Source organism: Thiomonas sp. FB-6 (assembly GCF_000377645.1).
GTDB lineage: Bacteria > Pseudomonadota > Gammaproteobacteria > Burkholderiales > Burkholderiaceae_C > Thiomonas_A.
On record NZ_KB898471.1, the window covers coordinates 381084 to 438428 of the forward strand.

The following is a 57345-nucleotide window of genomic DNA, read 5'->3' on the forward strand; positions in this document are numbered from 1 at the left end:
GAGCGTAGCGAGGAGGGTCGTCCCATGAGCGCCGTGCACGGCCGCTCCGAAGCGGCGCTCCACTCCCTCGGGGAGTCGAGCGTAGCGAGGAGGGTAGTCCAGTGAGCGGCACGGGCTCCACGCCGGCGGCCCAGGCCCTGCCCTTTTGCGTGCTGATCCCGGCACGCCGCGCATCGAGCCGCCTACCCGACAAGGCGCTGGCCGACATCGCCGGGCTGCCCATGGTCGTGCACGTGGCGCGGCGCGCGCTGGCCAGCGGTGCCACGCAGGTGGTGGTGGCCACCGACGACGCGGCCATCGCCGAGGCCTGCTCGGCGCACGGCGTACGCGCGCTGCTGACCTCGCCGCTGCACGCCAGCGGCACCGACCGCATCGCCGAGGCGGCGCGCCAGCTGGCGCTGGCCGAGGACTCCATCGTCGTGAACGTGCAGGGCGACGAGCCGCTGATCGAGCCCGCCCTGATCCGCGCCTGCGCCCAGCGCCTGCACGAGGACGCGCAGGCCCAGATGGCCACGGCCGCGCACCCCATCACCGAGGCGCCCTGGATCACCGACCCCAACGTGGTGAAGGTGGTGCTCGACGCGCAGCAGCGCGCGCTGCTGTTCTCGCGCGCGCCCATTCCCTGGCGACGCGACCAGTACGCCGCCGGCGGCGCCCCCGGGCTGCCCGCGCGCCTGCCCTTCCTGCGCCACGTGGGCATCTACGCCTTTCGCATGCACGCGCTGCGCGCCTTCTCCGAATTGCCGCCCTGCGAACTGGAGGCCGAGGAGGCGCTGGAGCAGTTGCGCGCGCTGTGGCATGGCTGGCGCATCGCCGTGCTGTGCGTGCAGCACGCGCCCGCCGCCGGCGTGGACACGCCGCAGGACCTGGAGCGCGTGCGGCGCCTGCTGGGCCACGCCTGAGCCGCCCGCGGCGGCGGTGCTGGAGCCGTCAGGGTGGCGCCGGGTGCGCGTGCTATTCTGAACCAGGGCCCGCCGCCCCTGGGCAGGCGGGCGCCTGCGTGCATGGCGTCGAGGCCCGTGTGCGCGGGCGACGAATCCGCATCATCCATTCCAACGAAAACATATCCGGGAGTCTTCATGCGTTTGATCCTGCTGGGCGCACCAGGCGCAGGCAAAGGCACGCAAGCCGCAAGCTTGTGCGCGCGCTACAACATCCCCCAGATCTCCACCGGAGACATGCTGCGGGCCGCCGTCAAGGCGGGCACGCCGCTGGGCCTGCAGGCCAAGGCCGTGATGGACTCCGGTGCGCTGGTGTCCGACGACATCATCGTCGGCCTGGTGCTCGAGCGCATCCAGCAGGCCGACTGCCAGCGCGGTTTCCTGTTCGACGGCTTCCCGCGCACCATCGCACAGGCCGACGCGCTGAAAAAGGGCGGCGTGAGCATCGATTTCGTGCTCGAGTTCGACGTGCCCGACGAGGACATCGTGCAGCGTCTCAGCGGGCGCCGCGTGCACCCTGCTTCCGGACGGGTCTACCACGTGCGCTACAACCCCCCGAAGGTCGAGGGCAGGGACGACCCTACCGGCGAGGAATTGGTGCAGCGCGACGACGACCGCGAGGAAACCGTGCGCAAGCGCCTGAGCGTGTACCACGAGCAGACCCGCCCGCTGGTCGACTACTACGGCGACTGGGAGCGCAGCGGCGACGCCGCCGCGCCGCGCCTGCGCCGCATCTCGGGCGTGGGCCCGGTGGACGAGGTGACCCGGCGCATCGCCGAGGCGCTGCGCTGATTCCGGCGCGGCGCGGGCGGCGCGCTTTCCGCGCTGCGGCAGCACCGCTCACGCCATGTCGTTGATTCCCCAGGACTTCATTCAGGAACTGCTCGGCCGCGTCGACATCGTCGAGGTGGTCGGACGCTCGGTGCAGCTGAAGAAGGCCGGCACCAACTACAAGGGGCTGTGCCCCTTCCACAGCGAGAAGTCCGCGTCCTTCACGGTCAGCCCTTCCAAGCAGTTCTATCACTGCTTCGGCTGCGGGGCGCACGGCAGCGCGATCGGCTTCCTGATGGAACACACGGGGATGAGCTTTCCCGACGCGGTGCGCGAACTGGCGCGCGACGCGGGCATGGAACTGCCGCAGCAGGAAGCCGACGAGGGCGAGCAGCGCCGCGCCGCCGAGCAGCGCAGTCACAAGGCGCGCCTGCGCGAGGTGCTGCAACAGGCCGAGGCCTTCTACCGCGAACGCCTGCGCGCCAGCACGCGGGCCATCGACTACCTCAAGGGCCGCGGGCTGAGCGGGCGCTCGGCGGCGCGCTACGGCCTGGGATACGCACCCGACGACTGGCAGGGCCTGGCCAAGGTGTTCCCGAATTACGAGGCCGACCTGCTGCTGCAGTCGGGGCTGGTGGTGGCGCGCGACGCGCAGGGCCAGACCCTGGAGCCGGCGCAGGCCGCGGGCGCCACCGCGACGCGGCGCTACGACCGCCTGCGCGACCGCATCACCTTCCCCATTCGCAACGCCCAGGGCGAGATCATCGGCTTCGGCGGGCGCGTGCTCGACCGCGGCGAGCCCAAGTACATCAACTCGCCCGAGACCGAGCTGTTCCACAAGGGCGAGGAACTGTACGGCCTGTTCGAGGCGCGCCAGGCGATCCAGCGCCACGGCCAGGTGCTGGTGGTCGAGGGCTACCTGGACGTGATTGCGCTGGCACAGCACGGCGTCGAGCACGCGGTGGCCACGCTCGGCACCGCGTGCACCCCGGACCATGTGCGCAAGCTGTTCCGCTACTGCGCGCAGATCGTGTTTTCCTTCGACGGCGACGCCGCCGGGCGCCGCGCCGCGGCGCGGGCCATGCAGTCCGCGCTGCCGGCGCTCAGCGACGAGCGTTCGGTGAAATTCCTGTTCCTGCCGGCCGAGCACGATCCGGACAGTTTCGTGCGAGAACTGGGTGCCGACGCCTTCGAGCGCGAGATCGCGCGCGCGCGCCCGCTGTCCGTGTTCCTGCTCGACCACGTCGGCGAGGGCCTGGCGCTGGACACCGCGGAAGGCCGCGCGCAAGCGATCGCGCGTGCGCGCGAACTGCTGGGTGCGATTCCAGAATCCGCGTTGAAGGGACAGATCCTCCATGAACTCGCGCAGCGCCTGCGCACGCCGGCCGATGAATTGCGCGCCGCCCTCGCGCTGCCCACGGGCCGGCGCGCGGCGGCGCCGGGCGCGCCGGGCGCCGCTGCCGGCGCCGGCAGCGGCAGCAGTGCAAGAGGGACCGACGGCGGCGGCTCGCGCAGCGCCGGCGGCGCCGGCCCGCGCTCCCGGCCGGCCGAGCCGCGCATGCAGCGCCTGAGCCGGCCCAGGGTCGACCACGCGCACACGGCCATGCGCATCCTGCTGGCCCACCCTGCCCTGTGGCGCGACATCAGCACCGCCCAGCATGACCTGCTGGTGGCCCATGCGGGTGCGGTCGGGGAACTTGCGCGCTGGCTGGAGTCCTACCTGGATGAACACGCCGAACCCACCCCTTCCTCGGTCTGGGAAGCGCTGCGCGCTGAAAATCTGCTGGAAGCCGCCGAAGCGCTGGAACCCGCCGAACTGCTCGAACGAGACGCCGCGGAATTGCGGCCTGACCTGCGAGGGGCGCTGGAAAGCATCGAAATGGCCTGGATCAAGCAGCGCCAGCAGACGCTGGCCGCCGAGGGCCTGGCCGATGCGGCCTCGCGCCTGGAATACCAGGGGCTTTCCTTGCGCCTGCGCGAGCTCATGCGCAGCCTGCCGCGACTGTGAAAGCCTGCCCGGCCCGGCGCGCCCGGGCCCCTGCGCGCACTTGAATTCGGCCGTCCCGCCATATACTATGGGGTTTTGCGCACAAGGCGCGAACGCGTCGCCCCCGTGCCGCCCAGTTGCGGGGCGGGGGCCGACGCGGATCCGGGGCGGCCCGCGGCTTGGCCTATTCTTGTTGCACGTCTTGTTGCACGACCGTCGATTCCCGCCACCGCAGGGGCCGGAATCGCACAAGCGTACGAGGAATCCGACGATGACCCAAGCCAAATCCCCCACCGCCAAATCCAAGGCTTCCTCGGGCAAGACCGCCGCAGACGCCGCGCCGAAGACCGCGCGGGCCACCAAGGCCGTGGCGGCCCCCGTACGCAGCACCACCAAGGCCGCGCCGAAGGCAACCGCCGCCGGCGCGAGCGCCTCCAAGGCGCGTGCCTCGACCACCGTTCCCAGCATGCCAGCATCCAAGACCAAGTCGGCTTCGGCCAAGGCCGCCGCCGAGAAACCCGTCGCCGACAAGGCGGGCGTGAAGGCCGCCGCCTCGCGCACCACTGCCCAGGCCAAGGCCGCCGCGAAATCCGCCGCGGACAAGAACGTTCCGGCCGACGACTTCAACGCCGACGAACCCGATGAGGCGGCTGCCCCCGCCGCCCCCATGCCGCGCGGCCGGCGTCCGTCGCGCGCCAAGGAAAAGCAGCTTCTGAAGGAATTCGGCTACGACGACTCCAACGTCACCGAAGAGGAACTGGCGCGCCGCCGCCAGCGCCTGAAGAACCTGATCAAGCTGGGCAAGACCCGCGGCTTTCTCACCTACGGCGAGATCAACGACCACCTGCCGGACAATCTGGCCGATCCCGACCTGCTGGAAACCATCATCAGCATGCTCAACGACATGGGCATCGCGGTGTACGAGCAGGCGCCCGACGCGCAGACCCTGCTGCTGAACCAGCACGGGCCGACCGCGTCCAGCGAGGAGGAGGCCGAGGAAGAAGCCGAGGCCGCGCTGTCCTCGGTGGATTCGGAATTCGGCCGCACCACCGACCCGGTGCGCATGTACATGCGCGAAATGGGCACGGTGCAGCTGCTCACCCGCGAAGGCGAGATCGTCATCGCCAAGCGCATCGAGGAAGGCCTGCGCAAGATGATGCTGGCCATCTCGGCCTCGCCTGCGACGGTGGCCGAGATCCTGGCCATGGCCGCGCGCATCGCCAACAACGAACTGCCGGTCGACGAAGTGGTCGACGGCATGGTCTCGGACGACGAGTCCGACGACTACGTGGCCGAGGAAGACGTCGACTTCGCGCTGGCCGACGAGGCCGAGGAAGACGACGAGACCGCCGCCGCCGCGGCCACCTCGGTCAAGCTCGAGGAACTCAAGGCCAAGGCGCTGGAGCGTTTCGCGCAGGTGCACGACGCGTTCATGAAAATGCGCCGCGCCTACGACAAGGAAGGCTACAAGTCCCCCGCCTACCTGAAGGCGCAGGAGCAGATTTCGCGCAACCTGATGGAAGTGCGCTTCACCGCGCGCACCGTCGAGAAGCTGTGCGACCTGCTGCGCAGCCAGGTCGACGAGGTGCGCCGCCACGAACGCGAGATCCGGCGCATCGTCGTGGACCGTTGCGGCATGCCCCAGGAGGAGTTCATCAAGAGCTTCCCCGGACACCAGCTCGACCTGCGCTGGGCCGAGCGCCTGGCCTCGTCCAGCAAGCCCTACGCGGCCGTGCTCACGCGCAACCTGCCCAGCATCCAGGAGCTGCAGCAGCGCCTGATCGACACCCAGAACCGCGTGGTCGTGCCCCTGGAGGACTTCAAGGAGATCAACGCGCAGATGAGCCGCGGCGAGCAGGAAGCCCGCGAGGCCAAGCGCGAGATGATCGAGGCGAACCTGCGCCTGGTGATTTCCATCGCCAAGAAGTACACCAACCGCGGCCTGCAGTTCCTGGACCTGATCCAGGAAGGCAACGTGGGCCTGATGAAGGCGGTGGACAAGTTCGAGTACCGCCGCGGCTACAAGTTCTCGACCTACGCCACCTGGTGGATCCGCCAGGCCATCACCCGCTCCATCGCCGACCAGGCGCGCACCATCCGCATCCCGGTGCACATGATCGAGACCATCAACAAGGTCAACCGCATCTCGCGCCAGTACCTGCAGGAGACCGGTACCGAGCCGGACGCCGCGATCCTGGCCGAGAAGATGGAGATGCCCGAGGACAAGGTGCGCAAGATCATGAAGATCGCCAAGGAGCCGATCTCCATGGAGACGCCCATCGGCGACGACGACGATTCGCACCTGGGCGACTTCATCGAGGACACCGGCATGCTGGCGCCGACCGACGCGGCGCTGCAGGCCAGCCTGCGCGACGTGGTCAAGGACATCCTGGATTCGCTCACCCCGCGCGAAGCCAAGGTGCTGCGCATGCGCTTCGGCATCGAGATGGCCAACGACCACACCCTCGAGGAGGTCGGCAAGCAGTTCGACGTCACCCGCGAACGCATCCGCCAGATCGAAGCCAAGGCGCTGCGCAAGCTCAAGCATCCCACCCGCTCGGACAAGCTCCGCAGTTTCCTCGACTCCCTGTAAATGCCCCTGCCCCCAGGGGCGGGGCGGGGCCGAGCCGTGCCCTGCTCCGCCCCGGCGAGCGGCTTGCGGGCGCGGAATATTTCACACATCCCCGATGGGCCCCCGTTAGACTTGCGCACATGTCGACTCTGCGCAAGCCCGTGACCCGGACCGTGGTGTTCGCCGACGTGGTCGGCAGCACGGGCCTGTACAAGTCGCTCGGCGACACCGCCGCGGCCCGCCTGATGACCCAGGTCACCCAGGCCACCGGAGAGATCATCGCCCAATACCGCGGCCAGGTGGTGAAGACCCTGGGCGACGGCCTGCTGGCGGTGTTCGACGACAACGCCGCCGCGGTGCAGGCCTGTTGCGAGGCGCAACGACGCCTGGCCCAGTGGAATCACGACAATTCGGCGCCGGTTTCGGTTCCGCTGAAAATCGGCCTGTCCCGCGGCCCGGTGGTGCTGAGCCCCGGGGATTGCTTCGGCGACGCGGTGAACGCCGCGGCCCGCCTGTCCGGCTCGGCGGCCGGCGGCCAGATCCTGCTGGGCGAGGCGGTGGCCGAGGGTCTGAGCCTGGAACAGCAGGCGCGCCTGCGCAGCCTGGGCTCCATTTTCCTGCGCGGCTACGAACAGGCGGTGCCGGTGCACCAGATCGAGTGGGACGCCGGCTGGCAGAACAGCCAGACCATGCCCCATCTGCCGACGGTGATCGCCAACGCCACCCAGCACCTGGGGCTGAGCTGGCTGGACGTGCACCAGGACATGCCTGCCTCCCAGGGCGTGCTGCACATCGGGCGCACGCAGGCCGCCGAATTCGTCGTCAACGACATCCGGGTTTCCCGCCAGCACGCCCGCATCGAGTGGCGCGGAAGCTATTTCATGCTCACCGACCTGTCCAGCAACGGCACCTGGGTGCGCTACGCCGGGCAGGACAACGCGCTGGCGCTGCGCCGCAACGAATGCGTGCTGCACGGCCAGGGCGAGATCTGCCTGGGCGCCAAGCCCACCGACCCTACCGCGCCGACCGTGGTGTTCGAGGTGTTCGACCGCTGAAGTCGCGCTCGACGCCTCGCCGCCCGCCGACCCATGTCTTCCAGTCCCCCCGAAAACTTCGAGCACGGCCGCCCCACCACCACCGCCGTCGTCCTGTTCAACCTCGGTACGCCGGGCGCGCCCACGCCCGCGGCGGTGCGCCGCTACCTGCGCGAGTTCCTCGCCGACCCGCGGGTCATCGAGGTGCCGCGCGCGGTATGGCTGCCGATCCTGCACGGCATCATCGTGCCCTTCCGCTCCCCGCGCACGGCGACCAAGTACGCGCGCATCTGGCAGGCCGCCGGATCCCCGCTGGCCGTGGCCACCGCGGCGCTGGAGCGGGCGCTGCAGGCCGAACTCGAGCGCCGCGGCCACCATGTGACGGTGCGCCACGCGATGCGCTACGGCGAGCCCGCCACCGGCGCCGTGCTGGAGCAGTTGCACGCCCAGGGCGCCACGCGCCTGCTGGGGGTGCCGCTGTATCCCCAGTACAGCGCGGCCACCACCGCCACCGCGCTGGACGCCGTGGCGGGTTGGCTGCGCGGCCAGCGCCGCCAGCCCGCGCTGCGCTGGGTGCGCAACTTCGCCGACGATGCGGGCTACATCGAAGCGCTGGCCGCCAAGGTGCGCGCCCACTGGGCCGAGCACGGGCGTCCCGAGCGCCTGGTGATGAGCTTCCACGGCATGCCCCGGCGCACCCTGCTGCGCGGGGACCCCTATCACTGCGAATGCCGCAAGACGGCCCGCCTGCTGGCCGAGGCGCTGGGCCTGGACGACAAGCAGTTCCTGGTGAGCTTCCAGTCGCGCTTCGGCGCCGAGGCCTGGCTGCAGCCCTACACCGAACCCAGCCTGCGCGAGCTGGCCCGCGCCGGCGTGCGCCGGGTCGACGTGGTGTGCCCGGGTTTCGTCGCCGACTGCCTGGAAACCCTGGAGGAGATCGCCATCGAGGGCAAGCAGGCCTTCCTGTCCAGCGGCGGCTCCGAGTTCCACTACATCGCCTGCCTGAACGACGACCCGCACTGGGTCGGCGCGCTGGCCGACCTGGTGGAACGGGAACTGCAGGGCTGGCCCACGCGCACGCCCGCGGACCCGGCGCAACTCGCGGCCAGCGCGGCGCGCGCCGACGCGCTGCGCCGCGCCCAGGAGGCCTGATCCCGGCCGATTCCTGCCAGGATATCGCCCAAATACCGGCCAGGCATGGCCGCAGTCGCGTCAACTTGCCTCGGGGGCGCCGGCATCCGCACGGCGTGGCAACATGGCGCCCCGTGGGATAAAGACCACACGATTTCTAAGCCTTTTTCCGAGCCCGCCTTGCCCCTGTCCGCCCCCCTTCCCCGCTCCCTCGGCGGCAAGACCCTGCCACCGTGGGTCGCCGACGCCGCCGTGTTGCTGCTGGTCGCGGCCTGCATGTTCTGGGGCCTCGGCCGCCCGCCGATCCGCGACAACAACGAAGCCTTGTACGCCGACATCGCGATGGCGATGAGCCAAGGCGGCGGCTGGCTGATCCCCCACCTGAACGGCGTCCCCTACATCGAGAAGCCTCCGCTGCTGTACTGGCTGATGGCGCTGAGTTTCAAGGCCTTCGGCGTCGGCGCCTGGCAGGCCAGGCTGCCCGATGCGCTGGCGGCCTGGGCGGCCAGCCTGGGCTGCATCCTGCTCGGGCGCCGGCTGGACGCGCCGCTGGCGGGGCGCGCGGCCGCGCTGATGGCCGGCACCTCGCTGGGCTGGGTGGAGATCGGCCGCACCATCCTGTTCGACCCGCTGATGAGCCTGGGCTGGCTGGCCGCGCTGGCCCTGGTGGTGCTGGCCGAACAGCGGGAAAGCCGCGCGCTGATGCGCTGGGCCATGCTGCCGCTGGGCCTGGCGGTGATGACCAAGGGGCCCGAGGCCCTGGTGCTGCTCGGCCTGGTAGGCCTGGTGCAACTGCTGCTGTCGCCCGGGCCGCTGCCGCGCGCGCGCATGCTGCGCCTGTTCCTGGACCCCTGGGCGATCGTCCTGTTCCTGCTCGTGGCTCTGCCCTGGCAACTGCTCGCCGCCTGGCACCAGAGCGGATTCGCCTGGTTCTTCTGGGTCAACGAGACCATCGACCGCTTCCTCGGCACGCGCATTCCGGAAGACTTCCACCATGGGCCCTGGTGGTATTACCTGCCCAAGCTGCTGATCGGCACCTTCCAGTGGACCGGGCCGATGGCCGCGCTGGCGCTGTGCACACGGCGCGCCGGCGCGAGCCCGGCGGCGCGCAGCGCGGTCTGGGCGCGCAATGCCTCGCTCGGCCTGCTGCTGTTCTTCTCCGCCTCCAGCGACAAGGGCGCCTACTACCTGCTGCCGGTGGTGGTGCTGCTCGCGTGGTGGGCCGGCCAACGCCTGCAGCAGGCAGTCGATGAAGGCAGGATCGCGACGGCCAGGGGCTGGATCGCCGCCGGATGCCTGCTGTTCGGCCTGGCCGCCGCGGGACTGTGGCTGGCCATCGCCACCGTGCCGGAGGTGCGGCTGATGGCCCTGCGCAGCGGCCTGCCGCGGCCCCAATGCGCGCTGCTGCCATGGCTGAGCCTGAGCCTGCTGGCGATCTCGCTACTGGCCGCGCTGCTGCTGCGCAGCGGCCTGCTGGAGGCCGGCCTGCTGGTGTTCGGCCTCAGCGGGATGGCCATGAGCCTGTTCGCCACCGAGCTGGCGGTGGCCAAGACTCCCGACACCTCCCAGCAGCATGTCGCGCAGGTCCTGCACGCGATGTTCCCGCGCGGCGTGCACATGTATTCCTGGCAGACCTTCGAGGACCAGGACGCCTCGCTGCTGTTCTACGGCCTGCGCCCGCTGCGCGTGATCGACAGCAAGAGCTCGGACCTGTGGTTCGGCTGCCGCCACGCCGCCGGCCCCTCCCCCTGCGTGGGCACCGCCACGGTGCGCGACGCCATGCGGGCGGGCCGCCCGTTGGCCGTCTGGGTGGCGCGCGACCGCCTGGCCTCCTTCCTGGGAACCGGCCTGGCCGTGGGCATGCGCCCGCTGGGATTCCGCGACAGCATCGTGTTCGTGCGCCGCGGCTCGGCCCCCTGACGGCCGCCTCTTGAAAGTCCCCGCAGCGCCCCCATCTGCCCCGGCAGACCCGCGCGCCGCTCCCGGCGCGCCGATGCAACCCAGCCGATCCATGACCCAGACTCCCCCGAACGAATCCCCGGCGGCGCAGGCCGCCGACCCGACCCCCGCGGCCGATGAGCAGGCTCGCGCTCAGGCCGCCGGCGGCGACGCCCTGGAACAGGCGCTGAAGGCCGCCCAGGACGAACTCGAGGCGCTGAAGGACCAGTTCCTGCGTGCCAAGGCCGAGGCCGAGAACGTGCGCCGCCGCGCCGAGGAGGAAAGCGCCAGGGCGCGCAAGTTCGCCGTGGAATCGATGGCCCAGGAACTGCTGCCGGTGAAGGACAGCCTGGAGGCCGCGCTGGCCGACGCCAGCGGCAGCATCGAGGCCCTGAAAAAGGGCGTCGAACTCACGCTGAGCCAGTTGCGCGGCGCCTTCGAGCGCAGCCGCATCCAGGAAGTCGAGCCCGCGGTGGGCGAGCGCTTCGACCCGGCCCGCCACCAGGCGATCGCCAGCATCCCCTCGGAGCAGGCCCCCAACACCGTGGTCGCGGTGCTGCAGAAGGGCTACGTGCTGGCCGAGCGCACGCTGCGCCCGGCCATGGTCACCGTGGCCGCGGCCCAGGGCGCGGCACCGACCCAACCCGGCGCCGCGGGGGCTTGAATCCGGCGCAATCGGCTGCATCTGCTGTTGCAGCAGGCCGGGCACCCCGCCGCCCGCCGACCTGAATACCAACCTTCACGAGACTTCCGGAGTTCAACATGGCAAAAATCATCGGCATCGACCTCGGCACCACCAACTCCTGTGTGTCCGTGATGGAAGGCGGCAGCCCCAAGGTCATCGAGAACAGCGAAGGCGCGCGCACCACGCCCTCGATCGTCGCCTACATGGAAGACGGCGAGATCACGGTCGGCGCGTCGGCCAAGCGCCAGGCGGTCACCAACCCGAAGAACACCCTGTACGCGGTCAAGCGCCTGATCGGACGCAAGTTCGAGGAAAAGGAAGTGCAGAAGGACATCTCCCTGATGCCCTACACCATCGCCAAGGCCGACAACGGCGACGCCTGGGTGGAAGTGCGCGGCAAGAAGCTGGCGCCCCCGCAGATCTCGGCCGAGGTGCTGCGCAAGATGAAGAAGACCGCCGAGGACTACCTGGGCGAGGAAGTCACCGAGGCCGTGATCACCGTGCCGGCCTATTTCAACGACAGCCAGCGCCAGGCCACCAAGGACGCCGGGCGCATCGCCGGGCTGGACGTCAAGCGCATCATCAACGAGCCGACGGCCGCCGCGCTGGCCTTCGGCCTGGACAAGGCCGCCAAGGGTGACCGCAAGATCGCCGTGTTCGACCTCGGCGGCGGCACCTTCGACATCTCGATCATCGAGATCGCCGACGTCGACGGCGAGAAGCAGTTCGAGGTGCTGTCGACCAACGGCGACACCTTCCTCGGCGGCGAGGACTTCGACCAACGCATCATGGACTACATCGTCGCCGAGTTCAAGAAGGAATCGGGCACCGACCTGTCCAAGGACGTGCTGGCGCTGCAGCGCCTGAAGGACGCCGCGGAAAAGGCCAAGATCGAGCTGTCCAGCAGCCAGCAGACCGAGATCAACCTGCCCTACATCACCGCCGACGCCTCGGGTCCGAAGCACCTGAGCATGAAGCTCACGCGCGCCAAGCTCGAAGCCCTGGTGGAAGAGCTGATCGAGCGCACCATCGAGCCCTGCCGCGTGGCCATCAAGGACGCCGGCGTGAAGATCGGCGAGATCTCCGACGTCATCCTGGTGGGCGGCATGACCCGCATGCCCAAGGTGCAGGACAAGGTGCGCGAGTTCTTCGGCAAGGACCCGCGCAAGGACGTCAACCCCGACGAGGCGGTGGCCGTGGGCGCGGCCATCCAGGGCTCGGTGCTGTCCGGCGAGCGCAAGGACGTGCTGCTGCTCGACGTCAGCCCGCTGACCCTGGGCATCGAGACCCTGGGCGGCGTGATGACGCCGATGATCAAGCGCAACACCACGATCCCGACCAAGCACACCCAGGTGTATTCCACCGCCGAGGACAACCAGCCCGCGGTGACCATCAAGGTCTACCAGGGCGAGCGCGAGATGGCCTCGGGCAACAAGCTGCTGGGTGAGTTCAACCTGGAAGGCATCCCCGCCGCGCCGCGCGGCATGCCGCAGATCGAGGTCACTTTCGACGTCGACGCCAACGGCATCCTGCACGTCAGCGCGCGCGACAAGGGTACCGGCAAGGAGAACAAGATCACCATCAAGGCCAACTCCGGCCTGAGCGAGGACGAGGTGCAGCGCATGGTGCGCGACGCCGAGGCCAACGCCGCGGAAGACCACCGCAAGCGCGAGCTGGTGGATGCGCGCAACCAGGCCGACGCGGCGGCCCACGGCGTGCGCAAGTCCCTGGCCGAGCACGGGGACAAGGTCGACGCGGCCACCAAGGACGGCATCGAGTCGGCGCTCAAGGCCCTGGACGAAGCCCTCAAGGGCGATGACAAGGACGCCATCCAGTCGCGCACCGAGGCGCTGATGAGTGCCAGCCAGAAGCTGGGCGAGCAGGTCTACGCCCAGCAGGCCGAGCAGGCGCAGGCCGCCGGCGGCGAGGCCGGCGCCGGCGCGGCCGCTGGCGCCGGCAAGCCCGCCGACGACACGGTGGTCGACGCCGAGTTCAAGGAAGTCAAGGACGGCAAGGCCTGAACGGGTGAACCTACCGGCCTTGCGCGCGCCGCGCCCCGGCCCGCCCCCGCGGGGGCCCCGGCCGGCGCGGCGTATGCTCGGGAGGGCGCCGCGCGCGCCCTCCCTTTTTGTCTTTTACCGCTCGCAATTCGATCATGGCCAAGCGTGATTTCTACGAAGTTCTGGGGGTGCCCCGCGATGCCGACGAGGAGGCCCTGAAGAAGGCCTATCGCAAGCTGGCGATGAAGTACCACCCGGACCGCACCCAGGGCGACAAGGACAGCGAGGAGCGCTTCAAGGAAGCCAAGCAGGCCTACGAGACCCTGAGCGATGCGCAAAAGCGCGCCGCCTACGACCGCTACGGCCACGCCGGGGTCGACCCCTCGGCGGCCGGCATGGGCGCGGGCGGCTTCGGCGGCGGCGCCGGATTCGCCGACTTCGGCAGCATCTTCGAGGAGATCTTCGGCGGCGGCGGCGCGCGCCAGCGCGGCGGCCCGCAGGTGTACCGCGGCGCCGACCTGAGCTACTCGCTGAGCCTGAGCCTGGAGGAGGCCGCCCACGGCACCACCAAGTCGCTGCGCATTCCCAGCTGGGACGCCTGCGGCACCTGCCACGGCAGCGGCGCCAAGCCCGGCACCAAGCCCAAGACCTGCCCGGCCTGCGGCGGCAGCGGCGCCACCACCCAGCGCATGGGCCCCTTCGCGATGCAGCAGACCTGTGGCACCTGCGGCGGCACCGGCAAGGTCATCCCCGAGCCCTGCACGAGCTGCCACGGCGAGGGCCGCATCCAGCGCCAGAAGACCCTGGAGGTGCAGATCCCGGCGGGCATCGACACCGGCATGCGCATCCGCTCCAGCGGCAACGGCGAGCCGGGGCTGGGCGGCGGTCCGGCCGGCGACCTGTACGTGGAAATCCAGATCAAGCCGCATGCGCTGTTCGAGCGCAACGGCAACGACCTGCACTGCCGCATCCCGGTGAGCATGACCGCCGCCGCACTGGGTGCGCGCATCGAGGTGCCCACGCTGGGCGGCGCCGCCGAGATCGACCTGCCCGAGGGCACGCAGTCGGGCAAGACCCTGCGCCTGCGCGGCAAGGGCATCAAGGGCATCCACGCCGCCCATGCGGGCGACCTGTACTGCCACATCGAGGTGGAGACCCCGGTGCGTCTGAACGAGGAACAGCGCCGGCTGCTCGAGCAGCTCGACGAATCCCTCAAGCTCGGCGGCGACCGCCACACCCCCAGCGGCAAGAGCTGGGCCGACAAGGTGCGCGACTTCTTCAAGTGAGCCCCCGCGGCCTGCACGGGGCCGGGGCCGCGGATGCGACAATGCGGGTTTCGCATTCGCATCCCCAAGCCCGATTCGACCATGGAAGCCGAACAACTCAACGCCTTGTCCTCCCAGCTGCGCGATCTGTCCGAACGCACGCGGCTGCTACGGGGGTATCTTTGACTACGATGCCAAGGCAGCCCGCCTGCGCGAGGTAAGCGCGGCGCTGGAAGACCCCAAGGTCTGGGACGACCCCAAGCGGGCGCAGGACCTGGGCAAGGAACACCGCGGCCTGGAATCGGTGGTGCTGGCCATCGAGCGCATCCAGCGCGAACTCGCCGAGAGCGAGGAACTGTTCGAGCTCTCGCGCGACGAGGCCGACGACGACACCCTTCACGCGGTCGCCGCCGACGTGCAGGCCACCGGCAAGCGCGTCGAGGACCTCGAGTTCCGGCGCATGTTCTCCAACCCCATGGACCCCGGCAGCTGTTTCCTGGACATCCAGGCCGGCGCCGGCGGGACCGAGGCCTGCGACTGGGCCGCCATGCTGCTGCGCCAGTACCTGCGCTACAGCGAGCGCCAGGGCTTCAAGGTGGAGGTGCTGGAGGAGTCCGCCGGCGACGTGGCCGGCCTCAAGAGCGCGTCCATCAAGGTCGAGGGCGACTACGCCTACGGCAAGCTGCGCACCGAGACCGGCGTGCACCGCCTGGTGCGCAAGAGCCCCTTCGACTCCTCCGGCGGGCGCCACACCAGTTTCGCCAGCGTGTTCGTGTACCCCGAGGTGGACGAGTCGATCGACATCGAGATCAACCCGGCCGAGGTGCGCATCGACACCTTCCGCGCCAGCGGCGCGGGCGGCCAGCACATCAACAAGACCGATTCCGCGGTGCGCATCACCCACGTTCCCACCGGAATCGTGGTGCAGTGCCAGAATGACCGCTCGCAGCACAAGAACCGCGCGGAGGCCTGGGCCATGCTGCGCTCGCGCCTGTTCGAGCACGAACTGCGCAAGCGCCAGGCCGAGCAGCAAAAGCTCGAGGACAGCAAGAGCGACGTGGGCTGGGGCCACCAGATCCGCTCCTACGTGCTGGACCAGAGCCGCATCAAGGACCTGCGCACCGGCGTCGAGATGTCCAACACCCAGAAGGTGCTGGACGGCGACCTCGACGACTTCATCTCCGCCAGCCTCAAGCAGGGCCTGTGAGCCCCGAGCCCATGCGTACCGACCAAGCCCCCGTGATCTCCCGCCTGGCCTACGCGCCGCCCGCCTACTCCATCGAGCACGTGCACCTGGAGTTCGACCTCGACCCCGAGCGCACCCGCGTGAAAAGCCGCATGCAGCTGCGCCGCAACCCCTGGGCCGGGGCCGACGCGCCGCTGCAGCTCGACGGCGAGGACATCACGCTGCAATCGCTGCTGGTCGACTCCCGCCCCTACGTGTACGCGCAGGCCGGCGGCGGCATCCGCCTGGACAAGCTGCCCGAGAGCTTCACGCTGGAGCTGGTCAACACCTGCTCGCCGGCGGCCAACACCCACCTGTCGGGCCTGTACATGTCCGGCGGGGCCTTTTTCACCCAGTGCGAGGCCGAGGGCTTCCGGCGCATCACCTTCTGGCCCGACCGCCCCGACGTGATGAGCCGCTTCACCGTGGTGCTGCGCGCCGACCCGGCGCGCTACCCCGTGCTGCTGAGCAACGGCAACCTCATCGAGCAGCGCCGGCTGGACGACGGGCGCGCGCAGGCCACCTGGGAAGACCCCTTCCCCAAGCCCTGCTACCTGTTCGCGCTGGTGGCCGCGCGCCTGGTCAGCCGCCAGCAGCGCGTGCGCAGCCGCGACGGCCGCGAGCACCTGCTGGAAGTGTTCGTGCGCGAAGGCGACCTGGACAAGACCGAGCACGCGATGCAGTCCCTGGTGCTGGCGCAGGCCTGGGACGAGCAGCGCTTCGGGCTGAGCCTGGACCTCGACCGCTTCATGATCGTCGCGGTGAGCGACTTCAACATGGGGGCGATGGAGAACAAGGGCCTGAACATCTTCAACACCAAGTACGTGCTGGCCAACCCCGCCACCGCCACCGACACCGACTTCCAGTACATCGAATCGGTGGTGGGCCACGAGTACTTCCACAACTGGACCGGCAACCGCATCACCTGCCGCGACTGGTTCCAGCTCAGCCTCAAGGAAGGCCTGACGGTGTTCCGCGACCAGGAGTTCAGCCAGGACCTGGCGGCCGCGGCCGGCGGCGAATCCGCGCGCGCGGTGCGGCGCATCGAGGACGTACGCGCGCTGCGCGCGATGCAGTTCCCCGAGGACGCCGGCCCCATGGCCCACCCGGTGCGCCCCGACAGCTACGTGGCCATCGACAACTTCTACACCCCCACCGTCTACGAAAAGGGCGCCGAGGTGGTGCGCATGATGCAGACCCTGGTGGGCCGCGAGGGCTTCGCGCGCGGCATGCGCGAGTACTTCGCGCGCCACGACGGCCAGGCCGTGACCTGCGACGACTTCCTGGCCGCGATGGCCGAGGCCAACCCGGATTCGGAGCTGGCGCGCCGGCGCGAGGCCTTCGCGCGCTGGTACGCCCAGGCCGGCACGCCCCGGTTGCGCGCGCGCGGCACCTACGACCCCGCGCAGCGCAGCTACACGCTGCGCCTGCAGCAGATCTGCCCGCCCACGCCCGGCCAGGGCGACAAGCAGCCGCAGCTGATCCCGCTGCGCCTGGGCCTGCTCGGGCGCGACGGCAGCCGGGTGCGCATGCGCGCCGAGGGCGCCCCCGGCGCCGGCCCCGCCGAGGCGGCCGACGAAGTGCTGCTGGTGCTCGACCAGGCCGAGCAGAGTTTCACGCTGCACGAGGTGGAGCAGGAACCCGTGCCCTCGCTGCTGCGCGGCTTCTCCGCGCCGGTGGTGCTGGACGACGGCCTGGGCGACGACGAACGCCTGGTGCTGCTGGCGCACGACCCCGACCCCTTCAACCGCTGGGAATCGGCGCAGCGCCTGGCGCTGGCGCGCCTGCTGCCGGCCGCGGCCGGCGAGGAACTGCGCGCCGACGCGCGCTACCTGCAGGCGCTGCGCGCGGTGCTGCACGACACCAGCCTGGACCCGGCCTTCCAGGAACTGCTGCTGGGCCTGCCGGGCGAAGGCTACATCGCCGAGCAGCTTCCGCTGATCGACCCGCCGCGCATCCACCACGCCCGCCAGCAATTGCGCCGCATCCTGGCCGACGAGCTGCGCGACGAATGGGAGCGCCTGTGGCGCGAACTGGCGCCCCAGGGCGGCTACAGCCCGGATTTCGCCGGCGCCGCGCGCCGCGGCCTGCGCAACCTGGCGCTCAACCTTCTGTGCCTGACCGGCGACGCGCAATGGCAGGGCCGCGCCTACCAGCGCGTGAAGGACGCCGACAACATGACCGACCGCTTCGACGCGCTGGCCGCGCTGGTCGGCAGCCGCGCGGAACTGGCCCCCGCCGCGCTGGAGCGCTTCGCCGCGATGTTCGCCGGCGAGCCGCTGGTGCTGGACAAATGGTTCGCGCTGCAGGCCTCGGCGCCCGGCATGACGGTGGAGCAGGTGCGCGAGCTCATGCGCAACCCCCAGTTCACCCTGCGCAACCCCAACCGCGCGCGCAGCGTGATCTCCACCTTCTGCCAGGGCAACCCCGGCTCCTTCCACCGCGCCGACGGCGCCGGCTACGCCTTCTGGGCCGAGCAGGTGCGCGCGATGGACGCCATCAACCCGCAGGTGGCCGCGCGCCTGGCGCGCGCCATGGACCGCTGGCGCAAGCTCGCCGCGCCCTACGCGCAGGCCGCCGAAGCCGCGATGCGCGAACTCGCCGCGCACGAAGGCCTGTCCTCCGACTGCCGCGAAATCCTCGACAAGGCGCTCGCCTGAGCGCAACATGGCCCGCGACGCACAGTCTCCAACCATCGATCCCCCATGTCCGACAACTCCGTCAGTCTCTCGCGCTGGCTGATCGAGCAGCAGCGCACCCACGGCCAGATCCCGGCCTCGCTGCGCCTGCTGATCGAGCAGGTCGCACGCGCCTGCAAGCGCATCAACCGCGCCGTCAACCGCGGCGCCACCAGCGGCATCCTGGGCAGCCTGGGCAGCGAGAACGTGCAGGGCGAGGTGCAGAAGCAGCTCGACGTGATCGCCAACGACGTGCTGCTGGAAGCCAATGAATGGGGCGGACACCTGGCGGCGATGGCCTCCGAGGAACTCGAGCGCATCCACGTCATCCCCCACCGCTTCCCCCGCGGCGAGTACCTGCTGATGTTCGATCCGCTGGACGGCTCCAGCAACATCGAGGTCAATGTCACCATCGGCACCATCTTCTCGGTGCTGCACCTGGACGAAGGCGTCGAGGAGGTGGAGGCGCGGCATTTCCTGCAGCCGGGCCGGCGCCAGGTGGCCGCCGGCTACTGCACCTACGGCCCGCAGACCACGCTGGTGCTCACGCTGGGCCAGGGCGTGAGCGTGTTCACGCTGGACGCCGAGCAAGGCAGTTTCGTGCTGGTGCAGGAGGGCCTGCGCATTCCCGAGTCCACGCGGGAGTTCGCCATCAACATGTCCAACATGCGCCACTGGGCCCCGCCGGTGCGGCGCTACATCGACGAATGCCTGGCCGGCACCGAGGGCCCGCGCGGCAAGGACTTCAACATGCGCTGGATCGCCAGCATGGTGGCCGACGTGCACCGCGTGCTGCAGCGCGGCGGCGTGTTCATGTACCCCTGGGACCGCCGCGAGCCGGACCGCGCCGGCAAGCTGCGCCTGCTGTACGAAGCCAACCCGATGGCCCTGCTGGTCGAGCAGGCCGGCGGCCTGGCCATCGCCGGCACCCAGCGCATCCTGGACATCCAGCCCACCGAACTGCACCAGCGCGCCGCGGTGATGCTGGGCTCGCGCGAGGAAGTCGAACGCCTGCGCCTGTACCACCAGGAATACGAGGCCAGCGCCGCCGCCTGAACTCGAAGGCCGCGTGCCGGTGGATCCGCCGCCCGGCATCGGTTACCATGTCTGGTTTCACGCCGGTGTAGCTCAGTCGGTAGAGCAGCTCATTCGTAATGAGAAGGTCGAGGGTTCGATTCCTTTCACCGGCACCAGAACAATTCGTTACATCTTTCGCCCCGGCAGCGATCCCTCGCGCTGCGCTCAGCGGGCTCCCAGTTGCGGCGCATCCAGCGCCCGCGCGCTGAACAGCCCCGGCGAAGTCCCCAGATCCCCCACCACATAAGCCAGGTTCAGGCGCGCCAGCAACCACCTGCGCGATGCGTCGACCTGCTGGGCACGCGCACGCACCAGTGCGGCCTGCTCGTTCAGCACTTCGAGCACGCTGGCCACGCCATGCTGGTAGCGCTTGCGCGCCGCGTGCAGTGCCTGGCTGGCCAGCTTCGCCACGCGCTGGCGCATGCGAACGTCGTCCGCGGCCTCGGAATAACTCTGATCGGCGCTCCAGACCTGCTGGATCACCTTCTGCCGTGTGAGGTCCAGGGCAGCCAGCTGCTGCTGCGCCTGCGCCGTGGCTTCCTGCTCCCGGTCGCGCTGCGCCCAGCCGTCGAACAGCGGGATCTGCACCTCCAGGGCCACGTTGTTGTCCCGCGTGGCCGCGCCGAAGGCGGGCAGGCCCAGCCCTTCGATCACCGGCTGGGTGCTGTGGCTGTATTGCCAGGCCAGCTTCACCGTGGGCAGCAACACCGGCAGCGCGACGACCTGCTCCGCTCGTGTCTTCAGTCCAGCGTACTGCTTGGGCTATGCAAAACGTGGATTCAATGAAGATTCCAAATCAAAATGCGAAAGCCACTCAATGAATGACTTCCCATAGCGACCAGGCTCGCCTTCCCGCTGTAAGCCATGCCGCCATAATTGGAAACAGGCAACGACTCAAGAAGTCGCCCCGTCTTTGCATCGATTACAGCAATTCTTCCAAGGACGTTCGGATAGCCGCTACCTTCTTGCGAAGCAAGCAAATAGCGCCCATCGGCTGTAAATTGCAGGCACCGAATTTCCCCCAACCGCATGGGTATCGTTCCGTGGATGGGAAAGGCAATTTGTTCAAGGGGATCAAGTCCCCAGATCTTGACATCACCCGACTCTGTTCCCGTCGCAAACGTTTTTCCATCCGGAGCGAACCCGATGGCATCCAGTACCGGGTCAGCATGACTTCTTGGCGCTCCTGGATAATCTGGATTTGGGGGCAACAGAGGAAGCTTTCCGTAAATCAGCAACACTTTCCTAGGGTCGACAACCTTGCCCTCGATGTCTGGCGGGGGTTGATCCCAGCTCCAAATGATGACCCGATTCGTGCTGACAAAATCCTGAACTTTTATCTTCGCGCGGGTGTTATCTCCATCATCACTAAACAGGCCATTCACACCGATTGCCAATTCATGACGATGCGGGACGAACGCAATTTGTTCGCCAATCAATGTGGTAGGAATTACATGTCGCTTGATCAATTCATTTTTGACCTGCGCGTAGCCGTATCGCGTTGCGTGCGCTTGCGTCCACGATTTTGTCGAGTAAATGAAGGCATCTCCTTCTGCATCACCGTAAGCAAAAAGCTTGCTATCAGCGTTGAACGTCGGCGAGATACACGATCCCGTCCATTTGCGTCCTGGTTTCAATTGCGCAACGGTGTCCCAGGTTTCCGCATTCCAGATGGTGACGAATGTTGCACGGGGATTGGGGCCGTCACAAACAGCCAGATAGCGTCCGTCCGGGCTCCAAGCGATGGCATGGCGATCCGCGTTGGGCCCTCCGCCTTGCAGTGTACGTACCAGTGTTTTGGTGCGAATATCCCAGACATGCACGATGGGGTCATACATTCCTACGTCGGCCACATATATTCCGTTAGGACTGAGTGCCACCGATGTGGGCGCGAATGCCTCAGGAATTTCCGCGTAGGGACGCAGTATTTTTCCACTTGGCTGCATACCAAGCAAAGCCCCTGTTTCGCCAAGGTCGAAGGCGGATGCGCCTCGCGGGTGAAGCAACACCAAGGACAGTCCCGCGACGAAGAAAAGCCGCAACGGCGGTCCAATCCATCGCGAAAGGCCTTTTGATTCATTCGATCCGCTCATCTCGTTCTCACAGTTGGCGTGACATCATCTCGGAACGAGGAAACTAGGAGTGAAATTGCCACTGAAGAAGGCCTGCCACCACAATCGAGGCGGCCAACCACCCAACAGCCAACGCCAAAATCATCGCTGACTGAGCGTTACCCTCCGACGAAATCAACGCTTTATATAATTCAATTATAAACATTAAAAATCCCGCGCTTACCGCAAGAATAAATAAAATTAAATAGGTAAACATGACGAAGCGGCCGCCGACCGAAACCAATTCATGCGCAACGCCGGTCGACGCCAAAGCAAGAAATACAGCAAGTGCCGCCGCCATAAATTTTTTCGACAATTTCATGGGCGCCTCTATTTTTAATTTCCGCTGATCGCACAGACAATGATGAAGAGCCACACAAAGACAGAAAGCCAGATATCGAACAGATACGACGAGTCACCATGAGCCAAATAGAAACACAAACTTACTCATGACAAAGGCACTCCTTCACGTTGACACTTGAATACCCGCAATAAAAGCGTCAGGCGACGAGCCGCGCTATGACCTTGACGAGCACAACAGGCACAATTACGAGAGCCGCGGAGATAATCACCATCAGAAAAGACGATCCATCACTGCCATCAGGAGAGCTCAACATTTTATACAGCTCTATCATAAATACCAACGCCGAAGTAGCCAAAACCAGCGCCAGCGCGCAAAGATATAAATAAACCTCCGCATTTCCAGCATTCTTCAATATGACATAGGAGAAACCTATGGAGGTGACATAAATGAAAAAAATGGCCCCGGAAAATATATATGCCCTCGTGATTTTCATTTTGAACTCCAGAAATTGCTCTACTAGCGTTCGTGCAGGCCATCCTCACGTCCCTGTAAGGGCGGATCCAGGAAGTACCCCGCCACCGTCCGGCGCCCTGTCTTGATATCCACCGTCACCGCCATCCCTGGCGACAAGGGCACCCAACGCCCGTCCACCCGCATGCGCCGCACATCGATTTGGACCCGCACGGGGAAGACGAGCTGCTGCTTCTTGGTCGTCTGTGCATCGTTGGACACCAGCCGCACCTTGCCGTGCAGGAAGCCGTAGCGCGTGAAGGAGAAGGTCTCCAGCTTGATCGCCGCGCTTTGCCCCTGGCGCACGAAGCCGATGTCCTTGTTGGACACCTTGGCCTCCACCTCCAGGGTGTTGTCCGGCACGATCTCCATCAGCGGCTTGGCCTGGGTGACCACGCCTCCCCCGTGTAGACGGCGAGTTGCTGCACGGTGCCCGCCACCGGTGCGCGCAGGGTCATGCGCTGGCTGCGTTCCTGCGCCTTCAAGAGGTCCTGTTGGGCCTGCTGCGCCTGCTGCCGCAGCCAGCGGCGCCGTCTGGCTCAGCTTCTGCAGGTCCCGCCGCATGGCCGCAGGTTGATCCTGCCGCCGCTGTAACTTGCCCTGCCGGGAAGCGAGCTTGTCCTGCATGGCGGCATGCTGCGCGTCGGCCGGCAGGTCGTGAAGCTGGGTGATCGGCACCAGGCGGGTCCGTCCCGGGTCAAGAACCGCGGGGCTGGACACGCCGGAGGGCCGCTGCGCGGGTTCCGCCTCCGGGACCACGGACGGCGCGCGTCAGGGCTGAATCGTGCAGGCCGGACGTGCGCAGGGGCGCTCTCGCGCGGGCGCGCCGCAGGCAGGGTGTCGATGTCGTGGCGCTGCGTAGCTGGTCGACTTCATGCTTCCCTCCCCCTTCCCGGCTTATCGAGCGAAGTGGTTGTCGCCCAAGGCCATCGCGATTGCGCGATTGATGGGAACAACGGTTTGGGTCAATCTAGCGGGATTTCGGGACGGGAATGCGCAATGTCGCAGAGTGTTGCATTTGCGTACGTTTCAGCCAACCATGTGCACGTGGGCATCGACTCGGACGCCCTCGGCTGTTTCGGCGTTGCCATGAGCGCTCAAGATCGCTCGGGCAAGCCCTCGCGCGCGTCGGGCATCCTTGTCGGTAGGCTTTGCAGTAGAGCCTCCCGGGTCCGAGCCAGACTTCCGTGCGTGGCAACGCCTTGCGAGGGTCTTACTGTTCTTTTCACCGGCACCATCAGAATCAACGAGTTGGCCCGCTTCGCCGGCCTTGTTGTTCCTGCGGACACGCTGGGTATACGGTCGGGGGAATCCGGCAACGCCTCACGCTGCTGGCGCCGGCTCCATGGGCGCCCGCTTCACCTTGATCCGCCTTCCCGCCTTGCGAGCCTGCCATAGGTCATAGCCGGCCTGGCGCTCGATCCAGAGTTCGGCCCGACCGCCGCGATCGGCGCCCAGCCAGGCCTCGATGCGCAGCGCCATCTCGGGCGAGATGCTTGTGTGGCCGTTCAGTACCCGCGACAACGTGACGCGAGTCACCCCCAACTGCCCGGCCGCCTCGGTCACGGACAGCCCGAGCGCTGGTAGCACGTCGTCACGCAGGGTCAGCCCCGGATGAGGAGGGTTGTGCATGCGGGTCATCGTGATTGCTCCTGGTTCGATGAGGGCAACGCGTTCAGTGATAGTCCTGGTAGTCGACGAGGATCGCGTCCTGCCCGTCGAAGGTGAAGGTCAGGCGCCAGTTGCCGTTGACCCACACCGACCAGTGATCCGCCAGATGGCCGCTGAGGCGGTGCAGCCGCCAGCCCGGCAGGTTCATGTCGCCGGCCGATTTCGCCTTGTCCAGTTGGTCGAGCAGGTTGCCGAGCCGCGGCGCATGCCGGGGCTGGATGCCGGCCTTGCTGCCGTTCTCGAAGAACGCCTGCAGACCCTTGTGACGGAAAGTCTTGATCACGCTCCCGACTGTATCACGCAACTTTACGCGATACCACAATCAAGACCTTGCGCATTGCGCGGGGATCAGCGAGCACGCTTGTCGGTAGGCTTTGCAGTAGAGACTCCCGGGTCCGAGCCAGACTTCCTTGCGTGGCAACGCCTTGCGAGGGTTTTTCGGTTCCTTTCACCGGCACCAAGAGAATCAAAGACTTAGCCCGCATTTCGCGGGCTTTGTTTTTTTCGGGGTCACGCCAGGGTGACATCGGGCGCGACACGTCCCCTCTGAGGTCGGACCGAATTTCAGACAGTTCTGAACTTGAGTTCAGCCGTCTGCATCGATTGCGCCTCGGATTAAACGCACATACACTAAATCACGTCAAAGCGCGCTATACCTGGGACGAAGCCACGCGGCGGGCCAACCTGGCGAAGCACGGTCTCGACTTCGCCCAGGCGGCCGAGGTCCTGGAGTCGCGCTTTCGCTTCGATATCGCCATCGTGCGGGCCGGAGAGGCGCGCACGTTGTCGATGTCCTACGCGCTGGGCTTCCTGGCCGTGCTGACGGTGGTGCATACCGAGCACGATGGCGCGACGCGCATCATCAGCTTCCGCCGGGCAAGCCAAGAGAAACGTGAGGTGTACCGTGACTGGCTCGAAAACGAATGCGATGAACCGTAAGGCAGTGGTCGAAGCCGTGAAGGCGATCCCGGCCGGGAAGGATCACGCCTGGGACGGGTTGAGCGAGGATGAGCGCCCCGCCACGTCGGCCGAGCTCGACGCGGCGCTGGAGCGCTACCGGCGTAGTCGGGGACGCCCGAAGCTGGAGCGCCCGAAAGTCTCGATCACGCTCCGGGTCGATGCGGACGTGGCCGACGCCCTGCGCGCCAGCGGCAAGGGCTGGCAGACGCGCATGAATGACGCCCTGAAGGCCTGGCTTCGGGAACACCCTTCCACATAGTGTTCTGGGGCGCGCTGGCCGGACACGGCGACGAAAGCCGGCAGCGCCAAGGGGCCAGCCGGCGCGCCGCCCAGGCCGGCAGGCGTCATGCGCAAGCGCGACGAGTGGCTGCGCCACCGCCTACGGGCCATCCAGCTGCTCCAGTGCAAGCGCGGCGCCACCAGTCATCGTCAGCCGCGCCGTCTGGGCGCGACCGAGGCGACCGCTCGACGGGTGGTGTGGCAGGGGCGCGGCTCTCATGAGCCGCCCCCTATGCCGATTTCGGGCGGATCCATCACTCCACGCGCACCTCGATGCGCCGCCCAAGGACCCGCGCGGCGGCTTCGAGCTGGTCCAGACGCGAGGCATGCCGGAGGTCGAACAGGCGATCCACCTGGGGCATGTGCCAGCCCAGGCGGCGGGCCAACTCGGCCTTTCGGATCCCCTGCTCGGTCATTGCTCGGTACACGCCCAGCTTGGCGCACTCCAGCGCGGAGGGCCGCACAGTGCGTTGGCCGCGCCGGGGCTTGCCGGGCACCGGCAGCCGAGCGCGCGCATCGATGTAGAACGACAGTGCCGTCTCCAACGCATCCACGGCCACGAGTAGTGCCTCCTGCTCGTCCTCGCCCTGCGTGATGGCCTCCGGCACGTCGGGGAAGCTCACCAGGAATCCGCCGTCGGGCTGGGGCGCGAGTACCACGGGATAGTCGAAGCCATCCATGTTCGATGCTCCTCCTGTGCAAGATGTCGGCAAAGGCCGCCCGCTCGGCGAGATGCCCGGCGCGTAGCTGGTCGCCACCGATCAGGGCGTGCCGGTCTGCGTGACGCACAATCGCTGCCTGGCGTCCTCGTCCGCGTCCCGGCAGGGTGGGCGGGGAGGATGCGTACGCTGCCCTGACGACCGCGACGGACCGGGCTCCTGCAGCGATCGAATCGGAACATGGAACGCATTTCCCCACACCGCCTGGCGCATATCGACTCGATTCGGGCCATCGCCGCCCTGATGGTCGTGACCATCCACAGCAGCGCCGCGGTGGTGCCCGTGCGTCCCGTCGCGATGCACGCGGGCCAGGTTTTCGACTGGCTGGTGCAGAACCTGGACTTCGGACGCATCGGCGTTGTGCTGTTCTTCGTCATCTCGGGCTTCGTGATTCCCGCCAGCCTGCGCGAAGGCACGCGGCGCGGGGAGTTCTGGGTGCGGCGGGCGTTGCGCCTGTACCCGGCCTACTGGGTGTCCATTGCGCTGGCCGCGCTGGTGCATTGGCAGATCGCCGGCAGCGCGTGGAGTCCGCGCGTGCTGCTGGCGAACGCCACCATGCTGCAGAGCTTCCTGCACGTGGGCGATCTCGAGGGCGTGTACTGGACCCTGAAACTGGAGCTGGCCTTCTACGCGGGCTGCTACCTGCTGCACCGCCTGGGCCTGCTGCGCCGTGACTGGGTGCCGGGAGCCGTGGCCCTGGGATGGCTGCTGGTGTTCCTGTTCTACCTGGACTACTGGAACGGCCCCTTCCCCTTCCATCTCGGCAGGCTGGCGCAGGAGGCCACGGCCCACGCCGGGGGCGGCGGCGTGGCGCACCACGCGATCCCCGGGTTGCTGAACATGAACTGGGGCAACTTCGCCGCCTATTTCGCCGCGATGTTCACCGGAGCGGGCCTGCGGCGCTGGCACGACGGCACGATGAGCCGCGCGGGTTCCGGCCTGCTGGCGCTGGTGCTGGCGTTGTGGCTGGGCCTGTTGCCGGTGCTCTGGCTGCTGCGCAACGCGCAGGGGGCGGACCCGGGGCTGATTTCCATTTTTCTCGCCATGCCCTTCGCGGTGGCGCTGTTTCTGCTACTGGCCTTCGTGTTCAAGCTGCGCGGACGCGTGTTGCCGCTGATCGGAGCGATCAGCTACTCGCTGTATCTGCTGCACCCGCTGGTGCTGGACGAGATCGCGCACCTGGCGAACCTGGCGGGCTGGAGCGTCCTCGGCCGCTCCACGCCGCTGCTGCTCGCGCTGTGCGTGCTGTTGAGCCTGCCCGTGTCGGCGCTGCTGTTCTGGGCGGTCGAACGCCCGGCGATGCAATGGGGCCGCCGCTGGTCGCGGGGCTGAGCTTCACGCCCGAGCCGAATCCTCGCAGCGGTGCGGTGCCAGGCGCGGCGGCGCAGGTTCTTCTGCGCGGTCACTGAGCTCCGGTTTCGTCCTCGGCGTCGAACTCCAGCAGTTCGGCGCCGTCGGGCACCTGGTCGCCCACGGCGTAGTGCAGCACCGCCACCACGCCCTTGCGCGGCGCGCTGATGGTGTGTTCCATTTTCATGGCTTCCAGCACCAGCAGCGGCGCGCCTTTTTCCACCTCGTCGCCGGCGCGCACCGACACGGCCACCACCTTGCCGGGCATGGGCGCGCGCAGGCTGTGCTCCTGGTGCTGCGCGTCGCCGCCGGCATGCAGCGGGTCGACCACGGACAACACGGTGCAGCGCCCGTCGAGGAACACGTGGCGGCGCTCGCCCGCGGCCAGCACGGCCGCATGCAGGTGGCGTTCGCCCAGGCGCGCCCGCAGCTCACCGCCTGCATCGGACTCGGCCCGCGACGGCACGGGCGGAGCCGCGGATCCGTCGAGGCGCAGCAGCCAGGCGTCACCGTCGGCTTGCGCCGTGATCTCGCGCGTTTGCTCGCCGTGGCGCAGGGCCAGCCGCCGCATGCCCCGGCCGTTGAGGCGCCAGGCGTCGGCGGCGGCCCAGGGAGAGCCGGCCCCGGAGGCATCGGCCTGCTGGGCCGCGGCTCCGGCAGACGTGCTCGGCCGGGCATCGGCTTGCGCGGTGCCGCGACGCGCGGCCGGGCCCGCCAACTCGGCCAGCGCCGCCAGCAGCCAGAGCTCGTCGGGCGGAGGCGCCTGCTCGGGGAACAGCCGGGCCTGCTCGCGCTCGATCAGCCCGGTGTCCAGGTCGGCGCCGGCGAAGGACGGCGTGTCCACCAGCCGGGCGAGGAAGTCGACGTTGTTGGACACGCCCACCACGCGGTACTCGGCCAGCGCGCGGCGCATGCGCCCGAGTGCCTGCGCGCGGTCAGCGCCCCAGACGATGAGCTTGGCGATCATCGGGTCGTAGTGGGGCGTGATCTCGTCGCCCTGCTCCACGCCGGTGTCCACGCGCACGTGCTCGCCCTGCTCGGGCGGCTGCAGATGCAGCAGACGGCCGGTGGAGGGCAGGAAGCCGCGCTCGGGGTCCTCCGCGTACACGCGGGCCTCGATGGCGTGGCCGCGCAACTCCATCTGTTCCTGGCGCAGCGGCAGCGCCTCGCCGGCGGCAACCCGCAGCTGCCATTCGACCAGGTCGAGCCCGGTGATCATCTCGGTCACCGGGTGCTCCACCTGCAGCCGGGTGTTCATCTCCATGAAGTAGAAGCTGCCGTCCTGGTGGGCGATGAACTCCACCGTGCCGGCGCCCACGTAGCCCACCGCGCGGGCCGCCTCCACCGCGGCGCGGCCCATCGCCGCGCGGCGCTCCGCAGTCATGCCCGGCGCGGGAGCTTCCTCCAGCACTTTCTGGTGCCGGCGCTGCACCGAGCAGTCGCGCTCGAACAGGTACACGCACTGGCCGTGGGTGTCGCCGAACACCTGGATCTCGATGTGGCGCGGGCGCAGCACGTATTTCTCGACCAGCACGCGCTCGTCGCCGAAGGCGCCCAGCGCCTCGCGCTTGCAGGACTGCAGCGCGGCGGCGAAATCGGCGGGGTCGTCGACCCGGCGCATGCCCTTGCCGCCGCCGCCGGCGCTGGCCTTGATGAGCACCGGGTAGCCGATGCGCGCGGCCTCGCGCGCCAGCAGTCCGGGGTCCTGGTCCTCGCCGTGGTAACCGGGGGTCAGCGGCACGCCGGCGCGTTCCATCAGCGCCTTGGCGGCGGATTTCGAGCCCATGGCGCGGATGGCCGAGGCGGGCGGGCCGATGAACACGATGCCGGCACGCTCGCAGGCCTCGGCGAATTCCTCGTTCTCGGACAGGAAGCCGTAGCCGGGGTGGATGGCCTCAGCGCCGCTGCGCCGCGCGGCCTCCAGGATGCGCTCGGCCACCAGGTAGGACTCGCGCGCGGGCGCCGGACCGATGAGCACGGCCTCGTCGGCCATGCGCACGTGGCGCGCGTTCGCGTCGGCCTCGGAATGCACGGCCACCGTGGCGATGCCCAGCGAGCGCGCGGTGCGCATGACCCGGCAGGCGATCTCGCCGCGGTTGGCGACCAGGATCTTCTTGAACATCGTGGAATCTCCTCTCCGGCAATGGCCGGGCTGCCCCAGGTCTTCGTGCCTCGGCGCGCGCCGGTGCTACATGCGGAACACGCCGAAGCGCGTGGGCGGGATGGGCGCGTTCAGCGCGGCCGACAGCGACAGGCCCAGCACCCGGCGCGCCTGCGCGGGATCGACCACGCCGTCGTCCCACAGCCGCGCGGTGGCATAGTACGGATGGCCCTGCGCCTCGTACTGGGCGCGGATGGGCTGCCGGAAGGCATCCTCCTCCTGCGCGCTCCACTGGCCCCCCTTGGCCTCGATGCCCTCGCGCCGCACCGTGGCGAGCACCCCCGCGGCCTGCTCGCCGCCCATCACGCTGATGCGCGCGTTGGGCCACATCCACAGGAAGCGCGGCGAATAGGCGCGCCCGCACATGCCGTAGTTGCCGGCGCCGAAGCTGCCGCCGATGAGCATGGTGACCTTGGGCACCTGGGTGGTGGCCACCGCGGTGACCATCTTGGCACCGTGCTTGGCGATGCCTTCGTTCTCGTAGCGCTGCCCGACCATGAAGCCGGTGATGTTCTGCAGGAACACCAGCGGAATGCCGCGCTGGGAACACAGCTCGATGAAATGCGCGCCCTTGAGCGCCGACTCGCCGAACAGGATGCCGTTGTTGGCCACGATGCCCACCGGCATGCCGTACAGGCGCGCGAAGCCGGTGACCAGCGTGGTGCCGTAGCGCGGCTTGAACTCGTCGAGGCGCGAGCCGTCGACCACGCGGGCAATGACCTCGCGCACGTCGTAGGGCTTGCGGGTGTCACGCGGGATGATGCCGTAGATCTCGCGCGGGTCGTACAGCGGTTCCTCGGTCGCCTCCAGCTTGACCGTGACCGGCTTGACGCGGTTGAAGTGGCTCACGATGCGCCGCGCCAGCAACAGCGCGTGGGCATCGTCGTCGGCCAGATGGTCGGCCACGCCGGAGATGCGGGTGTGCACGTCGCCGCCGCCCAGCGCCTCGGCGCTGACCACCTCGCCCGTGGCGGCCTTCACCAGCGGCGGGCCGCCCAGGAAAATGGTGCCCTGGTCGCGCACGATCACGGTCTCGTCGCTCATCGCCGGCACGTAGGCGCCGCCGGCGGTGCACGAGCCCATGACCACCGCGACCTGCGGAATGCCCAGCGCCGACATGTTGGCCTGGTTGAAGAAAATGCGCCCGAAGTGGTCACGGTCCGGGAACACCTCGTCCTGCAGCGGCAGGAAGGCCCCGCCGGAGTCCACCAGGTACACGCAGGGCAGCTGGTTGGCCTGCGCGATCTCCTGCGCGCGCAGGTGCTTTTTCACGGTCAGGGGATAGTAGGTGCCGCCCTTGACCGTGGCGTCGTTGGCCACCACCATGCACTCCAGGCCCTGGACGCGCCCGATGCCGGCCACCATGCCGGCGCCCGGAGCATCGCCGTCGTACAGGCCCCAGGCGGCCAGCTGGCCGATCTCCAGGAAGGGCGAGCCGGGGTCGAGCAGCAACTCGATGCGCTGGCGCGCCAGCAGCTTGCCGCGCGCGGTGTGGCGTGCGCGCGCGGTCTCGCCGCCGCCGAGTTCCACCTGGGCGACCTTGTCGCGCAGATCGTCGACCACGGCCTGCATGGCTTGGGAATTGGCCCGGAACTCCTCCGAACGCGGATCGACCTGGCTTTGCAGCACCTGCATGGAAGGCTCCTCGATGTGCGGCGCGCGCCGGCTCAGGCGGTCTCGCCGAACAGTTCGCGCCCGATGAGCATGCGGCGGATCTCGCTGGTGCCGGCGCCGATCTCGTACAGCTTGGCGTCGCGCCACAGGCGCGGCGTGGGGTATTCGTTGACGTAGCCGTTGCCCCCCAGCACCTGGATGGCCTCGCCGGCCATCCAGGTGGCCTTCTCGGCCGAGTACAGGATGGCCGCGGCCGCGTCCTTGCGCAGGGTGCGCGCGTGGTCCGCGCGGTCGCAGGCTCGGCCCACCGCGTACACCAGCGCGCGGCTGGCCTGCCAGGTGGTGTACATGTCGGCCAGCTTGCCCTGCATGAGCTGGAACTCGCCGATGGCCTGGCCGAACTGCTTGCGCTCGTGCACGTAGGGCACGACCACGTCCATGCAGGCGGCCATGATGCCCAGCGGCCCGCCCGACAGAACCGCGCGCTCGTAGTCCAGGCCCGACATGAGCACGCGTACACCACCGCCCACGCCGCCCAGCACGTTGTCCTCGGGGATCTCGCAGTCCTCGAAGAACACCGGGTAGGTGTTGGAGCCGCGCATGCCCAGCTTGTCCAGCTTGGAGCCGAAGGACAGGCCCTTGAAGCCCTTCTCGACGAGGAAGGCGGTGATGCCCTTGGGCCCGGCCTGGGGGTCGGTCTTGGCGTAGACCACCAGGGTGTCGGCGTCGCCGCCGTTGGTGATCCACATCTTGGAGCCGTTGAGCACGTAGCGCTCGCCGCGCTTGTCGGCGCGCAGCTTCATGCTCACCACGTCGGAGCCGGCACCGGGCTCGCTCATGGCCAGCGCCCCGACATGCTCGCCGGACACCAGCTTGGGCAGGTAGCGGCGCTTCTGCTCCGGCGTGCCGTTGCGGTGCAGCTGGTTGACGCACAGGTTGGAGTGGGCGCCGTAGGACAGCCCCACCGAGGCCGAGGCGCGCGAGACCTCCTCCATCGCGACCATGTGCGCGAGATAGCCGAGTTCGGTGCCGCCGTACTCCTCGGACACGGTCATGCCGTGCAGGCCCAGGTCGCCGAGCTTCTTCCAGAGGTCGGCGGGGAACAGGTTGTCGCGGTCGACCTGCGCGGCGCGTGGCGCGATTTCCTTGGCCGCGAACACGCGCACGGTCTCGCGCAGCATGTCGATCGTCTCGCCGAGGCCGAAGTCGAGGCCGGGTAGCTGAACCATGGGAGTCTCCTGTCAACGCGGCGGGCGCGAGCGCCGGCCCGCCCAAGGCTATCACTCTAGGAGCGTGCGCAGCGCATAGGCTGCCAACATGGTTGCAGATCGTGCCGACTTTCCAGGTGGGGGGCGATACAATTCCGGCTTCGCCGCGACCGCCACCGCCCATGCACCCCGCATCCGCCGCGCCGCCGCCCAGGCCGGAGGCCGCCTTGACGCCGATGGCCTTCGTGCAGGCGGTGGTGCTGGCCTACCGGCGTTACGGCGCCGACCCCTCCGCGGCCCTGCGCCTGGCGCAAATCGCGCCTTCCGAGCTGCGGCTTGCACAGGCCCGGGTGAGCGCCCGGCAGTTCGAGGCGCTGTGCCGCGCGGCCATGCAGGAGCTCGACGACGAGGCGCTGGGCTGGTTCTCCCGCCGCCTGCCCTGGGGCAGCTACGGGCTGCTGTGCCGAGGCTCGCTGACGGCGCCCGACCTGGGCGTGGCGCTCAAGCGCTGGTGCCGGCACCACCGGCTGCTCACCGAGGACCTGCTGCTGCACCTGGAACTGCGCGACGGCGTGGCCACGCTGGGCATCGAGGAGCGGCGCGACTTCGGCGCGCTGCGCGAGCTGTGCCTGGTCACCACGCTGCGCTACGTGCACGGCTATGCCTGCTGGCTGATCGATTCGCGCATTCCCCTGCTGGGCGTGGAATTCCCCTTCGAGCGCCCGGCGCACGGCGACGTGCACCCCCTGCTGTTCCCCGGGCCGGTGCGCTTCGCCGCCCGCCGCGCGAGCATGAGCCTGCCGGCGCAGTACCTGGAGCTGGCGCCGCGGCGCGACGAGCGCGCGATGCAGGCCATGCTGCAGAACGCACTGTCCCTCACCGTGCTGCAGTACCGGCGCGACCGCCTGCTGGCCAGCCGCGCGCGCGCCTGCATGGCCGCGCGGCCGGACGACCCGCACACCGCGTCCTCGCTTGCGGCCGCGCTCAACGTGTCCACGCGCACCCTGCACCGGCAGCTGCGCGACGAGGGCACCTCGCTGCAGCGCCTGAAGGACGCGGTGCGCTTCGAGCGCGCCGCGCAGCTGCTGCGCCAGGGCCGGCAGCCGCTCAAGCAGGTGGCGCTGGCCGTGGGCTTCGCCAGCGAGAAGAGCTTCACCCGGGCCTTCGGCGCCTGGGCCGGCCGCACGCCCGGCGCCTACCGCGGCCAGGCGCCCGGGGAGGACGCGCGCCGGCAGGGTCACCGTGGCGAAGCCGGGGACGATGGTCTACAGTGATGCAGCGACAACCCCGGGGCTTCCCATGACCGATCTTTCCGCGCAGCAACAGGCGCTGGCCGGCTACCGACCGACCCACAAGGTCCGGTTCGTCACCGCCGCCGCGCTGTTCGACGGCCACGACGCCGCGATCAACATCATGCGCCGCATCCTGCAGGGCATGGGCGCCGAGGTGATCCACCTCGGCCACAACCGCTCGGTCGAGGAGGTGGTGACGGCCGCGCTGCAGGAGGACGCGCAGGGCATCGCGGTCAGTTCCTACCAGGGCGGGCACGTCGAGTACTTCAAGTACATGGTGGACCTGCTGCGCCAGCGCGGCGGCGAGCACATCCAGGTGTTCGGCGGCGGCGGCGGGGTCATCGTGCCGGCCGAGATCCGCGAGCTGCAGGACTACGGGGTGGCGCGCATCTACAGCCCCGAGGACGGCCAGCGCATGGGCCTGCAGGGCATGATCGGCGAGATGCTCATGCGCTGCGACCGCGAGGCGGGCGCGGCCGAGCCGGACGCGCTCGACGCGGTGGCCGGACACACGCCGCAGGCCTGGCGCGCGCTGGCGCGCCTGATCACCGCGCTGGAGAACGGGCGCGCGTCGGCCGGGCTGGTGGCCGAGCTGCGCCGGCGCGCGGGCCAGGCGCGCGCGCCGGTGCTGGGCATCACCGGCACCGGGGGCGCGGGCAAGTCCAGCCTCACCGACGAGCTGGTGCGGCGCCTGCGCCTGGACCAGCACGACCACCTGCGCGTGGCCGTGATCAGCATCGACCCGTCGCGGCGCAAGAGCGGCGGCGCGCTGCTGGGCGACCGCATCCGCATGAACGCCATCGGCCCCTGGCGCGACGGTCCGCGCGTGTACATGCGCAGCATGGCCACGCGCGAGACCGGCAGCGAGATCAGCGCCGCGCTGCCCGACGTGCTGGCCGCGGTGAAGCTGGCCGGCTTCGATCTGGTCGTGGTGGAGACCTCGGGCATCGGCCAGGGCGACGCGGCCATCGTGCCGCTGGTGGACCTGCCGCTGTACGTGATGACCCCGGAATTCGGCGCCGCCAGCCAGCTCGAGAAAATCGACATGCTGGATTTCGCCGAATTCGTGGCCATCAACAAGTTCGACCGCAAGGGCGCGGCCGACGCGCTGCGCGACGTGGCCAAGCAGGTGCAGCGCAACCGCGAGGCCTTCGGCGCGCGCCCGGAGGACATGCCGGTGTTCGGCACCATGGCCAGCCGCTTCAACGACGATGGCGTCACCGCGCTGTACCAGGCGCTGCGCGCGCGCCTGGGCGAACTGGGCCTGGCGCTGGAGCAAGGCCTGTTGCCGGAGGTGTCCACGCGCTTCAGCACCCACCGCCACCCCATCGTGCCGCCGGCGCGCACCCGCTACCTGGCCGACATCTCCGAGGTGGTGCGCGGCTACAAGCGCCGTGCCGGCGAGCAGGCGGCGCTGGCCCGCGAGGCGCAGCAGCTGCGCGCGGCGCGGGCCATGCTGCGCGCCGCCGGCGGCATCGAGCCCGGCACGGACGAAAGGCTCGAACAACTGGCGGCGCAGCGCGAACAGCGCCTGGGCGAGCCGGCGCGCGCGCTGCTCGCGGGCTGGGACGAACTGCAGCGAACCTACGCGGGCGACGAACACGTGGTGAAGGTGCGCGAGCGCGAGATCCGCACCCGGCTGACCGTGCGCACGCTGTCGGGAACCACCATGCGCAAGGTCGCGCTGCCGCGCTACGAGGACCACGGCGAGCGCCTGAAATGGCTGCTGCTGGAAAACGTGCCCGGCGGCTTCCCCTACACGGCCGGCACCTTCGCCTTCAAGCGCGAGGGCGAGGACCCCACGCGCATGTTCGCCGGCGAGGGGGACGCCTTCCGCACCAACCGGCGCTTCAAGCTGGTCAGCGAGGGCATGCCGGCCAAGCGCCTGTCCACGGCCTTCGATTCGGTCACGCTGTACGGCAACGACCCCGACCTGCGCCCCGACATCCACGGCAAGATCGGCAACTCGGGCGTGAGCATCGCCACGCTGGACGACCTGAAGGTGCTGTACTCCGGCTTCGACCTCTGCGATGCGTCGACCTCGGTGTCGATGACCATCAACGGGCCGGCGCCCGCCATCCTGGCCATGTTCATGAACACGGCCATCGACCAGCAGCTGGACAGGTTCGAGGCCGAGCACGGCCACCCGCCCTCGCCCGAGCAGGCGCGCCAGCTGCGCGCCTGGGCGCTGGCCAACGTGCGCGGCACCGTGCAGGCGGACATCCTCAAGGAGGACCAGGGCCAGAACACCTGCATCTTCTCCACCGAGTTCAGCCTCAAGGTGATGGGGGACATCCAGGAGTACTTCGTGCGCCACAAGGTGCGCAATTTCTACTCGGTGAGCATTTCCGGCTACCACATCGCCGAGGCCGGGGCGAACCCGATCTCGCAGCTGGCCTTCACGCTGGCCAACGGCTTCACCTACGTGGAGGCCTACCTGGCGCGCGGCATGCCCATCGACGACTTCGCGCCCAACCTGAGCTTTTTCTTCAGCAACGGCATGGACCCGGAGTACACCGTGCTGGGGCGGGTGGCGCGGCGCATCTGGGCAGTGGCCATGCGCGAGCGCTACGGCGCGGGCGAGCGCAGCCGCAAGCTCAAGTACCACGTGCAGACCAGCGGGCGCAGCCTGCACGCGCAGGAGATCGCCTTCAACGACATCCGCACCACGCTGCAGGCGCTGATCGCCATCTACGACAACTGCAACAGCCTGCACACCAACGCCTACGACGAGGCCATCACCACGCCCACCACCGAGTCGGTGCGGCGCGCGATGGCCATCCAGCTGATCATCAACCGCGAATGGGGGCTGGCGAAGAACGAGAACCCGAACCAGGGCTCCTTCATCATCGACGAGCTCACCGAACTGGTGGAGGAGGCGGTGCTGGCCGAGTTCGACCGCATCGCCGAGCGCGGCGGGGTGCTGGGCGCGATGGAGACCGGCTACCAGCGCGGCAAGATCCAGGAAGAGAGCATGCACTACGAGATGCTCAAGCACACCGGAGAGCTGCCGATCATCGGGGTCAACACCTTCCGCAACCCCGAGGGCGACCCGGTGCCCGAGAGCATCGAGCTGGCGCGCTCGACCCCCGAGGAAAAGCAGAGCCAGCTCGACCGCCTGCACGAGTTCCACGCCCGCCACGCCGACGAGGCGCCGCGCCAGTTGCAGCGCCTGCGGCAGGCGGTGATCGAGGACGGCAACGTGTTCGAGGTGCTGATGGACGCCGTGCGCAGCTGCTCGCTGGGCCAGCTCACCGACGCGCTGTTCGAGGTGGGCGGCCAGTACCGGCGCAGCATGTGAGCGCGCCGTTCCAGGAGCAGGGCCCGGGCGAGCCGGGACTGCCGCGGCGCATCGTCTGCCTCACCGAGGAGCCCACCGAGGTGCTGTACGCCCTCGGCGAGTCCTGGCGCATCGTGGGCATCTCGGGTTTCACCGTGCGCCCGCCGCGGGCGCGGCGCGAGAAGCCGCGGGTGTCGGCCTTCACCTCCGCGCGCATCGACGACATCCTGCGCCTGGAGCCCGACCTGGCCATCGGCTTTTCCGACATGCAGGCGGACATCGCGCAGGCGCTGATCCGCCACGGCGTCGAGGTGTGGATCAGCAACCACCGCTCGGTGGAGCAGATCCTGGGCTACGTGCGCCGCCTGGGCGCGCTGGTGGGCGCCGCCGAGGCGGCGCGGCAACTGGCCGCGAGCCTGGCCTCGCGGCTGCGCGAGGCCGCACGCGAGGCCGAATGCGAGGCCGCCGCGCTGCCGCGCCGGCCCCGGGTGTACTTCGAGGAGTGGGACGATCCGCCGATCTCGGCCATCCGCTGGGTCAGCGAGTTGATCGGCATCGCCGGCGGCGAGGACATCTTCCCCGAGCTGGCCGCCGCCAGCCTGGGCCGGGACCGCATCGTGGCCGACCCGATGGAAGTGGTGCGCCGGCGCCCGGACATCATCATCGGCTCCTGGTGCGGCAAGAAATTCTCCCCGCAGCGCGTGGCCGCGCGCGCCGGCTGGCAGGATGTGCCGGCGGTGCGCGAGGGCGCGCTGTACGAGATCAAGTCGCCGCTGATCCTGCAGCCGGGCCCGGCTGCGCTGACCGACGGCCTGGACGCGCTGCGGCGCATCGTGCGGGAATGGAACGAGCGCCAGGCGGCGCCGGCCTGAGCCCCCGGGGCGCGCGAGGCCGGGGCCGCGAGCGCTACGCGCCCGCCCGGCGCGGGACCGGGCCCTTGGCCTCGGCCTCGGCGGGCACTCCGGCCATGCGCAGGAAGCTGTCCAGCACCGGGTCCATGCGGTCGGCGCGCCAGACCATGCCCATCTCCAGGCTCGGGGCGTCCTGCAGGTCCAGGTAGCGCACCCCCGCGCGCGCCAGCCTGCGCAAGGAGGCCGGCACCAGGGCGATGCCCATGCCGGCCGACACCAGGCTGACGATGGTCTGCATCTGGATCGCGTGCTGCGCGATGGCGACCTGCCCGCCCGAGGCCGAGCAGTAGCCCACCACCTTGTCGTAGAACAGGGGCGCCACGTGGCGCGGGAACAGCACCAGCGGCGAGGCGACCACCTCGGAGCGCGCCAGCCGGCCGCGCAGGGGCCGGATGCGCCGCTGCTCCACCCAGGCCTCGGGCACTGCCGCCACCAGGGGCTCGGATTCGAGCCGGTGGTAGCGCAGCATGCCCGGCATGGATTCCTGGCCGTCGGGCAGGATGATGCCCACCTGCCCCCTGCCCTCCAGCAGCGCGGCGATCTGCACGTCGCTGGTGGCCTCGGTCAGCGAGAGCTCCACGTCCGGATGGCTTTCCCGGAAGCGCAGCACCAGTTCGGGCAGCACGCTGTAGTCCGCGGTGCTGACGAAGGAGATCTGCAGCCGGCCGAGTTCGCCGGCGAGCAGGCGCCGCGCCGTGGCGGCGAGCGCGTCGTGCCCCTGCAGCACCGCGCGCGCGTGGGGCAGCCATTGCTCGCCGAAGGCGCTGAGCGCGACGCTGCGGCGGGTGCGCACGAACAGCGGCGCGCCCAACTCGCGCTCGAGGGCGAGGATGGACTGGCTCAGCGGCGGCTGGGTCATGCGCAGGCGCTGCGCGGCGCGTCCGAAATGCAGGGTCTCGGCGACGCTGAGGAAATGCCGGAGCTGGCGTACGTCCACGGCGGAGAAGTTGTGAGAGGTATTTCGACTCAATACGCCCTGAATTATAGATTTCACATCCGGAAAGAACTGGCGTAGATTCCGGCCGGATCCCCTTTTTCCGCAGGAGCAGCCATGCCAGCCTATCGTTCCAAGACCTCCACCGCCGGGCGCAACATGGCGGGCGCGCGCGCGTTGTGGCGCGCCACCGGCATGCGCGACGGCGACTTCGACAAGCCGATCATCGCCATCGCGAACTCCTTCACCCAGTTCGTTCCGGGCCACGTGCACCTGAAGGACATGGGCCAACTGGTGGCGCGCGAAATCGAGGCCGCCGGCGGGGTGGCCAAGGAATTCAACACCATCGCGGTGGACGACGGCATCGCCATGGGCCACGACGGCATGCTGTACTCGCTGCCCAGCCGCGACATCATCGCCGACTCGGTCGAGTACATGGTCAACGCGCATTGCGCCGACGCGCTGGTGTGCATTTCCAACTGCGACAAGATCACCCCGGGGATGCTGATGGCCGCGATGCGCCTGAACATCCCGGTGGTGTTCGTCTCCGGCGGCCCGATGGAAGCCGGCACCACGCGCCTGGCCGGAACCAGCACGATCAAGAAAATCGACCTGATCGACGCCATGGTGATGGCGGCCGACCCCAAGGTCTCGGACGACGAGGTGGCCAGCGTGGAGCGTTCGGCCTGCCCCACCTGCGGCTCCTGCTCGGGCATGTTCACCGCCAATTCGATGAACTGCCTGACCGAGGCGCTGGGCCTGGCGCTGCCGGGCAACGGCACCGTGGTGGCCACGCACGCCGACCGCAAGCAGCTGTTCCTGGGTGCCGGGCGCCTGGTGGTCGAACTGTGCAAGCGCTACTACGAGCAGGACGACGCCTCGGTGCTGCCGCGCAACATCGCCGGCCGCGCCGCCTTCGCCAACGCGATGACCCTGGACATCGCCATGGGCGGCTCCACCAACACGATCCTGCACCTGCTGGCCGCCGCGCAGGAGGCCGAGCTGGACTTCGGCATGTCCGACATCGACCATCTCTCGCGCCGCGTGCCCAACCTGTGCAAGGTGGCGCCGTCGAGCCACTACCACGTGGAGGACGTGCACCGCGCCGGCGGCATCATGGGCATCCTGGGCGAACTGGCGCGCGGCGGGCTGCTGGACACCAGCGTGCCGACCGTGCACTCTCGCAGCCTGGGCGAGGCGCTGGCGCGCCACGACGTGCTGGCCACCGAGGACCCGGCCGTCCACGAGTTCTTCCGCGCCGGCCCCGCCGGCATTCCCTCGCAGGTGGCCTTCAGCCAGGACACGCGCTGGCCCAGCCTGGACCTGGACCGTGCGAAGGGCTGCATCCGCAGCGTCGAGCACGCCTACAACAAGGAAGGCGGCCTGGCCGTGCTGTACGGCAACATCGCCGCCGACGGCTGCGTGGTGAAGACCGCGGGGGTGGACGAGGCGCTGTACACCTTCGAGGGCAAGGCGCGCGTGTACGAGAGCCAGGACGCGGCGGTCAAGGGCATCCTGGGCGACGAGGTGCAGGCCGGCGACGTGGTGGTGATCCGCTACGAGGGCCCGCGCGGCGGCCCGGGCATGCAGGAGATGCTCTACCCCACCTCCTACCTGAAGTCCAAGGGCCTGGGCAAGCAGTGCGCGCTGGTCACCGACGGGCGCTTCTCGGGCGGCACCGCCGGGCTGTCCATCGGCCACGTGTCGCCGGAAGCCGCAGCGGGGGGCGCGATCGGCCTGGTGCGCGACGGCGACCGCATCCGCATCGACATCCCGCGCCGCGGCATCGACGTGCTGGTCGACGAAGCCGAACTGCAGCGCCGCCGCGCCGAGCAGGACGCCCGGGGCTGGAAGCCCGCGCAGCCGCGCCAGCGCCGCGTGTCGGCGGCGCTCAGGGCCTACGCCAAGCTGGCCATGAGCGCCGACAAGGGCGCCGTGCGCGACCTGTCCCTGCTCGAAGATTGAATGGACGGCCGCGGCTGCGAGGCACTGGACGCGGGCAATACTTCGACATCGGCCGGGAATACGCAGGACAAACGGGGCGCGGATCATCATGGCGCGGGCTTCGCATCGAGCGGCCCGCGCCGAACCGGAGATCCGTCCATGCCTTCCCCCCTGTCCACCTTGTCCCGGGCCCTGGGCCCGGCCCTGACGCTGGGCGCGCTGCTGCTGCAGGCCCCCGCGCAGGCGCAGACGCCGCCCCCCGCGGGCGGCGCTTCCGCGCCCGCGCGAGCCTGGCACGCGCAGCGCTGCGCCGGTGCGCGCTGGCAGCACCACGGCGCCTGGATACGGCGCCTGGGGCTCAGCACCGAGCAGCGCGAGCGCATTCGCGCCATCCTGCGCCGCGCGCGCGCCGACGCCGAGCCGGTGCGCGGGCAACTGCGCGCGCTGGGCGAGCAGGAACGCCGCCTGTTCGCGGCGCCCACGGTCGACGTGGCGGCGCTGCAGAAACTGCAGCAGCAACGCGAGCCCCTGCTCGCGCGCGCCGGCGAACAGCGCCTGCAGACGCGCATCGCCATCGCCGAGGTGATGACGCCCGAGCAGCGCCGGCGCGCGGCGCAGGCCTGGCGCGAGCATGCGCACGGGGGCGCCCGGCGCGGCCCCATGCACGGCCCCATGCACGGGCCCATGCACGGGACCATTCACGGCCCGATGCCGGCGGCGGCGCCCGGCGCCGGCCCGGCGCCGATGCCCGGGGCCAGCGGCTCGCGCTGAGCCCGGGCAGCCCGCCGCGCTGCGCGCGGCGGGAGTCTGTCTCGCGCGCGCTCAGCGCGGGCGCCAGCCGTCGTTCAGGGTCTTCAGGAATGCGATGATGTCACGCATGTCGCGCGCACTCATGGCCGGCGGCTGCCCCGCCTTGCGATCGAAGGGAGGGTCGCTGCGGTCGACGTTGGCCTGGTCGGCCGCGGGAAGGTCGTCGTACTTGTCGACCTTGCCGTCGACCACGGGGTAGATCCTGGCCGGGCGCGTGTCGCGGAAGTCGTAGAAGTCCAGCACCCGCGCCAGCGAGTGGTACACGCCGTTGTGGAAGAACACGCGGCGCGTCGCCGTGTTGCGCAGCGTGGGCGTGAGGAACATGCCGCAGTACTGGGTCTGGCTGGCCAGGTCGCTGCGGTAGGGCCCGCACAGCCCCAGGTCGTGATAGCGCGGGTCGCCGTTGGCCGGGATCGCCGGGTTGCGCGGCACGCCCAGGGCCTCGTACTGGGTGTCGGTGAACAGCGGCGGCCGGCCGTCCGCGCCGGGGCGGTCGAGATGGCAGGCGGCGCAGTCGCCCTTGCGCGGGTCGTTGAACGCGACGTAGCCGCGCGCCTGGGAGGGCGTGAAACGGGCCCGGCCCTGCAGCCAGGCGTCGTACTTGCTGGTGAAGGGGTGGAAGCTCGGGTCCTCGATCTGGAAGCGCGCCAGCGCGAACAGCGCCTCGCTCACCAGGAATTGCGAGTTCCCCAGCATGCCGGGACCGAACAGCTGGCGGAACTGGGCCGCGTAGCCGGCGCCGCGCAGCTTGGCGGCCACCGTGTCCACGCTGCCGGCATCCATCTCCAGGGGGTTGAACAGCGGGCCGTCGGCCTGCTGCTGCAGGGTGTTGACGCGACCGTCCCAGAACAGGCCGCCCTGGGGCACCAGGTTGGCGGCCGTGGCCGCCGTGTCTTGGGCGGTCTTGCGCAAGCGCGCGGACTGCCTGCCGAGCTGCACCAGCTGCTGCAGCGTGACGGTCTCGTTTTCCTCGTTGTCCGGGCCGATGCTGAAATTCTGCTGGCGGTACAGGTACTCCAGCGAGGGCACCGCGCGCACGCCGTAGCGGTTCATGCGCGAGCCGCCGACCTGCACCGGCAGCGCGTTGGGCGGGCCGTAGGCGTGCCCGGGGCTGTGGCAGGAGGCGCAGGACACGCGCCCCGAGCCGGAAAGCCGGCGGTCGAAGAACAGTTCGCGCCCCAGCCGGGCCACCGCGCTCAGCGGCTTGCGCGGCGGCAGCACGAGTTGCACCGGATGGGGATTGCCTCCATCGGGCAGCACCAGCGGGAGCGCGGGCCGCGAGGCCGCAACGACCGGCGCCTGGAGCGGCGCGGAGGCGGCGGGCGTCGCGCCCGCCGCCTCCGCGGCCCAGGGCGCGCCCGTCAGGAACGCGGCGGTGACCGCGATCAGCAAGGCGCGCAGGGACATCAGCTCGAGCTCGGCGAGTTGCTGCCGGCCGGCGCGCGGCGCAGCACGGCGCCGGTGGTCGGATCCAGGAACAGCGGCGGGCTCATGCGGCCGCCGAAGCCGTGGTGGTGCCAGCCGTGGTCGTCGCCGTCGTGGTCGCCACCGAAGCGGAACATGTCCATGATGCTGCCGGTGGTGGCGTCGAAGGAACCGCCGCCCAGGCGCTCGCCGTGCAGCCAGTTGTCCTCGATGAAGCGGGTCACCGAGGCCAGCGAGATGCGCTGGTGGCTCACGTAGTCGGCCTTGGCCCAGGGCGAGATCACCATGAAGGGGATGCGCGTGCCGGGACCGCAGCGGCCGTTGACCGGCTGGCCCTTCACGCCCGGCATCGGCTTGCCGCTGCCGCACACGCCGGGGCCGTCGAGCTGGTCGGCCTGCGAGTCGAAGGACGGGTTGGTCGGCGTGGCGAAGGCATGGTCGTACCAGCCGTCCGAATCGTCATAGGTGACGATCACCGCGGTGTCCTTCCATTGCGGCTGCTGCTGCAGGAAGTTGACCACCTTGGTCACGAAGGCCTGCTCGTCCAGCGGGTCGGAATAGCCGGCGTGCGCGTCCTGGTAGGCCGGGGCCTTGAGGAAGCTGACGGCCGGGAAGTTGCCCGCCTTGACCGCCGCGAAGAAGTCATTCAGGCCGTACTCGTGGTTGGCGGGGTCGGGCGTGCGCGTGCCCGGCTCGTCGCCATGGCCGATGGCCTGCACCGACGAAGGACGGGCATGGGTCGGGTTGGCGGTCGACGGGTAGTACTGGAACCAGTTGTGGTGGGGAATGTAGTCGGCCGTGGTGCCGGTGTAGCTCGACGTCGTGTTGCGCTTGCAGCCGGTGCTGCCGTTGGCGTTGACGGTGCCGAGGTTGAAGCCGCCCATGAACCCGCCCCAGGAGACGTCGCGGGCGTTGAGCAGGTCGCCGATGTTGCGGCCCTGCATCAGGATCTGGTCGGTGGGGCTGGAGCACACGTCATAGGCGGGATCCACGTCATTGATCAGCGCGTAGCCCCCAGCCCCGTCGTTGACGTAGTACGAATACGCGGCCAGCGTGAAGGGCTGTTTGCTGGTCTTCACCAGGCTCACGCCATCGGTCTGGCCCGAGACCACTTCCAGCGCGCCGGGCGTGGAGGGGCCGTAGGTGTCGGTGTAGGCGGCGTCGCTCATCGCGAAATGCTGCGCGTAGTTCCACAGCGCCGTCACGGTGTTGCCGTCGTAGTAGCCCATGACCTGCCCGTTGGTGCCGAAGGCACCCACCGCGCCCGTGGTGGCGTGGCCGGTGTACTTGGGAAACAGGTCCGCCTTGCCGCCGTCGTAGGCGAACTGCTCGGCCGTGTAGGCGTGGTTCTGGTCGGCGGTGGCGGCCTGGCTGGGGTCGAGCCGGAAGGGGTTGGCGGCGCCGCTGCCGTTGGCGGTGTTCGTGAAGTTGGGGTTGGCGGTGAGCAGCGCTGCGCTCAGGCCGTTGACGGCGGGCGTGCCGCGCCGCGCGTGAAAGGCGGTTTCGCCACTGGGATTCGCGGCCTGCGGGTAGGTGGCGAAATAGTGGTCGAAGGAGACGTTCTCGTTGAACAGCACCACGACGTGCTTGATCGGCGTGGCCGTCGGGTAGGCCTCGGCGCGCAGGCCGACATGGTGGTGGTCCCGATCGTGGTCGTGGCCGTAGCCGTGGAAGGGCGAGGCGCTGGCCGTGGAGGCCGAAGCGCCGACCGCGATCGCGGCGGCGATCACGGAGGTGGCGAGCAAGGTCTTGCGCAACATGTGGAGGACTCCCTGAAGCGAAACGAGGCAGGAACCCCGCCGGCGCCGCATTCCCTGCGGCTGCCATACGAGGGCCGGGGGCGATTGTTCGAAGCGAACATGCAAGGCGCGTGACAAGCGCGCTCCGATCGTTTCTCGTTTCACTTGTTGCAACTGGTCGCATGTGCCCCGCCGGCAGCTTTCGGCGCAATGGGCTAGATTGCAGGCCGCATGCTACCCGTCGATGCCCGTTCCATGACCTCCACCACCCCACGCATCACCGTTGTCGGCGCCGGATCGGTCGGCAGCTATTTCGGCGCCGTGCTGGCGCGCGCCGGCCACCTGGTCACGCTGGTGGCGCGCCCCGAGCACGTCGCGGCCATCGAGGCCTCCGGCCTGAAAGTCCATAAGGCCGATGGGGATTTCACCGTGCGCCTGCCGGCGACCACCTCGCTGGAGGCGGTGCGCGGCGCCGATCTGGTGCTGCTGTGCGTGAAGTCCCGCGACACCGAGGACCTGGCGCGGCGCATGGCTGCGCTGCTCGAGCCCGGGGCCGTGGTGATGAGCCTGCAGAACGGCGTGGAGAACCCGGCGACGATCGCCCGCCACGTGCGCCAGCCGGTGGTGCCCACCGCGGTCTACGTGGCCACGGCGATGCCGGCCCCCGGCGAGGTCCGGCATTTCGGGCGTGGCGAACTGGTGATCGGCCCGGCCACGCCGCGCGACGCGGCGGATGCCGCGCTGCGCGCGCGCCTGCAGGACATCGCGGCCCTGTTCGGCGGCGCCGGCGTGCCGGTGCAGGTCTCGGACGCGGTGATGGACGAACTGTGGGCCAAGCTGCTGGTCAACTGCGCCTACAACGCGATCTCCGCGCTGACCCAGCAGCCCTACGGGGCGATGGCGGCGCAGGCGCCGATCCGCGAGTTGCAGGAAAACCTGGTGCGCGAGGTGCTGGCGGTGGCGCACGCCAGCGGGCGTGCGCTGGACGAGCAGGCCGCGCGCGCCTCGGTCGAGCAGATCGCGCGCAGCATGCCGGGCCAGTTGTCGTCGACCGCGCAGGACCTGGCGCGCGGCAAGGCCACGGAGATCGACGATCTCAACGGGTTGATCGTGCGCCGCGGCGCCGAACTCGGCATCGCCACGCCGGCCAACCAGAGCGTGTACGCGCTGGTCAAGCTGGCCGAGGCGGCACGCATCAGCGCGAAGCCAGCGTGAGGAACAGCGGCAGCGAAAGCGCGCCCAGCAAGGTGGACAAGGACACCAGGCCGGCCACGTAGGGCCCGTCGCCGCCCATGCGCATGGCCAGCACGTAGGCGCTGGATGCGGTGGGCACCGCGGTGAACACCAGCAGCGCCAGCACGTGGCTGGAGTCCAGCCCGAGCGCCCGCGCCAGGCCCCAGGCGCTCAGCGGCACCAGCAGGTGGCGGATGGCCAGGAACCAGCCCGACAAGGCCCAGTCGCGGTGCAGGCCCTGCAGGCGCAGGCCCGCGCCCACGGTCAGCAGCCCCAGCGCGATGGAGGCGCCGCCCAGGCGGTCGAACACCGGTTGCACCAGATGCGGCAGGCGCAGGCCCAGCGCATGCACCACCAGGCCGGTCGCGGTGGATACCAGCAGGGGATTGCGCAGCAGCTCGCGCCACAGGCTGCGCCCGCCGTGGCGCGACAGCGCCCACACCGCCGCGGCATTGCACAGCGGCACGCCGATGGCGATCAGCACCCCGACCATCGATACCATCGCAGCGCCGCCGATGCTTGCGGCCACCGCCAGCACGATGTAGGAATTGAAGCGGAAGGCGCACTGCATGCCGCTGGCGGTGCGCACCGGATCCGCGCCCAGCCAGTGCGCGCCCCAGGCCAGCGCGATGCCCGCGAGCAGCGCGCCGACTCCGGCCAGCACCAGCGCCGAGGCGGAGGCCAGGGTGTAGGTGGCACCCACGCTGGTGGAAAACAGCAGCGCCGGGAACAGCACGTAATACACCAGGCGCTCGACCCCGCCCCACACGTCGCGCCCCAGCGGAGTCAGGTGCATCAGCGCGTAGCCCAGCGCGATCAGCGCGAAGTCGGGAAACAGCAGCAGGGCGTCGTGCATCGGGGAGGCGGCGGCGAAGGCGCGGCGGAAAACGGTTCGGAGCAGCCGGCAAGCGTAGCAGGCTGTTGAAATACCGGAGGGCGCCGCGCGCAGGCGCCGCGGCGGGCCCGCCGCGCATGCCCTAGGATGCCTTCGAGCCCGGTGCGTACCGGGACCGGACAGGAGGGCCTGCATGAGGATCTGCATCATCGGCGCCGGCGCGATCGGCGGATTGATCGGCGCGCGGCTGGCCGCCCTCGCCGGCTGCCAGCCGGCGGTGCTGGCGCGCGGCGCGACGCTGCGCGCGCTGCGCGAACACGGCTGGCGCGCCGACACCGCCGGGCAGTTCCTGCAGGCGCCGGCCCGCGTGGCCGAACGCGCCGAGGAACTCGGCGAACAGGATCTGGTGATCCTGACCGTGAAGGGGCCCGCGCTGCGCGAAGTGGCCCAGGGGCTGGCGCCGCTGATGGGCGAGCACACCATCGTCATGCCGGCCATGAACGGTGTGCCCTGGTGGTTCTGCGCCGCGCGGCCGGGGCTGGACCCCGCGCCGCTGCGCAGCGTCGACCCGGGCGGGCGCATCGCCGCCGCCATCGAGCTGCGCCGCGTGCTGGGCTGCGTGGTGCACGCGACGACCTCGGTGCCCGAGCCCGGGCTGTCCTTGCACCGGGGCCCCGCGCGCCTGATCATCGGCGAGCCGGGCGGCGGCCACAGCCAGCGCGCCGAGCAGGTGTGCGCGCTGCTGCACCAGGCGGGTTTCGAGACCGTGCACTCCGACGACGTGCGCCGCGACATCTGGTACAAGCTGTGGGGCAACCTGACCATGAACCCGGTGTCGGCGCTGACCGGCGCGACCATCGAGCAGATGCTCGGCGACCCGCTGGTGCTGGCCTTCTGCAACAGCGCCATGCGCGAGGCGCGCGCGCTGGGCGAGCGCCTGGGCTGCCCGATCGAGCAGACGCCCGAGGAACGCAACAAGATCACCATGCGCCTGGGCGCCTTCAAGACCTCGATGCTGCAGGACCTCGAAGCCTCGCGCGCGCTGGAGCTCGACGCCATCGTCGGGGCCGTGCAGGAACTCGGGCGCCGCATGGATCTGCCCACGCCGACCATCGACGCGGTGCTGGGCCTGACCCGGCTGATGGCGCGCGTGCGCGGCCTGTACCCCTGGCCCGAACCCGGCGAGGCCTGAGTCGCGGACTCGGGCCGCCGCGGACTCAGGTCGCCGCCAGCAGGTGCTCGACCTCGGCGAAGCTCTGGGGCTTGTCGCTGGCCTCGATGTGCACGCCCAGCAGGCGGCCGATGTGCGTGGCCGAGAAAATGCCGCAGACCCGCGGCGGCTTGCCCTGCTGCACCACCAGCGCGTGCTGACGGCCGCTTTCGCGCAGGGTGTTGACCACGTCCCCGACGTTGGCGTGCTGCACATCGCTCCAGTCCAGCACCTGGATGCGCTCGCGCGGCACCATCACCCGGCGCACCGCCAGATGGTCGCGCGCCACGCCGTCCTCCACCGCCACGCGGATCGGCGTCTCGCCCATCAGGTCGCGCGCGGTGATCAGGCCCAGCAGTTCGCCGCCCGCGTCGGTGACCAGCAGCATGCGCACCCGCGCATGCACCATGCGCTGCTGCGCGGCCTCCAGCGTGGCGTCGGGATGAATGGCCACTGCGGCCACGCGGCGCAGATCGGTCATGGCGTAGGGCGCCGGCTGGTCCAGCGTGATGCCTTCGGGCCGCGGGCTGTCGGGCTCGCCGACGTGGGCGTGGGCGGGCAGCGAATGCAGGCGCAGCGTGCGATACGAACTCATGATGTCCGACTCCTTGAATGCCTGGGCGCTCGGCGCGCCGACGATGGTTCACTGTAGGACCAAGGCGCGGCGCGGGTTGTAACCGTACATCGCAAAAGGAGAATCGATGTTGCACTGCGACACGAATCGGCACATCCGCGCCCGGCGGCAGGCGCATGCGGCGACTCCGCGTTGCGGGCGTCCGGCTCGCTGCTACAGTCCACCGTAGCGAGGCGTAAACGACCCGCGCAAGCATGCCCGGCCCGAGCGCCGGGCTCCACGGAGCCACGGATGAGCGTCATCACCTGCGTCGAAGACCTGCGCCTGCTGGCGCGCAAGCGCGTGCCGCGCATGTTCTACGACTACGCCGATTCGGGCTCGTGGACGGAAAGCACCTACCGCGCCAATGAACAGGACTTCCAGCGCATCCTGCTGCGCCAGCGCGTGGCCGTGGACATCGAGCGGCGCAGCGTGCGCTCGCGCATGCTGGGCGAGGAGGTGGCGATGCCGGTGGCGCTGGCGCCCACCGGCCTGACGGGCATGCAACATGCCGACGGCGAGATCCTCGCCGCGCGTGCGGCCGAAGCCTTCGGCGTGCCGTTCACGCTGTCGACCATGAGCATCTGTTCCATCGAGGACATCGCCGCGCATACCCGCGCACCCTTCTGGTTCCAACTGTACGTGATGCGCGACCGCGGCTTCATCGAACGCCTGATCGAACGCGCCAAGGCGGCCCGCTGCTCGGCGCTGATGCTCACGCTGGACCTGCAGATCCTGGGCCAGCGCCACAAGGACCTCAAGAACGGCCTGTCGGCGCCGCCCAAGCCCACCGTGCGCAACCTGCTGAACCTGGCCACCAAGCCGCGCTGGGTGCTGGGCATGGCGCGCACGCCGCGGCGCAGCTTCGGCAACATCGTCGGGCATGCCACCGGGGTGACCGACCTCAGTTCCCTGTCGTCGTGGACCAGCCAGCAGTTCGATCCCAGCCTGAGCTGGAAGGACGTGGAATGGATCAAGCGCCAATGGGGGGGCAAGCTCATCGTCAAGGGCGTGCTCGACGCCGAGGACGCGCGCCTGGCCGCCGACAGCGGCGCCGACGCGCTGATCGTGTCCAACCACGGCGGGCGCCAGCTCGACGGGGCGCCCAGCTCCATCGCTGCGCTGCCGGCCATCGTGGACGCGGTCGGCCCGCGCCTGGAAGTGTGGCTGGACGGCGGCATCCGCAGCGGCCAGGACGTATTCAAGGCGCTGGCGTTGGGCGCGCGGGGCACGCTGATCGGGCGCGCCTTCCTCTACGGCCTGGGCGCCATGGGCGAGGCGGGCGTGACGCGCTGCCTGGAGCTGATCCGCAACGAACTCGACCTGACCATGGCCTTCTGCGGCCTGGACGGGGTATCGCGCATCGACCGCCGCGCGCTGGTCGGGGAGCCGGGCCGGGCGCCGGCCTGAGTGCTCCCGCATGCCGGGCCGGGCCCGCGCAACACCCGGGCCCGCGCCGGGGGCGGCGCGATTGCCGGCGCGGCATTTCACTGCATACACTTGCGGGAGTGCATCCCTGCACCCCCTTTCCGCCCGAGCGCTCCATGCCCGACGACCCTTCCACCCCAGCGATCCAGGACCTCTACCCCGAGCACCTGGCGCATTGCTACGGCTGCGGACGGCTCAACGAGCACGGCCACCACATCCGCACCTTCCAGGACGGCGAGCAGACGGTGTCGGAGTTCGTGCCCGACGCCAGCCACATCGCGGTGCCGGGTTTTGTCTACGGCGGCGTGATCGCCTCGTTGATCGACTGTCATTCCACCGCGACCGCCGCCGCGGCGATGGCCGAGGCCAGCCAGCAGCCGCTGCTCGGCCCCGGCGCCAGGACGCCGCCGCGCTTCGTCACCGGCTCGCTGCACGTGGACTACCTGCGCCCCACGCCGCTGGGCGAGGCGCTGGTGGTGCGCGGCAAGGCGCGCGAGATCCGCGGGCGCAAGGTGATCGTGGAATCCACCGTCTACGCCGGCGGAGTGGCCACGGCGCGCGGCGAGGTGGTCGCCGTGCTGATGCCCGACAACTTCGGCCAGGCCTGAAGCCCCGCGCATGGCCGGCCCCGCCGCCACCGTACCCGGCAACCCCGCCCCCGCGCCGGGCGCATACGGCCTGTTCCCCGCGCGCGCCGACGAGGATGCCTTCGTCGGCGGCACCTGGGAGGAGCTGGCGCCGCGCGCGCACGGCGTGGCGCTGTGGGGCGGACTCATCTTCGGCGCCGGCGCGCTGGCCGATTACCTGATGGCCGGCCCCGACGCCTCCTGGGGCCTGCTGATGGCGGTGCGCGCGCTGGTGCTGGCCGTGGGCCTGCGCCTGGCCTGGGTCACGCGCCGCGCCTCGCCCGCCGACCCCGGCAGGCTGCGCACGTGGATGCCGGTGTTCCAGCTGGCCCTGCTGCTGGGCCAGCGCGCGGTGGTGCAGCTGCACGGCTCGGCCTCGTCCTACCAGGCGATCGCGGCGGTCATGGCCTGCCTGATCATCTATACCTACGCGCCGATGGTGCGTCCGCTGCAACTGTGGATGATGCCGGCCTGGGTGGCGCTGGCCACCGTGCAGATGCTCACCGTGATCCCCACGCCCCCGCGCACGGTACTGCTGTTCCTGATGATCCTGGGATTCGTGAACATCGTCGGCTGGCGCCTGGCCACGCACAACAACCGCTACCAGCGCGCCGCCTGGCTGGACCGCCGGCGCCTGCAGTGGGAAGTGGCCGAGCGCGTCAGCGCCGAGCAGAACCTGCGCCACCTGTTCGAGGCCAGCCCGGTGCCGCTGGTGCTGGCGGGCCAGCGCCGGGGCCAGCTGCTGCACCTGAACCGCGCCGCGCTGGACCTGCTCGACCCGCGGCGCCTGCTGCCCGATCCCTCCCAGCTGTCGGCCCACGATTTCTACGCCGACACGCACACCGGGCACATGCTCAACCGGGCGCTGGCCCACCACGAGGCCTTCGGCCCGGTGGACATGCGCGTGCGCGACAGTTCCCAGCGCGTGCTCGACGTCATGGTCTCCGCCCGCAAGCTGCGCTACGACGGGCACCGCGCGGTGCTGGCCAGCCTGGTGGAAATCACCCATCGCAAGCGCCATGAACACGAGCTGCGGCGACTCGCGCACACCGATCCGCTGACCGCGCTGCACAACCGGCGGGGCTTTTTCGCGCGCGCCGAACATGCCCGGCGCCAATGCGCGCCGGCCCCGCTGGCCCTGCTGGCGCTGGACGTGGACCTGTTCAAGACCATCAACGACAACCACGGCCACGCGGTGGGAGACATCGTGCTGCAGCAACTCGCCGGACGCATGGCCGCGGTGCTGCGCGAGCAGGACCTGCTGGCACGCATCGGCGGCGAGGAATTCGCCGCGCTGCTCCCGGGCGTGGGCGGCGCGCAGGCGCTCGAGACCGCCGAGCGGGTGCGCCGTGCCGTGTGCGACCACGCCGTGCGCTGCCAGGGCTTGCGCCTGCAGTTGAGCGTGAGCGTCGGCGTGGCGCTGCTGGAATGCGAGGACGACGCCATCGACGACGCGCTGGCCCGCGCCGACGAAGCCATGTACCGCGCCAAGCAGGCGGGGCGCAACTGCGTGGAATTGCAGCTCGAGCCGGCCGTGCGGGCCACCGCGCCGATCTCGCGCATCGCCGGCGCCGGCCGCCTGGCCGGCTGAGCCCGGGCCGGGCTCAGCGCGGCGCCAGTTCGCCGACGAAGCGTTCGGGCGGGGGCTTGTCGCGCGGCTCGCGCTCGCGCGGGGCGGTGCCCACCGCCACGAAACAGACGGCGCGTTCGTGTTCGTCCAGCCCGAACAAGGCCCGCAGCGCGCGGCTGTCCATCGCCAGCCCGCTGACCAGGCCGGCCCCGAAACCCTGCGCGTGGGCCGTCAGCAGCAGGTTCTGCAACGCGCAGCCCAGGCTCACCATGCGCTCGTGCGGGCGAATGTGCTCCTGCCCGTCGCCGCCTTCGCGCACCACCGCCAGCGCCAGGAAGGGCGCGCGCGAGGCCTTGTCGCGCGCGCGCCAGCGCTCGTCCTCGCCGGCGGCGGCGTCGCGTTCCAGCAGAGCCTGCTCGAAGGCCTCGCCCAGGCGCGCACGCGCCTGCGCACCGATGAGCACGAAGCGCCAGGGCAGGATCTGCCCATGGTCCGGCGCGGTCGCGGCGGCCTCGAACAACTGGCGACGCTGCGCCTCGTCGGGGCCGGGCTCGACCAGATGACGCGGCCCGGTCTGGCGGCGACGGCGCATCGACTCCAGCAGGTCCCCGGCCTCGCCGGGACATGGGCTAGGGGAAGGATTCATGGAGGCTTCGCGGGGTTCCGTGCGGGTTCGCGGCGGGGGCATGCGCAGCATAGCGTGAATACCCGGCGCGCCGCCCGCATGCTGTATGCTTGAACAGTCCCGCGACCCCGCCCGGCACCGCGTACCCTGCCCCACCCGCCCCAGCTGCCTGCCTCCCGCCATGTCCGCCGTCGCCGATTCCCTGCGTTGCTGCGCCGAGCTGTTCGGCCTCGACGAGGAGCAGCGCGCGGCCGTGGCGCACGGCAAGGCCGGCGAGGCCGCACCCGCGCTGCTGCTGATCGCGGGCGCCGGCTCGGGCAAGACCACCACGCTGGCCGCGCGCGTGGCGCGCCTCGTGCTCGACGGCGCCGATGCGCAGCGCATGCTGCTGCTGAGCTTCTCGCGCCGCGCCGCGCAGGAACTGCAGCGCCGCGTGGGCACGGCGCTGCACCGCGCGCTGGGCCTGCCGCCCGCGCAGGCGCCGCCGCAGCTGCCCTGGGCCGGAACCTTCCATTCCGTGGCCGCGCGCTTGTTGCGCGAATACGCGCCGCGCATCGGGCTGGCCGCCGATTTCAGCGTGCTCGACCGCGGCGACGCCGAGGACCTGCTCGGCCTGCAGCGCCAGGCGCTGGGCCTGGGCGACCGCCGCGCGCGCTTTCCCCTCAAGGCCACCTGCCTGGCCATCCACTCACGCTGCGTGAACAGCGGCGAGGCGCTGGGCGAGGTGCTGCGTGCGCAATTTCCCTGGTGCGCCGCGCACGAGGCCGAACTGCGCCTGCTGTTCCAGTCCTACACCGCGGAGAAGCTGCGCCAGCACCTGCTGGACTTCGACGACCTGCTGCTGTGGTGGGCGCAGCTCATGGCCGAGCCGCTGCTGGCCGCCAGCGTGGGCAGCCGTTTCGACCACGTGCTGGTGGACGAATACCAGGACACCAACCGCTTGCAGGCGCGCATCGTGCGCGCCCTCAAGCCCGACGGCCGCGGCGTCACCGCCGTGGGGGACGACGCGCAGTCCATCTATTCCTTCCGCGCCGCCGAGGTGCGCAACATCCTCGACTTCCCGGCCCAGTACCCGCAGCCGGCGCGCGTGCTGGGCCTGACCCGCAACTACCGCAGCACCCAGCCCATCCTGGACGCGGCCAACGCGCTGATGGCGCAGGCCGCCGAGGGCTATGCCAAGCGCCTGTGGACCGACCGCGCCTGCCGCCTGCTGCCCGAACTGGTGCACGTGGCCGACGAGGCGGCGCAGGCCGCGCACGTGGCCGACGAGGTGCTGCGCCAGCGCGAGCGCGGCATGCGCCTTCGCCAGCAGGCCGTGCTGTTCCGCGCCTCCCAGCACAGCGCCGCGCTGGAGCTGGAGCTGAGCCGGCGCGGCATTCCCTTCGTGAAGTTCGGAGGCCTGCGCTTCATCGACACCGCGCACGTGAAGGACCTGCTCAGCCTGCTGCGCTGGGGCGGCAACCCGCGCCACCGCCTGGCCGCCTTCCGCGTGGCCCAGCTGCTGCCGGGCATCGGCCCGGCGCAGGCACGGCGCCTGATCGACGCGCTGCAGGCGGCCGGCGATCCGGTGCGCGCGCTGCGCGAGTTCCGCCCACCCGCGGCCGCGCGCGAGGACTGGGACGCCCTGCTCGCGCTGTGGCTGCGCCTGCACGCTCCGGCCCCGTGGCCGGCGCCGATCGAGCTGGCCTGCGCCTGGTACGAGGCCCAGCTGCCGCGCCTGCACGACGACGCCCCGGCGCGCGCCGCCGACTTGCGCCAGCTGGCCCACATCGCCGGCTCCTACGGCAACGCGGAGCGCTTTCTCACCGAACTCACGCTGGACCCGCCGGAACTCGGCAGCGACCTGGCCGGCCCCGCGCACCGCGACGAGGACTACCTGATCCTGTCGACCATGCATTCGTCCAAGGGGCAGGAATGGAAGGCCGTGTACCTGCTCAATGCGGTCGACGGCTGCATTCCCTCGGACCTGGCCTGCGACGACACCCGCCAACTCGACGAGGAGCGGCGCCTGCTGTACGTGGCGATGACCCGTGCGCGCGAGCACCTGGAAGTCCTCGTGCCGCAGCGCTTCTTCGTGACCCAGCAGGCGCGCTACGGCGACGCCCACGTCTACGCGCTGCCCAGCCGCTTCCTCGATGCCTCGGTGCGCGCGCGCATGCACGAGAAGACCGTGCCGGCGGCACAGACCGCAGCAGTGGGCAACGCCCTGTCCGGCGCGACCGACGCGCCGGAGGTCGACATCGCCTCGCGCGCCGCCGCCCGCTGGGATTGAGCAGCCTCAGCCGAAGAAGGCCCTCAGCGCCGGCTCGGGGATGTGCTGGCCGGTGGCGCGTGCGCGCTCCAGCAGCGACCAGTAGTAGCGGTAGGAGGCGCGGTCGTGCAGCCGGCCCGCATGCTGGATCGGGCCCCATTGGCGTGCCTGCGCCGCCAGCAGGATGTGCGCGGCCTGTTCGACCTCGCCGAACTCCGGGCGCATGGCCTCGACGATGGGCGCGATCTGCATCGGGTGGATGCTCCACATGCGCTGGAATCCGAACTCGCGCCGCGCTCGCAGCGCATCGGCGCGCACCACCTGCGCATCGCGCAACTCGGTGCATACGTTGTGCGAGGCCATGCGGGCGTTGGCCAGCGCGGCCGACGCGATCTCGGCCTTGGCGCGCACCACCAGCGGGTGCTCGAACTGCCCCGGACTGTGCATGGCCCGCGCGTCGATGGCGCCGCGGTGCGCGCTGACCCAGTCCATGATGCCGAAATCCAGCACCTCCACCTGCGGCAGCGCGGCGATCTCCCACACCCGGCGCAGCGCGCCGTGGGTCTCGATCAGCACGTGCACCGGCAGCGCGGTCCTGCGCCCGCCCTCGCGCGCGGCCTGCTGCACCGCCTCGATGACCTCCAGCACCTCGTGCTCGCTGCCCGCCTTGGGGATGGTCACGTAGGCCAGGCGCGCGCCGGCCTCGCCGACGATGCACCGCACGTCGTCGCGCCAGCTCGGGTGCGAGGGGGCGTGGATGCGCACGCCCACGCGGTCGAAGCGGTTGGCCGGCGAGTTCACCAGCTCGGCCACCATGCGCGCCTGCTCCTGCTCCTGGCCGGCGGCGGCGCCGTCCTCGCAGTCGGCGCTGAGGTCGAACACCGGACCCATCCCGGCCTGCAGGGCCAGCGCCTTGTCGAGCAGCCGGCGGCTGCCCGCGTAGTGTTCGCAGGCGGCCAGGGCCGGCACGGACTCGCCGGCGGCGAACAGGGCTTCGCGCGGATGCAGCGCGCCGGCTTGCGCCGCTTCGGGGGATGGCAGGGTCACTTGTTGAGCTCGCGCATGGCGCGCGAGAGTCCGTCGAGGGTCATCGGGAACATGCGTGTGCCGAAGATGCTACGGATGATCTCGATGGAATGGTGGTACTGCCACAGGTTGGGCGGGGTCGGGTTGAGCCACACGGCGTGGCGCCAGGTCTGCAGCAGGCGCTGCAGCCAGGCCGCGCCGGGCTCCTCGTTGGCGTACTCCAGCGCACCGCCGGGCTGCACGATCTCGTAGGGGCTCATGGTGGCGTCGCCCACCACCACCACCTTGTAGTCCTCGCCGTACTTGTGCATCAGCTCGCGCAGGTCCAGGCGCTCGGCGTGGCGCCGCCGGTTGTCCTTCCACACGTGGTCGTAGATGCAGTTGTGGAAGTAGAAATGCTCCAGGTGCTTGAACTCGCCGCGCGCCGCAGAGAACAGCTCCTCGCAGATGCGGATGTGCTCGTCCATGGAGCCGCCCACGTCGAGGAACAGCAGCACCTTGACGCGGTTGTGGCGCTGCGCGCGCATGCGCAGGTCCAGCCAGCCGGCGTTGCGCGCGGTGCCCGCCACGGTGCCGTCCAGGTCCAGTTCGTCGGCCGCGCCCTCGCGCGCGAAACGCCGCAGCCGGCGCAGCGCGACCTTGATGTTGCGCGTGCCCAGCTCGACCTGGTCGTCCAGGTTGGCGTAATCGCGGCGCTCCCACACCTTCACCGCGCTGCGGTTGCCCGCCGAGGGGCCGCCCACGCGGATCCCCTCGGGGTGGTAGCCGCCGTGACCGAAGGGGCTGCTGCCGCCGGTGCCGATCCAGCGGCTGCCGCCCGCGTGGCGGCCCTTCTGCTCCTCCAGGCGCTTGCGGAATTCCTCCATCAGCCGATCCCAGCCGAGCTTTTCCAGGCGGGCCTTGTCCTCGGGCGACAGATGCCTGCGCATCGACGCGCGCAGCCAATCCTCGGGAATGTCGGCCTGCAGGCCCGGCAGGTTCTGCAGGCCGCGGAAGTACTGCCCGAAGGCGCGGTCGAACTTGTCGTAGTTCGACTCGTCCTTCACCAGCGCAGCGCGCGACAACGCGTGGAACTCGTCGATCGAATGCCCGATCACCCGCGCCCGCAGCGCTTCCAGCAGCCCCAGGTACTCGCGGGTGGACACCGGCAGGCCGCTGTCGCGCAGGTGCAGGAAGAAGTCGATCAGCATGGCGGGACAGGCGCGCGCGAAGACCCTAGGCCAGGCTAGCGGTTATGGCGAGCCATGAAAACCAGGCGTTCGAACAGGTGCACATCCTGCTCGTTCTTCAGCAGCGCGCCGTGCAGCGGCGGCACCACCACCTTGTGGTCGCTGCTGCGCAACGCCTCGGGTCCGATGTCCTCGGCCAGCAGCAGCTTGAGCCAGTCGATCAGCTCCGAGGT

General features: G+C 70.0%; 47 protein-coding genes and 1 tRNA gene (1 of these 48 cut by a window edge). 28 read left to right on the forward strand and 20 right to left on the reverse strand.

The genetic code is table 11. The features are described from left to right. The first annotated feature begins 101 nt into the window (after positions 1-101). The 14 genes from kdsB to D466_RS0101900 all read left to right on the forward strand — a co-directional run bounded on the left by kdsB (position 102) and on the right by D466_RS0101900 (position 19420). Positions 102-902 carry a 3-deoxy-manno-octulosonate cytidylyltransferase gene (gene kdsB, locus D466_RS0101835; protein ID WP_018911987.1) on the forward strand — a complete coding sequence of 267 codons (801 nt, stop codon included), beginning with the start codon at positions 102-104 and terminating at the stop codon, positions 900-902. Between the two features lie 177 nt (positions 903-1079). Next, positions 1080-1733 carry an adenylate kinase gene (gene adk, locus D466_RS0101840; RefSeq protein ID WP_018911988.1) on the forward strand — a complete coding sequence of 218 codons (654 nt, stop codon included), beginning with the start codon at positions 1080-1082 and terminating at the stop codon, positions 1731-1733. A 55-nt stretch (positions 1734-1788) separates the two neighbouring features. Next, positions 1789-3720: a DNA primase gene (gene dnaG, locus D466_RS0101845; RefSeq protein ID WP_018911989.1), complete on the forward strand. Its 1932-nt coding sequence runs from the start codon at positions 1789-1791 to the stop codon at positions 3718-3720. Between the two features lie 250 nt (positions 3721-3970). Continuing rightward, entirely contained in the window at positions 3971-6292 is a 2322-nt protein-coding gene (rpoD, locus tag D466_RS0101850) for an RNA polymerase sigma factor RpoD (RefSeq protein WP_018911990.1), read from the forward strand. A gap of 119 nt (positions 6293-6411) precedes the next feature. Beyond that, on the forward strand, positions 6412-7326 hold the full coding sequence (locus tag D466_RS0101855) for an adenylate/guanylate cyclase domain-containing protein (protein WP_018911991.1): 915 nt from the start codon (positions 6412-6414) through the stop codon (positions 7324-7326). Between the two features lie 33 nt (positions 7327-7359). After that, on the forward strand, positions 7360-8457 hold the full coding sequence (gene hemH, locus D466_RS0101860) for a ferrochelatase (protein ID WP_018911992.1): 1098 nt from the start codon (positions 7360-7362) through the stop codon (positions 8455-8457). Between the two features lie 159 nt (positions 8458-8616). Continuing rightward, positions 8617-10356: a glycosyltransferase family 39 protein gene (locus D466_RS0101865; RefSeq protein ID WP_018911993.1), complete on the forward strand. Its 1740-nt coding sequence runs from the start codon at positions 8617-8619 to the stop codon at positions 10354-10356. Positions 10357-10447: 91 nt separating this feature from the next. Next, positions 10448-11038 (forward strand): nucleotide exchange factor GrpE, encoded by a 591-nt coding sequence (gene grpE / locus D466_RS20235; protein WP_018911994.1) that lies wholly within the window; start codon positions 10448-10450, stop codon positions 11036-11038. A 98-nt stretch (positions 11039-11136) separates the two neighbouring features. Further along, positions 11137-13080, forward strand: coding sequence for a molecular chaperone DnaK (gene dnaK, locus D466_RS0101875; protein ID WP_018911995.1), 1944 nt, complete (start codon positions 11137-11139; stop codon positions 13078-13080). Between the two features lie 134 nt (positions 13081-13214). Further along, a complete protein-coding gene (gene dnaJ, locus D466_RS0101880) occupies positions 13215-14345 on the forward strand; it encodes a molecular chaperone DnaJ (protein WP_018911996.1) in 1131 nt (376 codons plus the stop codon). 81 nt (positions 14346-14426) lie between these two features. Further along, a protein-coding gene (gene prfB / locus D466_RS0101885; protein ID WP_156003899.1) for a peptide chain release factor 2 occupies positions 14427-15531 on the forward strand; the annotation gives its coding sequence in 2 pieces (ribosomal slippage) (positions 14427-14507 and positions 14509-15531; 1104 coding nt in all). An 11-nt stretch (positions 15532-15542) separates the two neighbouring features. Next, the gene (pepN, locus tag D466_RS0101890; protein WP_018911998.1) at positions 15543-18209 is read left to right on the forward strand and encodes an aminopeptidase N; all 2667 of its coding nucleotides are present in this window, start codon (positions 15543-15545) and stop codon (positions 18207-18209) included. A gap of 45 nt (positions 18210-18254) precedes the next feature. Next, positions 18255-19283 (forward strand): class 1 fructose-bisphosphatase, encoded by a 1029-nt coding sequence (locus tag D466_RS0101895; RefSeq protein WP_018911999.1) that lies wholly within the window; start codon positions 18255-18257, stop codon positions 19281-19283. Positions 19284-19344: 61 nt separating this feature from the next. Then, positions 19345-19420 (forward strand) — tRNA-Thr (locus D466_RS0101900). Positions 19421-19469: 49 nt separating this feature from the next. On the opposite strand, the gene D466_RS0101905 is transcribed toward D466_RS0101900, so the two are convergent. From D466_RS0101905 to D466_RS0101920, 7 genes are all read right to left on the reverse strand, one after another. Beyond that, positions 19470-20048, reverse strand: a complete 579-nt coding sequence (locus D466_RS0101905) for a TolC family protein (protein WP_081629777.1) — start codon at positions 20046-20048, stop codon at positions 19470-19472. Positions 20049-20083: 35 nt separating this feature from the next. Next, complete coding sequence (locus D466_RS23765; protein ID WP_156003901.1) at positions 20084-21397, reverse strand: WD40 repeat domain-containing protein; 1314 nt, start codon at positions 21395-21397, stop codon at positions 20084-20086. Positions 21398-21440: 43 nt separating this feature from the next. Then, complete coding sequence (locus D466_RS23770) at positions 21441-21737, reverse strand: hypothetical protein (RefSeq protein WP_156003903.1); 297 nt, start codon at positions 21735-21737, stop codon at positions 21441-21443. A gap of 178 nt (positions 21738-21915) precedes the next feature. Next, positions 21916-22212, reverse strand: a complete 297-nt coding sequence (locus D466_RS20240) for a hypothetical protein (RefSeq protein WP_018912001.1) — start codon at positions 22210-22212, stop codon at positions 21916-21918. A gap of 23 nt (positions 22213-22235) precedes the next feature. After that, positions 22236-22907 (reverse strand): HlyD family efflux transporter periplasmic adaptor subunit, encoded by a 672-nt coding sequence (locus tag D466_RS23090; RefSeq protein WP_156003905.1) that lies wholly within the window; start codon positions 22905-22907, stop codon positions 22236-22238. A gap of 645 nt (positions 22908-23552) precedes the next feature. Continuing rightward, positions 23553-23870, reverse strand: a complete 318-nt coding sequence (locus D466_RS0101915; RefSeq protein ID WP_018912003.1) for a HigA family addiction module antitoxin — start codon at positions 23868-23870, stop codon at positions 23553-23555. Positions 23871-23904: 34 nt separating this feature from the next. Next, positions 23905-24183, reverse strand: coding sequence for a type II toxin-antitoxin system RelE/ParE family toxin (locus D466_RS0101920; RefSeq protein WP_018912004.1), 279 nt, complete (start codon positions 24181-24183; stop codon positions 23905-23907). 131 nt (positions 24184-24314) lie between these two features. Between D466_RS0101920 and D466_RS24640 the strand changes: the two genes are divergently transcribed. Together D466_RS24640 and D466_RS0101930 are read left to right on the forward strand one after the other, a co-directional pair. After that, on the forward strand, positions 24315-24839 hold the full coding sequence (locus D466_RS24640; protein ID WP_231385645.1) for a BrnT family toxin: 525 nt from the start codon (positions 24315-24317) through the stop codon (positions 24837-24839). Continuing rightward, complete coding sequence (locus tag D466_RS0101930; protein WP_026284782.1) at positions 24829-25119, forward strand: BrnA antitoxin family protein; 291 nt, start codon at positions 24829-24831, stop codon at positions 25117-25119. The genes D466_RS24640 and D466_RS0101930 overlap by 11 nt, the downstream gene beginning before the upstream one ends. A 274-nt stretch (positions 25120-25393) precedes the next feature. On the opposite strand, the gene D466_RS0101935 is transcribed toward D466_RS0101930, so the two are convergent. Continuing rightward, positions 25394-25819 carry a type II toxin-antitoxin system HicB family antitoxin gene (locus D466_RS0101935; RefSeq protein WP_018912007.1) on the reverse strand — a complete coding sequence of 142 codons (426 nt, stop codon included), beginning with the start codon at positions 25817-25819 and terminating at the stop codon, positions 25394-25396. Positions 25820-26038: 219 nt separating this feature from the next. On the opposite strand from D466_RS0101935, the gene D466_RS20255 reads away from it, so the two are divergent. Further along, the gene (locus D466_RS20255; RefSeq protein WP_018912008.1) at positions 26039-27190 is read left to right on the forward strand and encodes an acyltransferase; all 1152 of its coding nucleotides are present in this window, start codon (positions 26039-26041) and stop codon (positions 27188-27190) included. 70 nt (positions 27191-27260) lie between these two features. On the opposite strand, the gene D466_RS0101945 is transcribed toward D466_RS20255, so the two are convergent. The 3 genes from D466_RS0101945 to D466_RS0101955 all read right to left on the reverse strand — a co-directional run bounded on the left by D466_RS0101945 (position 27261) and on the right by D466_RS0101955 (position 32212). Continuing rightward, positions 27261-29330 (reverse strand): acetyl/propionyl/methylcrotonyl-CoA carboxylase subunit alpha, encoded by a 2070-nt coding sequence (locus D466_RS0101945; RefSeq protein ID WP_018912009.1) that lies wholly within the window; start codon positions 29328-29330, stop codon positions 27261-27263. 66 nt (positions 29331-29396) lie between these two features. Continuing rightward, positions 29397-31004, reverse strand: a complete 1608-nt coding sequence (locus tag D466_RS0101950) for a carboxyl transferase domain-containing protein (RefSeq protein WP_018912010.1) — start codon at positions 31002-31004, stop codon at positions 29397-29399. 32 nt (positions 31005-31036) lie between these two features. After that, the gene (locus D466_RS0101955; protein WP_018912011.1) at positions 31037-32212 is read right to left on the reverse strand and encodes an isovaleryl-CoA dehydrogenase; all 1176 of its coding nucleotides are present in this window, start codon (positions 32210-32212) and stop codon (positions 31037-31039) included. Between the two features lie 161 nt (positions 32213-32373). On the opposite strand from D466_RS0101955, the gene D466_RS20260 reads away from it, so the two are divergent. From D466_RS20260 to D466_RS0101970, 3 genes are read left to right on the forward strand one after another with little or no spacing between them, the layout of a single operon-like run. Beyond that, complete coding sequence (locus tag D466_RS20260; protein ID WP_051083652.1) at positions 32374-33465, forward strand: AraC family transcriptional regulator; 1092 nt, start codon at positions 32374-32376, stop codon at positions 33463-33465. A 25-nt stretch (positions 33466-33490) separates the two neighbouring features. Further along, positions 33491-36784, forward strand: a complete 3294-nt coding sequence (gene icmF, locus D466_RS0101965) for a fused isobutyryl-CoA mutase/GTPase IcmF (RefSeq protein WP_018912013.1) — start codon at positions 33491-33493, stop codon at positions 36782-36784. Further along, positions 36781-37635 carry an ABC transporter substrate-binding protein gene (locus D466_RS0101970; RefSeq protein WP_018912014.1) on the forward strand — a complete coding sequence of 285 codons (855 nt, stop codon included), beginning with the start codon at positions 36781-36783 and terminating at the stop codon, positions 37633-37635. The genes icmF and D466_RS0101970 overlap by 4 nt, the downstream gene beginning before the upstream one ends. A 34-nt stretch (positions 37636-37669) precedes the next feature. Here D466_RS0101970 and D466_RS0101975 read toward each other — a convergent pair whose 3' ends face one another. Further along, a complete protein-coding gene (locus D466_RS0101975; protein ID WP_018912015.1) occupies positions 37670-38611 on the reverse strand; it encodes a LysR family transcriptional regulator in 942 nt (313 codons plus the stop codon). Positions 38612-38725: 114 nt separating this feature from the next. Here D466_RS0101975 and ilvD point away from each other — a divergent pair, with 114 nt between their 5' ends. Continuing rightward, positions 38726-40573: a dihydroxy-acid dehydratase gene (gene ilvD / locus D466_RS0101980; RefSeq protein ID WP_018912016.1), complete on the forward strand. Its 1848-nt coding sequence runs from the start codon at positions 38726-38728 to the stop codon at positions 40571-40573. Between the two features lie 138 nt (positions 40574-40711). Further along, positions 40712-41323: a Spy/CpxP family protein refolding chaperone gene (locus D466_RS0101985; RefSeq protein WP_018912017.1), complete on the forward strand. Its 612-nt coding sequence runs from the start codon at positions 40712-40714 to the stop codon at positions 41321-41323. A gap of 51 nt (positions 41324-41374) precedes the next feature. Here the strand turns inward: D466_RS0101985 and D466_RS0101990 are convergent, their stop codons facing one another. Together D466_RS0101990 and D466_RS0101995 are read right to left on the reverse strand one after the other, a co-directional pair. Beyond that, positions 41375-42769 carry a cytochrome-c peroxidase gene (locus tag D466_RS0101990; protein WP_018912018.1) on the reverse strand — a complete coding sequence of 465 codons (1395 nt, stop codon included), beginning with the start codon at positions 42767-42769 and terminating at the stop codon, positions 41375-41377. Further along, positions 42769-44547 carry a phospholipase C gene (locus tag D466_RS0101995; protein WP_018912019.1) on the reverse strand — a complete coding sequence of 593 codons (1779 nt, stop codon included), beginning with the start codon at positions 44545-44547 and terminating at the stop codon, positions 42769-42771. The genes D466_RS0101990 and D466_RS0101995 overlap by 1 nt, the downstream gene beginning before the upstream one ends. Before the next feature lie 234 nt (positions 44548-44781). Between D466_RS0101995 and D466_RS0102000 the strand changes: the two genes are divergently transcribed. After that, a complete protein-coding gene (locus D466_RS0102000; RefSeq protein ID WP_018912020.1) occupies positions 44782-45741 on the forward strand; it encodes a ketopantoate reductase family protein in 960 nt (319 codons plus the stop codon). On the opposite strand, the gene D466_RS0102005 is transcribed toward D466_RS0102000, so the two are convergent. Then, complete coding sequence (locus D466_RS0102005; protein ID WP_018912021.1) at positions 45722-46615, reverse strand: AEC family transporter; 894 nt, start codon at positions 46613-46615, stop codon at positions 45722-45724. The genes D466_RS0102000 and D466_RS0102005 overlap by 20 nt on opposite strands. Positions 46616-46787: 172 nt before the next feature. Here D466_RS0102005 and D466_RS0102010 point away from each other — a divergent pair, with 172 nt between their 5' ends. Next, complete coding sequence (locus D466_RS0102010; RefSeq protein WP_018912022.1) at positions 46788-47786, forward strand: 2-dehydropantoate 2-reductase; 999 nt, start codon at positions 46788-46790, stop codon at positions 47784-47786. A gap of 25 nt (positions 47787-47811) precedes the next feature. Here the strand turns inward: D466_RS0102010 and D466_RS0102015 are convergent, their stop codons facing one another. Beyond that, positions 47812-48399, reverse strand: a complete 588-nt coding sequence (locus D466_RS0102015; protein ID WP_018912023.1) for a CBS domain-containing protein — start codon at positions 48397-48399, stop codon at positions 47812-47814. 270 nt (positions 48400-48669) lie between these two features. On the opposite strand from D466_RS0102015, the gene D466_RS0102020 reads away from it, so the two are divergent. The 3 genes from D466_RS0102020 to D466_RS20265 all read left to right on the forward strand — a co-directional run bounded on the left by D466_RS0102020 (position 48670) and on the right by D466_RS20265 (position 52062). Further along, positions 48670-49827 (forward strand): alpha-hydroxy acid oxidase, encoded by a 1158-nt coding sequence (locus D466_RS0102020; RefSeq protein ID WP_018912024.1) that lies wholly within the window; start codon positions 48670-48672, stop codon positions 49825-49827. 134 nt (positions 49828-49961) lie between these two features. After that, a complete protein-coding gene (locus D466_RS0102025; RefSeq protein WP_018912025.1) occupies positions 49962-50453 on the forward strand; it encodes a PaaI family thioesterase in 492 nt (163 codons plus the stop codon). Between the two features lie 10 nt (positions 50454-50463). Further along, positions 50464-52062, forward strand: a complete 1599-nt coding sequence (locus D466_RS20265; RefSeq protein ID WP_018912026.1) for a GGDEF domain-containing protein — start codon at positions 50464-50466, stop codon at positions 52060-52062. A 13-nt stretch (positions 52063-52075) separates the two neighbouring features. Here the strand turns inward: D466_RS20265 and D466_RS0102035 are convergent, their stop codons facing one another. After that, a complete protein-coding gene (locus tag D466_RS0102035) occupies positions 52076-52687 on the reverse strand; it encodes a nitroreductase (protein ID WP_026284786.1) in 612 nt (203 codons plus the stop codon). Positions 52688-52847: 160 nt separating this feature from the next. Between D466_RS0102035 and D466_RS20270 the strand changes: the two genes are divergently transcribed. Continuing rightward, a complete protein-coding gene (locus D466_RS20270; protein WP_018912028.1) occupies positions 52848-54938 on the forward strand; it encodes an ATP-dependent helicase in 2091 nt (696 codons plus the stop codon). Between the two features lie 6 nt (positions 54939-54944). Here D466_RS20270 and D466_RS0102045 read toward each other — a convergent pair whose 3' ends face one another. The 3 genes in view from D466_RS0102045 to D466_RS0102055 are tightly spaced (at most 35 nt apart) and all read right to left on the reverse strand, a layout consistent with a single transcriptional unit that may run on beyond the window. Then, entirely contained in the window at positions 54945-55964 is a 1020-nt protein-coding gene (locus D466_RS0102045) for a CoA ester lyase (RefSeq protein ID WP_018912029.1), read from the reverse strand. Next, positions 55961-57133 carry a VWA domain-containing protein gene (locus D466_RS0102050; protein WP_018912030.1) on the reverse strand — a complete coding sequence of 391 codons (1173 nt, stop codon included), beginning with the start codon at positions 57131-57133 and terminating at the stop codon, positions 55961-55963. The genes D466_RS0102045 and D466_RS0102050 overlap by 4 nt, the downstream gene beginning before the upstream one ends. A gap of 35 nt (positions 57134-57168) precedes the next feature. Continuing rightward, on the reverse strand, positions 57169-57345 hold the final stretch of the coding sequence (locus D466_RS0102055) for a MoxR family ATPase (RefSeq protein ID WP_018912031.1). 672 nt of this gene lie beyond the right edge of the window; only the last 177 of its 849 coding nucleotides appear in the window; the start codon falls outside the window, past its right edge; it ends in the stop codon at positions 57169-57171.

What these genes read in the sequence shown, in the direction of transcription:
- adk (WP_018911988.1), top strand. Translation starts at nt 1,080, where the DNA reads ATGCGTTTGATCCTGCTGGGCGCACCAGGCGCAGGCAAAGGCACGCAA.
- dnaG (WP_018911989.1), top strand. Translation starts at nt 1,789, where the DNA reads ATGTCGTTGATTCCCCAGGACTTCATTCAGGAACTGCTCGGCCGCGTC.
- rpoD (WP_018911990.1), top strand. Translation starts at nt 3,971, where the DNA reads ATGACCCAAGCCAAATCCCCCACCGCCAAATCCAAGGCTTCCTCGGGC.
- D466_RS0101855 (WP_018911991.1), top strand. Translation starts at nt 6,412, where the DNA reads ATGTCGACTCTGCGCAAGCCCGTGACCCGGACCGTGGTGTTCGCCGAC.
- hemH (WP_018911992.1), top strand. Translation starts at nt 7,360, where the DNA reads ATGTCTTCCAGTCCCCCCGAAAACTTCGAGCACGGCCGCCCCACCACC.
- grpE (WP_018911994.1), top strand. Translation starts at nt 10,448, where the DNA reads ATGACCCAGACTCCCCCGAACGAATCCCCGGCGGCGCAGGCCGCCGAC.
- dnaK (WP_018911995.1), top strand. Translation starts at nt 11,137, where the DNA reads ATGGCAAAAATCATCGGCATCGACCTCGGCACCACCAACTCCTGTGTG.
- dnaJ (WP_018911996.1), top strand. Translation starts at nt 13,215, where the DNA reads ATGGCCAAGCGTGATTTCTACGAAGTTCTGGGGGTGCCCCGCGATGCC.
- pepN (WP_018911998.1), top strand. Translation starts at nt 15,543, where the DNA reads ATGCGTACCGACCAAGCCCCCGTGATCTCCCGCCTGGCCTACGCGCCG.
- D466_RS0101895 (WP_018911999.1), top strand. Translation starts at nt 18,255, where the DNA reads ATGTCCGACAACTCCGTCAGTCTCTCGCGCTGGCTGATCGAGCAGCAG.
- D466_RS23765 (WP_156003901.1), bottom strand. Translation starts at nt 21,397, where the DNA reads ATGAGCGGATCGAATGAATCAAAAGGCCTTTCGCGATGGATTGGACCG.
- D466_RS23770 (WP_156003903.1), bottom strand. Translation starts at nt 21,737, where the DNA reads ATGAAATTGTCGAAAAAATTTATGGCGGCGGCACTTGCTGTATTTCTT.
- D466_RS20240 (WP_018912001.1), bottom strand. Translation starts at nt 22,212, where the DNA reads ATGAAAATCACGAGGGCATATATATTTTCCGGGGCCATTTTTTTCATT.
- D466_RS0101915 (WP_018912003.1), bottom strand. Translation starts at nt 23,870, where the DNA reads ATGACCCGCATGCACAACCCTCCTCATCCGGGGCTGACCCTGCGTGAC.
- D466_RS0101930 (WP_026284782.1), top strand. Translation starts at nt 24,829, where the DNA reads ATGAACCGTAAGGCAGTGGTCGAAGCCGTGAAGGCGATCCCGGCCGGG.
- D466_RS0101935 (WP_018912007.1), bottom strand. Translation starts at nt 25,819, where the DNA reads ATGGATGGCTTCGACTATCCCGTGGTACTCGCGCCCCAGCCCGACGGC.
- D466_RS20255 (WP_018912008.1), top strand. Translation starts at nt 26,039, where the DNA reads ATGGAACGCATTTCCCCACACCGCCTGGCGCATATCGACTCGATTCGG.
- D466_RS0101945 (WP_018912009.1), bottom strand. Translation starts at nt 29,330, where the DNA reads ATGTTCAAGAAGATCCTGGTCGCCAACCGCGGCGAGATCGCCTGCCGG.
- D466_RS0101950 (WP_018912010.1), bottom strand. Translation starts at nt 31,004, where the DNA reads ATGCAGGTGCTGCAAAGCCAGGTCGATCCGCGTTCGGAGGAGTTCCGG.
- D466_RS0101955 (WP_018912011.1), bottom strand. Translation starts at nt 32,212, where the DNA reads ATGGTTCAGCTACCCGGCCTCGACTTCGGCCTCGGCGAGACGATCGAC.
- D466_RS20260 (WP_051083652.1), top strand. Translation starts at nt 32,374, where the DNA reads ATGCACCCCGCATCCGCCGCGCCGCCGCCCAGGCCGGAGGCCGCCTTG.
- icmF (WP_018912013.1), top strand. Translation starts at nt 33,491, where the DNA reads ATGACCGATCTTTCCGCGCAGCAACAGGCGCTGGCCGGCTACCGACCG.
- ilvD (WP_018912016.1), top strand. Translation starts at nt 38,726, where the DNA reads ATGCCAGCCTATCGTTCCAAGACCTCCACCGCCGGGCGCAACATGGCG.
- D466_RS0101985 (WP_018912017.1), top strand. Translation starts at nt 40,712, where the DNA reads ATGCCTTCCCCCCTGTCCACCTTGTCCCGGGCCCTGGGCCCGGCCCTG.
- D466_RS0101990 (WP_018912018.1), bottom strand. Translation starts at nt 42,769, where the DNA reads ATGTCCCTGCGCGCCTTGCTGATCGCGGTCACCGCCGCGTTCCTGACG.
- D466_RS0101995 (WP_018912019.1), bottom strand. Translation starts at nt 44,547, where the DNA reads ATGTTGCGCAAGACCTTGCTCGCCACCTCCGTGATCGCCGCCGCGATC.
- D466_RS0102000 (WP_018912020.1), top strand. Translation starts at nt 44,782, where the DNA reads ATGACCTCCACCACCCCACGCATCACCGTTGTCGGCGCCGGATCGGTC.
- D466_RS0102005 (WP_018912021.1), bottom strand. Translation starts at nt 46,615, where the DNA reads ATGCACGACGCCCTGCTGCTGTTTCCCGACTTCGCGCTGATCGCGCTG.
- D466_RS0102010 (WP_018912022.1), top strand. Translation starts at nt 46,788, where the DNA reads ATGAGGATCTGCATCATCGGCGCCGGCGCGATCGGCGGATTGATCGGC.
- D466_RS0102015 (WP_018912023.1), bottom strand. Translation starts at nt 48,399, where the DNA reads ATGAGTTCGTATCGCACGCTGCGCCTGCATTCGCTGCCCGCCCACGCC.
- D466_RS0102020 (WP_018912024.1), top strand. Translation starts at nt 48,670, where the DNA reads ATGAGCGTCATCACCTGCGTCGAAGACCTGCGCCTGCTGGCGCGCAAG.
- D466_RS0102025 (WP_018912025.1), top strand. Translation starts at nt 49,962, where the DNA reads ATGCCCGACGACCCTTCCACCCCAGCGATCCAGGACCTCTACCCCGAG.
- D466_RS20265 (WP_018912026.1), top strand. Translation starts at nt 50,464, where the DNA reads ATGGCCGGCCCCGCCGCCACCGTACCCGGCAACCCCGCCCCCGCGCCG.
- D466_RS0102035 (WP_026284786.1), bottom strand. Translation starts at nt 52,687, where the DNA reads ATGAATCCTTCCCCTAGCCCATGTCCCGGCGAGGCCGGGGACCTGCTG.
- D466_RS20270 (WP_018912028.1), top strand. Translation starts at nt 52,848, where the DNA reads ATGTCCGCCGTCGCCGATTCCCTGCGTTGCTGCGCCGAGCTGTTCGGC.
- D466_RS0102050 (WP_018912030.1), bottom strand. Translation starts at nt 57,133, where the DNA reads ATGCTGATCGACTTCTTCCTGCACCTGCGCGACAGCGGCCTGCCGGTG.